Source organism: Phenylobacterium sp., assembly GCF_041916435.1.
Lineage (GTDB): Bacteria > Pseudomonadota > Alphaproteobacteria > Caulobacterales > Caulobacteraceae > Phenylobacterium.
In genome coordinates this window covers 272870-327921 of sequence record NZ_JAYRZM010000007.1, presented here as the reverse complement: position 1 = coordinate 327921, position 55052 = coordinate 272870, and the positions used below count along the sequence as shown (strand labels likewise).

The following is a 55052-nucleotide window of genomic DNA, read 5'->3' as shown; positions in this document are numbered from 1 at the left end:
CTCCCCTCTCAAAGTTTCAAGCCTTCGTGGGCTCAGGCGCCGACCGAGGTCGTGTCCACCTTGAAGCCCGGACCCATCGTCGAGGACAGGCTGATGCGCTTGATGTAGGTGCCCTTGGCGCCGGAGGGCTTGGCCTTGTTGAGCGCGTCGACCACGGCGCGCACGTTGGCCAGGATGGCGTCTTCGGTGAAGCTCGCCTTGCCGATGCCGGCGTGGATGATGCCGGTCTTCTCGGTGCGGAACTCGATGGCCCCGCCCTTGGCGTCCTTCACGGCCTGGCCGACGTTGGGCGTCACCGTGCCGACGCGCGGGTTCGGCATCAGGCCGCGCGGGCCCAGCACCTTACCCAGACGGCCGACGAGGGCCATCATGTCGGGGCTGGCGATCACGCGGTCGAATTCCATGAACCCGCCCTGGATGCGTTCCACCAGATCCTCGGCGCCGACGATGTCGGCCCCGGCGGCGGTGGCCTCGGCGGCCTTGGCGTCCTTGGCGAAGACGGCGACGCGCACGTCGCGGCCGGTGCCGGACGGCAGGTTCACCACGCCGCGGACCTGCTGGTCGGCGTGACGCGGGTCGACGCCCAGGTTGACGGCGATCTCGATGCTCTCGTCGAACTTGGCCTTGGCGTTGGTCTTGACCAGCTTGACGGCTTCTTCGACGGCGTGGACGGCGTTGCGGTCACCGGTCCAGGCCTGGATGCGCTTGGGTTGCTTGGGCATGTCCTTACGCCTCCACGATCTCGAGGCCCATGGAGCGGGCGGAACCTTCGATGATGCGGGACGCCGCCTCCACGTCGTTGGCGTTCAGGTCCTTCATCTTCTTCTCGGCGATCTCGCGCAGTTGCGTGCGGGTGATCTTGCCGACGGTCTCGCGGCCGGTCTTGGACGCGCCGGACTTAAGCCCCAGGGCCTGCTTGATGTAGTAGCTGGCCGGCGGGGTCTTGGTGATGAAGGTGAACGACTTGTCCTGGTAGACGGTGATCACCGTCGGCAGGGGCGTGCCCTTCTGTTCCTTTTCGGTGCGGGCGTTGAACTCCTTGCAGAAGCCCATGATGTTGACGCCGCGCTGGCCGAGCGCCGGCCCGATGGGCGGCGAAGGCGTGGCGGAGCCGGCGGGCACCTGCAGCTTGATGTAGCCCAGAATCTTCTTGGCCATCTTCTCCTCTTTGACCGGACGTCCGGTCGGCTGAGCCGTGGTGCGGGGTTAGGCTGGCCGCCCCCTCCCACGGATTTGACGTCGCGAACGCAGACGCGCCCGCGAAGGGCGCGCCTCTACCAGCAATGGCTTGCGTCCGCAACCGTGGCGGATCAGGCGATCTTCTCGACCTGTCCGTATTCCAGTTCCACCGGCGTGGCGCGTCCGAAGATGGACACCGTCACGCGCAGGCGGGCGCGTTCCTCGTCGACCTGCTCCACCGAGCCGTTGAAGCTGGCGAACGGGCCGTCGGTGACGCGCACCTGCTCGCCGATCTCGAAGCTGATGGTCGGCTTGGGCCGCTCGACGCCTTCCTCGATGGCGCCGATGATCCGGGAGACTTCCTTCTCCGACACCGGCATCGGCTTGGAGCCGGAGCCCAGGAAGCCGGTCACCTTGGGCGTGTTCTTGACCAGGTGATAGGCCTCGTCGGTGAGGTCCATCTTCACCAGCACGTAGCCGGGGAAGTACTTGCGCTCGGCGTCCACCTTCCGGCCGCGGCGGATCTCCACCACGTTCTCGGTCGGCACCAGGATTTCAGAGAAGGCGTCGTCCAGCCCCTGGGCGTGAGCCTGCTCACGGATCGCCTCGGCGACCTTCTTCTCGAAGTTCGAGTAGGCGTGGACGATGTACCACTTGTGGCGCGGATTGGCGGCGGTGGCGGCTTCGGCGTTCATTTCGGCATTACCCCGCGTTCGTGAGCTGCAGGAAGAGCGACATGCCCATGCCCAGCACCCAGTCCACGACCCAGAAGAACAGCGCCGCGATCACCACCATGATCCCGACCATCACCGAGGTGATCCAGGTCTCCTTGCGCGTGGTCCAGGTGATCTTGCGCGCTTCGGCCCGCACTTCCTTGAGGAACTGCGCCGGGCTCGTGCGCTTCTTGGGCTCGGCCTGAGCCAGCGTCGAGCCAGGCGACATGACCGCGGCCGTCTTGGCGGCGCGGCTCTTCATGGCTTGCGGGGTCGAACCCGGTTTCCTGGCCATCTCGGCTCTACGACTCTCTCAAAGCTCGGGCTCGGCCCGATGGGATCACACGCACTCATATAGGATGGCAGGAGTGGAGGGACTCGAACCCCCGGCCCTCGGTTTTGGAGACCGATGCTCTACCAGCTGAGCTACACTCCTACGCGCACCCAACCGACCGCTGTCGCCTGCCTTCCCGTCGTTCGAGGACTTGGCGCTGAGCGCCGATCGTCCGCGCTGCGGCGGTTATAAAAGCAAACTCCAACGATGTCGGGTAGGACGCAGGCGTATGACGCAATCCGCCGGCCATTTCAAGGGCGAACGCCGCGCGGCCGGCCGGCCCACAGAAAAGGCCGCCCGGGTTTCCCTGGGCGGCCAGATCTGTCTGGTCGGCTCCCTTGGGGGGAGCCGGAGGTTCGTCGAGCTTACTCGACGATCTTGGCCACGACGCCCGCGCCAACCGTGCGGCCGCCTTCGCGGATCGCGAAGCGCAGGCCCTGGTCCATCGCGATCGGCGTGATCAGTTCCACGTCCAGCTCGGCGTTGTCGCCCGGCATGATCATCTCGACGCCTTCCTTCAGCTTGATGATCCCCGTCACGTCGGTCGTGCGGAAATAGAACTGAGGACGGTAGTTGGTGAAGAACGGCGTGTGGCGGCCGCCCTCTTCCTTCGTCAGGATGTAGGCCTCGGCCACGAACTTGGTGTGCGGCGTGATCGAGCCCGGCTTGCAGAGCACCTGGCCCCGCTCCACGTCCTCGCGCTTGGTGCCGCGCAGCAGAACGCCCACGTTGTCGCCCGCCTGGCCCTGGTCCAGAAGCTTGCGGAACATCTCAACGCCCGTGCAGGTCGTCTTCTGAACCGGACGGATGCCGACGATCTCGACTTCGTCGCCGACCTTGACGATCCCCTTCTCGATCCGGCCCGTCACCACCGTGCCGCGGCCCGAGATCGAGAACACGTCTTCCACCGGCATCAGGAACGGAAGGTCCACCGGACGCTCCGGCTGCGGGATGTAGGTGTCCACCGCCGTCATCAGCTCGAGGATCCGGTCCTCGCCGATCGCCGGGTCACGCCCTTCGACCGCCGCCAGAGCCGAGCCCTTCACGATCGGGATGTCGTCGCCCGGGAACTGGTAGCTCGACAGAAGTTCGCGAACTTCCATCTCCACCAGGTCCAGCAGCTCCTCGTCGTCGACCATGTCGACCTTGTTCATGAACACCACCAGCGCCGGAACGCCCACTTGGCGCGCCAGAAGGATGTGCTCGCGCGTCTGCGGCATCGGGCCGTCCGCCGCCGAAACCACCAGGATCGCGCCGTCCATCTGCGCCGCGCCCGTGATCATGTTCTTCACGTAGTCGGCGTGCCCGGGGCAGTCCACGTGGGCGTAGTGACGGTCAGCCGTCTCGTACTCCACGTGAGCCGTGTTGATCGTGATCCCGCGCGCCTTCTCTTCAGGAGCCGCGTCGATCTCGTCGTACTTCTTCGCCGTCGCGCCGCCCGTCTTCGCAAGCGTCATCGTGATCGCCGCCGTCAGCGTCGTCTTGCCGTGGTCCACGTGACCAATCGTGCCAATGTTGCAGTGCGGCTTGTTCCGTTCAAACTTCTCTTTGGCCATCGTGGTCCTGCCGGCGTTGTCCTAAAACTTGAAATGCGGGGTTGGGTTGGAGCGGGTAGCGGGAATCGAACCCGCATCCTCAGCTTGGAAGGCTGCTGCACTACCATTGTGCTATACCCGCCAGAGCGCGGGATCGCCGCTAATCTCCTCGTTCGTTCCGGCGCGTGGTGGGGGAAGTAGGACTCGAACCTACGAAGGCGTACGCCAGCGGATTTACAGTCCGCCCCCTTTGCCGCTCGGGACATTCCCCCAACGCGCTCAGAGCCTGGTCGGCGCCCGAAGCAAAAACCCCTCCGCCCACGGCCGCGACCAGTGCTAAAGCGCAGGTCGCCTGAACGCAGACGGGACGGGAAATCGAACCGGGCCCCGAAAGGAGCGCGTCTTATAGTGTCGTCCCACAGCGAACGCAACGACGCCCGGCGCGGGAAAAATCAGAGGCCCGGCGGCCGCTTCCCGAGACGCACGGAAGCCGTGTCCGACGACTGGTTGTGGGGCTGGCACGCCGTGGCCGCCGCCCTGGCCAATCCGCGCCGCGCCCAGCCGCGCAAACTGCTGGCCACCGCCGAGCGCGCGCGGGAGATCGAGCGCCGATTCGGCCCCCTGCCCGGCCTGGAGGTGTGCGACAACCACGCCATCGCCCAGCGCCTGCCGCAGGGCGCGGTCCACCAGGGCGTGGCCATGCAGGTCGAGGCGCTGGAATCGGTCGAGCTCTCCGACTTCGCCGCCGAGCCCGGCGCCGTGCTGGTGATGCTCGACCAGGTGACCGATCCGCAGAACGTGGGCGCGATCCTGCGCTCGGCCGCCGCGTTCGGCGCCAGGGGCCTGATCCTGCAGGACCGGCATGCGCCCAAGCTGGCCGGCGCCCTGGCCAAGGCCGCCGTCGGCGCCGTCGACGCCGTGCCGACCGCGCACGTGGTGAACCTGTCGCGCGCCCTGGAGGCCCTGGCGGACGCCGGCTGGCGCGCCGTGGGCCTGGACGGCTCGGCCGAGGCCGACCTGGAGGACGTGCTCGACGGCTCGCCCACGGTGCTGGTGCTCGGCTCCGAGGGCGAGGGCCTGCGCCGGCTGGTGGCCGAGCATTGCGACGCCCTGGCGCGAATTCCCATGCCGGGCGAGTTCGAGAGCCTCAACGTCTCCGCCGCCGCCGCGGTCGCGCTCTACGCCGCGTCGAAGATTCGCCCCTGACGCGAAGCTGCACGCCTGGACGGAAGCGGGCTTTTGATTTCGGCGGCGCGGCATGGTCTTGTTCGCCGGGGGGAGCGCCGACCTTGAGTCTGCGAGCGAGCGGAGAGCGAACCAGATGACGACCTGCGCCGCGCTGCGCCCCCCTGCGCCGACGCCCGCGACGATCCGAATCGCCGTCCTGGGCGCGACGCTGGCGCTGGCCGCCTGCACCAGGGCGATCAATCCCACGCCCCAGCCCGCGCCGCAGACCTATGAGCAGGCGCCGCCGCCGCACCTGCTGGGCGGAGAGACCTCCGAAGCGGCCAAGCCCGCCGACGAGACCGGCCTGCTGGGCGGGCCGCCCGCCGCCGGCGCCGAGGGCGGCGCCCCGGCCTCGGCCACGCTCCATTTCCGCCGTCCCGACGGCGTGGTGGTCTCGACGATGAAGACCATCCCCGACGAGCCTGCGCAGGCGGCGCCGCCGGTCCACCGCCGCGCCCGCGTCAAGGGCCGCGTCAGCCGCTCCGGCTCCATGCGGGTCACGGCGCAGGCGGTCACGCCGCCGCCGCCGCTGGTCAGCGCTACGCCGGCGCAGACGGGCCAGGCGCCGCCGCCCGCCCCGGCCGCGCTGGCCAAGGCGCCGCAGTCGCCGTTCGACCACGCCCTGCCGCTCACGCCGCCGGCGGACCCCAAGCTCGCCGCGCTGCAAGGCGCGCTCGCGGCCCCGGACGGGGCGGCCGGCGCCAAGCTCGCGGTCGCCGAGGCGGTGACCCAGGGCAAGCCCGGCGGCGTGGACCTGCGCCTGCCGGCGAACCTGCTCGCCCGCCTGAAGGCCGAGGCCGCCAAGCTCGGCCTGGATGCGGCCGCCCGCACGGCGGAGGTCAGCGCCAAACTCTCGGGCGACGGCTACAAGATCGAACCTGAGGGGCCGATCACCCTGCCGCTCAAGGCCGACCAGGAAATCATCTTCAACTGGCGCGTGACGCCCGGCGAGGGCGCCGCCGCCAAGGCGCTGAAGGCCGAGGCCGACCTGGCGCTCACCGGAGACGGCAAGGCCCAGACCTTCAGCCTGGCGGCCCTGGAGCGCACGCCCGCCCCGCCTTCCGCCAAGCCGGCCTCGGCCCAGGGGCAGACCCAGGCCAAATGGGCGCTGGCGATCATCCTCATCCTCATGGCCGTGCTGGTGCTCGCCGGGGTGTGGCGCAACCACAAGGACCGCCGCCGCGCCGAGGCCGAACGCCGCCAGCGCAAGCAGGCGGCCGAAGCGTTCTCCGAGGACGAATCCAAGGCCGCGCCCGCGCAGGAGCCCGAACCGACCGCATCCTGACCTGCGTGAGCACGAGGCCGCGCGTGCGTCCTTCCCGCTCTTGCCGGATGCGCGCGGCTCGCGCAAAGAGCGGGCGATGAGCATGCTTCCCGCCTCCGCGCTCGGCGCTGCGACCACCTTCGTGCAAGTCATCATGATCGACCTGGCCCTGGCCGGCGACAACGCCGTGGCGGTGGGGCTGGCGGCGGCGGGACTGCCGGCGGCTCAGCGGCGCAAGGCCATCGTGCTGGGGCTGGCCGCGGCGGTGGCCATGCTGATCGGCTTCGCCCTGATCACCGTGCAGCTCCTGCAACTCGTCGGCCTGCTGCTCGGCGGCGGCTGCCTGCTGCTGTGGGTGTGCTGGAAGATGTGGCGCGAGCTGCGCGAAGACGGCCGCGAGGACGCCGCCGAGGGCGAGGCCGCGCTCGCCGACGCCACCGGCGTGACCATCGGCGCCGCGCCCAAGCTCGCGCCCAAGGCCAAGACCATCGGCCAGGCGATGCTGCAGATCCTGATCGCCGACCTGACCATGAGCCTGGACAACGTGCTGGCCGTGGCCGGCGCGGCGCGGCGCCATCCGCAGGTGCTGGTGGCCGGCCTGCTGATCTCGATCACCCTGATGGGCGTGGCCGCGAGCTGGATCGCCAAGCTGCTGCATCGCTGGCGCTGGCTGGGCTATATCGGCCTGGCGATTGTCTTCTACGTAGCGCTGCACATGATCTGGGAGGGTCACCGCGCGGTGGTGATCGACCTTGACCGCACCAGCCAGTACAACGCCGCCGTTCCCGAGGCGTTGGCGATCACGCCGGGCGAGGTGACCGAACGGCGCGACTCGCGCCGCTAGGCTCGCAGCGCCGGCGCCGCACGCCTATCCAGCCACGCACGATGCGAAGGACCCGATGATCGACACCCTGCTCAATGCGGAGGGCGCCGCCTGGCCCATGCTTAGCGCGTTCCTGCAGGTGCTTCTGATCGATCTGGTCCTGGCGGGCGACAACGCCGTGGCCGTCGGGCTGGCGGCGGGCGGCCTGCCCTCGAGCCAGCGGCGCAAGGTGATCCTCTGGGGCCTGGCCGCGGCGGTGACCCTGCGCATCGGCTTCGCCCTGATCGCCACCCAGCTCCTGGGGATCATCGGCCTGACCCTGGCGGGCGGGCTGCTGCTGCTGTGGGTGTGCTGGAAAATGTGGCGCGAGCTGCGCGCCCAGCCGGAGGCGGCCGACGCGGACCTGGACGGCGAGGCCTCGGCCCGGCCGGCCAAGTCGTTCCGCAGCGCCCTCTTTCAGGTGGTGGCCGCCGACCTGTCGATGAGCCTGGACAACGTGCTGGCGGTGGCCGGCGCGGCGCGCGAACACCCGGTGGTGCTGGTCTTCGGCCTGATCCTGTCCATCGCCCTGATGGGCGTCGCGGCGAGCTGGATCGCGCGCCTGCTGCATCGCTGGCGCTGGATCGGCTACGCGGGCCTGCTGATCGTGCTCTACGTGGCCCTGCACATGATCTGGGACGGACACCGGGACGTCGTCGCCGACCTGGGACAGGCCGAGGTCTACAACAACGCCGTGCCCAGGGCGCTGGAGATCGACCCGACGGAGAGCGAAGGCGCGCACGGGTCCGGCGAAGCCGTGCGATAAGGTCTCAATGTCCTCGGCCCGCGACATCATCGAGCGGCTCCAGCTGCAGGCCCATCCCGAAGGCGGCTGGTATCGCGAGACCTGGCGCGCGGCGGCAGCACTGGGCGAGCGCGCCGCCGGCACCTCGATCCTGTTCCTGCTGGAAGCCGGCCAGGCGTCGCATTGGCACCGAGTGGACGCCGCCGAACTGTGGCTGTTCCAGGCGGGCGCGCCGCTCACCTTGCGCACGGCCGGCGGCGAGCGCGGCGAGGCCGGGATCGTCGAGACGCGCCTGGGCGCCGATCCGCTCGCCGGCCACGCGCCGCAGCATGTGGTCCAGCCCGGCGAATGGCAGGCGGCCGAAGCCCACGGGACCTGGTCGCTCGTCGCCTGCGTGGTGGTGCCCGGCTTCGAGTTCTCGGGTTTCGAGCTGGCGCCGCCGGGGTGGGCGCCGGCGGCCTAGGCGCCCTGCTTGGTCTGGATCGACTTCAGGTACTCGATGATCGCCTTCACGTCGTCGGGCGGGAAACTGAACTCGGGCATCTGCGGGTGGCCGGTCAGGATGCCCTCGGCCAGGGCCTCGGCCAGATCGTCGATCGGATAGCGCGTGTGCAGCTCGCGGAACGCCGGCGCCGCCGGATTGGGGCTCTTGTCCTTGACGCCCACGGCGTGACAGACGCCGCAGTTCTTCAGCACCAGCTCATGGCCGCGCTGGGCAGGGCTTTCCGCGGCGAACGCCGAGCCCGCCGTCCCGACAGCGAGCAGAACCGCGGCGAGCGCCCCGACGCCAAGCCCGACCGACACGTCCCGTTTCATCCGCGCACCCCTCGCCCGTCGCGCCAGACCACCACAGTGCATGGGAGCGCGGCGCTTGGGAAGCGTCCCGCTCAACCTTCCTCGGGGCCGCCGAAGCGGGCGAGCCACTCGGCGACCTGGGCGTCCTCGATCTTGCGGAAGAGCACCTCTGGCGCCTTCACGGGCCGGCCCGGCGGCAGAGCCAAGAGCAGCGCCGCGCCCTGCCCTTCCGGCCAGGCCGGTTCGGCCGGCTCGCCCACGGCCTCGGCGATCTTGCCGCAGGCGAAGGGGATGAACGGGGCGGAGACGCGGGCGAACAGGGCCACCAGGTTCAGCCCCGTGCGCACGGCCACGGCGGCGCGGTCGCGATCGGTCTTGATGGCGGTCCAGGGCGCGGCCTCGGTGAGGTACTGGTTGCCCAGCACCCAGAGCTGGCGCAGCGCCTGGGCGGCCTTGCGGATCTCGATCGCCTCCATCAACTCGGCGTATTCGGCGAGCTTGGCCGAGACGTCGGCGTAAAGCTGGGTCTCCAGCGGCCCCGCCTCGCCGCCCTCGGGCACGACGCCGTCGAAGCGGCTCTCGGTGAACTTCAGGATGCGGTTGACGAAGTTGCCGAGCACGTCGGCCAGGTCGGCGTTCACCTGGGCCTGGAACTGCTCCCAGGTGAAGGTCGCGTCCGAGCCCTCGGGCGCGTTGGCGCTCATCCACCAGCGCCAGTAGTCGGCCGGCAGGATCTCCAGGGCGTGATCCATGAAGACGCCGCGCTTCTGCGAGGTGGAGAACTTGCCGCCGTAGTAGTTGAGCCAGTTGAAGCCCTTGAGGGTGTCCACCAGCTTCCAGGGCGCGTTGGAGGCCGAAATCCAGGCGCCGTCGGCGGCCTGCTTCTCGTTCACGCCGAACAGGGTGCAGGGAAAGCCCACGGTGTGGAAGGGCACGTTGTCCTTGCCCATGAACTCCACGTAGGCGACGTCGGCCGCGCCCGGCTCGCGCCACCAGCGCTCCCAGTCCTCGGCGTCGGCGTTCGGGCGGCCAGCGGCCCGGGCGTTGGCGTCGGCCCATTCCCAGGTGGCGCCGATGTACTCGATCGGCGCGTCGAACCAGACGTAGAAGACCTTGCCCTTCAGCCCCTCGACGTCGGGCTTCTCGCCGGCGGGATTGGGGCCCCAGTCGGCGGCGTTCACCGGCACGCCCCACTCCAGGTCGCGCGTGATGCCGCGGTCCTGCAGGCCCTCGTCCAGCCACTTGAAGGCGATGGAGGTGACGAGGTTGGGCCAGGTCCCGCGCTTGGAGCCGATCCAGTCGCGCAGCTTGCCGGCGAAGGCCGACTGCCTGAGGAACAGGTGCTTGGAGGGGCGGATCTCGATGTCGTAGGAGCCGGAGACGGCCGAGCGGGGGTTGATCAGGTCGGCGGGATCCAGCACCCGCGTGCAGTTTTCGCACTGGTCGCCGCGCGCGGCGTCGTAGCCGCAGTAGGGGCAGGTGCCGATCACGTAGCGGTCCGGCAGGAAGCGCTCGTCGGCGTTGGAATAGACCTGCTGGGTCACCCGCTCCTCGATGAAGCCGGCCTCCCACAGCCCCTGGGCGAAGCCCTGGGTCAGGGCCCGGTTCTGCGGCGAGGAGGAGCGGCCGAAGAAGTCCCAGGACAGGCCGAAGCGCTCGGCGAGGCCAGCCTGGATGTCGTGCTGTTCGTCGCAATAGGCGCGCACGTCCTGGCCGGCCGCGGCGGCGGCCAGCTCGGCCGGCGTGCCGTGCTCGTCGGTGGCGCAGATGTAGAGCGTCTCGCGGCCCCGGGCCCGCTGGAAGCGGGCGTAGACGTCCGCCGGCAGCATGGAGCCCGCCATGTTCCCCAGGTGCTTGATCCCGTTGATGTAGGGCAGCGCGGAGGTGATCAGGATGCGGGACATGAACGGCTCGGAGGCGGACGGGTCAGGAAGGCGCGCTTATATGGTGTTCCCCGCCAAACGCCAAAGCCGCGTGCGCGCCTAGCCCGCCGCCCGACGCATCGGCCCCTTGGCGGCGGTCTCCACGCACTGCGCCGTCTCCGACAGGGCGTGGCGGCCCAGGCAATAGACGTCTTCGTAGTTCGGGCCGGCGCTGGCCAGGCACTGGTGCAGGTTGAGCTTGGCCAGGCGCAGGCACTGGCCGCTGCGGGGCTCAGACAAGAGGGCCTTCGCCCGGCCGCCCTCGCCCAGCACGCTGAGCGCGGCCACGGCCACGCCGCGCACGGCCACCGGGCTGGTGGAGCCGCGGCCGCCGCCCCTGCCCGCCGAAGCGTAGAGCGCGGCCGGATCGGAGCCCGCGGGCGCATGCGCGCCGGCGGCCTTGACGCGGGCCAGCCGCCCCCTCGGATCGGGCGCGGCGGCCCGAGCCCAGGCCTGTTTCTGCATCGCGTAGGAGGCCTTGGTCGCCGCGGCCCCGGCATGCTCCAGGGGCGCGGCCTGACGCATCAACGCCGCGCTGGCGCGCGCCGCCGCCGCCCGGCCGCCGGGAAGCTGCAAGGCCGCGTCCGGATTGGCCGCGAGCCGGCGGGCCAGCCCCGGCTGCGCGCGCGCCGCCTTGCGCACGCCGGCCGCGAACGCGGGATCCTGCAGGGCCGCGGCCCCGGCGAAGGCGATCATGCCGCCCTCCAGGCTCCGGGGCTCGTAGGCGGCGGCCACGTCCAGCGCGTGAGCCACGTCCTTCGTGCTGGTGAAGTTCGCATCCAGAGCGCCGGCGGAGCGGGCGTAGGCGTCGAAGGCGGCGGCGCGGGCTTCCACGCCGCGATCGAGGCGCACGGCTTCGGCGCTGGGCCCTGGCGTGCTTGCGCATCCGCTCAGCACGATGGCTGCGGCGCAGCCGGCGGCGGTCGTCCAACGCATTCTTGGCCCTCCAGGCGAGAGCCCCCCGCGGCCGATTTCGCCGGCCGGCCGTGAACGAAAAGTTACGCCGACGGCCGCCAGCGTCAGAACGGCCCCTTGAACACGAACAGGGCGCCCGCGGCGATCAGGGCGAAGCCGATCGCGTGGTTCCAGGTGAGCCGTTCGCCCAGGTAGGTCACCGAAAAGACCGTGAAGACGGTCAGGGTGATGACCTCCTGCATCGTCTTCAGCTCGGCGGCTGAATAGACCGTGCGGCCGATGCGGTTGGCCGGCACGGCGAGGCAGTACTCGAAGAACGCGATCGCCCAACTGACCACGATGATCAGCCATATCGGGCGATGCTCCACCCGCAGATGCCCGTACCACGCAAACGTCATGAAGACGTTGGAGGCGACCAGCAGGAGAACCGGCGCGATCGCCGCCGCGGCGGAGGGCATGGATGCAAGGGCCTAGAGGATCGGCCGCTTGTCGAACCACGGCTTGGCCTGTTCGAGCTGGGCCGCCAACTGGAACAGCATCGCCTCCTGGCCCATCTTGCCGACGAACTGGGTGCCGATCGGCAGGCCGTCGCTGGTCCAGTAGAGCGGCACGCTCATGGCGGGCTGGCCGGTGTTGTTGAAGGCCTGGGTGTTGGGCATGAAGGCGAACAGCCGCTCGGTGTAGCGGCGATAGTCCTCGGTGAGCCAGCCGAGCGGGATCGGCGGGCGGCCCAGGGTCGACAGCAGGAGCACGTCGTAGGCCTGGAAGAAGCTGGCGATGGTGCGGCTGAAGCCGTGCAGGAACTGAAGCGCGCGCACGTACTCCGATCCGGTCACGCCCTTGCCGCGCTTGTACATGGCCATGGTCAGCGGCTCGACCTCGTCCTCGCCGATGGCCGCGCTGCGCCGCTCGGCCTCGGCGTCCAGCAGGGCGGCGATGGAGGCGGCGATCACCGTGCCGGCGGCCTGGCTCATGCCCTGGAAGTCGGCCTGCAGGTTCACCTGCTCCACCTCGTGGCCGAGGGATTCGCAGAGGGCGGCGGAGTCGTAGACGGCCGAGACGCACTCCGGGTCGATCTCGGGGGTCATCAGGCCGGCCGGGGTGAAGGCGATCCTCAGCTTGCCGGGATCCTTTTTCATCTCCTCCAGGAACGGCCGCTCGGGCGGCGCCATGAAGTAGGGATCGCCCGGACGCGGCTGGCAGACCGCATCGAGCAGGGCCGCCGAATCCCGGACCGAACGGGTCACCGCGTGCGCGACCGAAGCGCCGGCCCAGCCCTCGCCCTGCGGCGCGAAGGAGACGCGGCCGCGGGAGGGCTTCATGCCGAACAGGCCGCAGCAGGAGGACGGCGTGCGGATCGAGCCGCCCCCGTCGCTGGCGTGGGCCGCCGGGACGATGCCGGCCGCCACGGCCGCCGCCGCGCCGCCGGACGAGCCGCCGCAGGTGCGGGTCAGGTCCCAGGGATTGCGCGTCGGGCCGAACAGCGCCGGCTCGGTCACCGCGGTGAGACCGAACTCGGGCGTGTTGGTCTTGCCGAAGACGTTCAGGCCGGCCGAGCGGTAGGAGGAGACGATGGCGTTGTCCTCGTTGGCGATGGCGTTCTTGAAGACGCGCGAGCCTTGCGAGGTGACGGTGCCGTGAAGCTGGGCGCCCAGATCCTTCAGGAGGAACGGCACGCCGCCGAAGGGGCCGTGGGCGGGGATGTTGGTCGCCTGTCGCGCGCGCTCGGCGAAGGTGAGGACGACGGCGTTGACCTGCGGATTGACCTCTTCCATGCGCGCCAGGGCCAGGTCCAACAGCTCGCCGGCCGTGACCTCGCCCTTCGCCACAAGCTCGGCCAGGCCGAGGGCGTCGTAGCCGGAATATTCCGCGAAATTCATGCGACTCCTCCCGTGAGACGCCGAAGGGGAGCACAGCCGCGCGCCGAAGCAAACCACCCTTGCAACCCGGATGCTGTATGATCGGTCCCGACACCTGCGCCGAGCGCTGCGGAACCTCGGCGGCCGCCAGCATTGCGGCCAGATGAAAAGCCGAATAACTACAGCGCCGTGCCGGCTTAGCTCAGATGGTAGAGCAACTGATTTGTAATCAGTAGGTCGCGGGTTCGATCCCTGCAGCCGGCGCCATTTACCCGCTTCCGGACGACGATCCGGGCCGCCGCGGCGGGGCGACTTTTCGCCTCGTGCCCAGCCGCTGATCAGGCCAGCGCCCCCACGGCGCGAATCCGCGCAGCCCGCGACAATCGCCGGGCCCGGCGCGGGCCGCCTCTCGCTTTAGCGCCTCGGCCCTGTAGCCCGGAGGATGGGGACAGGCTGGAGCGGACTCTGCACATGGACACCGAACGTCAGGCGCCGACGCGGCGCCAGCTCTTGCACGCGGTCGGCCTGATCGGCGGCTCCGCCGCGATCTACAACATGATGACCGTGCTCGGTCACGCCGAGGAGACGCGCTTCGACGGCCCGCCGAACCTGTCCGGCGCGCGCAAGGGCGCGACGGTGATCGTGCTGGGCGCGGGCCTGGCGGGGATGCTGGCGGCCCACGAGCTGGAGAAGGCCGGCTACAGCGTGCGCATCCTGGAGTACCAGAACCGCGCGGGCGGGCGGAACTGGTCGCTCTACGGCGGCGACAAGTACACCGAGCTCGGCGGCGCGACACAGAACGTGAGCTTCGCGCCGGGCAACTACCTGAACCCGGGCCCGTGGCGCATTCCGCACCACCACCGCACCCTGCTGCACTACTGCAAGGCGTTCGGCGTGGCGCTGGAGCCCTTCATCCAGTTCAACCACAACGCCTATGTGCACAACGCCGACGCCTTCGGCGGCGCGCCGCAGCGCTTCAAGTCGCTGGCGGCGGACTTCGAGGGCAACATCGCCGAGCTGGTCGGCAAGTCGATCGACCAGAAGGGCCTGGACACCCAACTTTCGGCCGAGGACCTGGACCTGTTGAAGGAAGCCCTGCGCGGCTGGGGCATGCTCGACGAGAACATGCGCTACACCAAGGGCCTGCGCTCCTCAAGCCACCGCGGCTACGCCCTGCCCCCCGGCGGCGGCGTGAACGGCGCGCCGCAGCCCTCGGATCTGTTCCCGTTCGACGAGGTGCTGAAGTCGCGGGTGTGGGCGAACATGGCGTTCTTCATGAACGACGAGTTCCAGACCACCATGTTCCAGCCGGTGGGCGGCATGGGCATGATCGGCAAGGCCTTCGCCAAGCAGGTCGGCCACATGGTCACCTTCAACGCCAAGGTCTCGAAGATCTTCCAGGACAAGAAGGGCGTGGCCGTCACCTACACGGACACGGCGACCGGCGCGACGACCACGGCCAAGGCCGACTACTGCGTCTGCACCATCCCGCTGGCGGTGCTGAGCCAGATCGAGACCAACCTGTCGGACGCCAAGCAGGCGGCGATCCAGGCGGTCCCTTACTCCAACTCCGTGAAGATCGGCCTGGAGATGCGCCGGCGCTTCTGGGAGGAAGACTACGCCATCTATGGCGGGCACAGCTTCACCAGCCAGGAGATCGGCCTGATCTCCTATCCCAACAACAACTTCTTCCAGGACGGCCCGGCCGTGCTGCTCGGCGCCTTCGCCAGCGGCATGGGCGGCTACCGCCTGGCCGGCATGACGCCGCAGGAACGGATCGAGGCGGCGCTGGAGCAGGGCTCGGTGTTCCACCCGGACAGCTACCGCAAGGAATTCGTCAGCGGCGCCTCGGTGGCCTGGAACCGGGTGCCCTGGACGCTCGGCTGCTGCGCGCGGTGGAACGAGGAGACCCGCAAGGAGCACTACCAGACCCTGGTGGCCGTGGAGGACCGCATCGTGCTGGCCGGCGAGCACGCCTCCTACGTGGGCTGCTGGATGGAAGGGGCGCTGCTCTCGTCGATCGACGCGATCACCCGCCTGCACAAGCGCGCGCTGGAGGCCTGAGGATGACGCACCGTCTGTTGAACGCCTTCACCCTGGCCGGCGCGCTGGCCCTCGCCGCCACGGCCGCCTCGGCCGACGAGCCCGGCCCCGGCGGGACGCGCCCGGTGGTTCCCAAGACCGGCGAGGAGGTCTACCGCACGGTCTGCCAGGCCTGCCACATGGCCGACGCCAAGGGCGCCCAGGGCGCCGGCGCCTTCCCGGCCCTGGCGGGCAATCCCAGGCTGGCCGCGGCCGCCTATCCCATCGTCATGATCGAGCGCGGCAAGGCCGGCATGCCTTCGTTCAGCGACATGCTGACGCCGGCCCAGGTGGCCGAGGTGGTCGGCTACATCCGCACGCACTTCGGCAACGCCTACGCCGATCCGGTGACCGAGGCCGACGTCCTGAAGTTCGCGCCGAAGACCTCACGCTGAGGTCTCAGGCCGCCTTGGGAGCGTATTTGGCGGCCATCGCCAGCCGTTGGGCGATGTCGTGCACGGTGACCAGGCCGACGAGGTCGCCGCGGTCGACCACCAGCATGCGGACCGCGCCAGTCTGGCGCATGCGCTCGAACACCGCGAAGGCGTCCTCGGCCAGACGCGCCTGAGGCGTCTCGTCCAGCGGGCGGCAGACCTCGCCCAGGGTCGTGCGCGCCCAGGCGTCGCGCGGCGTCTTCAGCAGGTCGGTCGCCTCGATCACGCCTACCAGCCGGTCGCCGTCGACCACCGGATACATGCCGTGGTGGCTGGCGTAGAGCCGCTCCTGGACGAACGCGTCCAGCGTCATGTTCGCGGGCGCGGTCTCGACCTGACGCACCATGACGTCGGAGACCGGATGGCCCGCCAGCTCATGGCGAGCGTCGATGTCGGAGAGCGACGACTGGGCGGCCGTGCGCAGGAACAGGCCGATGAGGATCCACCACAGGCCGCTGGCGACCCCGCCGAACAGCGCCAGCGCCGCGCCGCCGATCATCAGGATCAGGGCGAACCCCATGCCGATGCTCGCCGAGATGCGCGTGGCCCGCTCGGCCTTGCCGGTGGCCATCCAGACGATCGCGCGCATCACGCGTCCGCCGTCCATCGGAAAGGCCGGGATCATGTTGAAGCCCGCGAGCACCCAGTTGAGCGTGGCCAGATAGGCCAGCGCCCCGGCCAGCTCGCGCGCCGCGCCCGCCGCCTGCAGCAGCCCGGCGATCAGGGCGAAGACGAAGCCGAGGACCACGCTCAAGGCCGGGCCGGCCAGCGCCATCAGCAGCTCGGCCCGCGGCGCCTTCGGCTCCTCGTGCAGTTCGGCCACCCCGCCGAACAGGAACAGGGTGATACGGTCCACGGACATGCCGAACGCCCGCCCCACCAAGGTGTGCGCCAGCTCGTGCAGCACGATGGACACGGCCAGGCCGACGACGGCGATCAGCGCCATCAGCCAGTATCCGCTGGCGGGCAGGCCCTTGTAGATCACCGGGAAGGCGCCGGACGCCAGCGACCAGGCGATCAGCAGGGCGACCAGCACCCAGCTCGCATGGACGTTGATCTCCACCCCGAACAGGCGGAAGCGCATCACCGAGCCGCCATGCATTCCGTTCGCCATCGCCGTCTCCTTGCCGGTCCGGCCCGTCGCATGGCGCGGACCCGCCGTCCTTGAGCCCGATCAAGCCCGCGGCGCAGCGGATCAGGCCGGCTCGAACATGCCCAGCAGGAGGCCGACGCGGCCGTCGCCCCACATGGGCAGCAGCAGGCGCTGTCCCTCCTCGCCCTTGAAGAGCGTCGGCGCGCGGCTCTCGACGGTCGCGCTGGCCTGGGACAGCAGGTAGGCGAACGGCGCCGGGAGCTCGACCTCGTCGAGGAACACGCCCTCGAACTCGGCGCCCAGCTTCGCCTTCAGATCGGCGCCCACCATGGCCACGCGGAACCGCTGCGGCTTGTCGAACGCCTCGAGCGTGAAGGCCCAGCCCTCCAGGTCGCCCAGGTCGGCCGGGGCGAGGTCGTCCCAGAAGGGCATGGCGGCCGAGCCCCGCAGCAGTCCCTCCCAATAGGCCCGGGCTCGGGTGAGGTCGGGCGACAGGGTCTTGGGCGCGGCGAAGGGGTGCATAGGTTGCCTCTCTGACGAACTCGCCTTGTGATGGCGCGGCTTGCGCGCGCGCCCCTTGACCGGCGTCAAGGCCGGCGGCGGTCGCGAACGCTCAGGTAGCTCTTATGCAGACGAAAGCCGACGTCGTCACCCTCACGGCGAACCCCGCCCTCGATATCGCCACCAGCGTGGCCAAGGTCGAGTCCGTGAACAAGCTGCGCTGCGAGGCGCCGCGGTTCGATCCGGGCGGCGGCGGGATCAATGTGGCGCGGGTGGTCCACCGGCTCGGGGGTTCGACCCTGGCGGTGTTTCCGTCCGGCGGACCGACGGGCCAGCGGCTGGCGGGCCTGCTTCAGGACGCGGGCGTGCCCACCCGGCCGATCGCGGTGGCCGAGGACACCCGCGAGAGCTTCAATATCACCGACCGGGGCGACGGCGCCGAGTACCGCTTCATCCTGCCCGGGCCGCATCTGACCGAGGCCGAACTCGGCCAGTGCCTGGACGCGGCGCTCGACGCGGCCCACGCCGGCGGCTTCCTGGTGGTCAGCGGCAGCCTGCCGCCGGGCGCGCCGACGACGGTCATCGGCGACCTCGCCCGGCGGGCCAAGGCTGCGGGGCTGCGGCTGGTGGTCGACACCTGGGGGCCGACCCTGGCGGCGGCGCTGGAGGCCGGCGTCCACCTGATCAAGCCGAACCTGCGCGAGCTGTCCGACCACCTGGACCGCGCGTTGCCGGACATGGACACGCGGATGGCGGCCTGCCGCGAGCTGATCGCGGCCGGCCGCACCGAGATGGTGGCGCTGAGCCTGAGCGAGCAAGGCGCCATGCTGGTCACGGCCGAGGAGGCCTGGAGCGTGCCGGCCGCGCCGATCAAGCCGGCCAGCACCGTCGGCGCGGGCGACAGCTTCCTGGCCGGGCTCGTCTGGGCGCTGGGCCAGGGCCGCGAGCCGCGCGACGCGCTGCGCTTCGCCGCGGCGTCCGGGGCGGCCACCCTGCTCTCCCCCGGCACCGAACTCTGCCACCGCGACGACGTCTTCAGGCTGGTGGAGCAGATCGAGCCGTCGCGCCTTGGCTGAGCGCGGCCGGCGTGCGGAGAATGGCGAGCCCCAGGTCGCGATAGCGCGCGGCGGTCTCCAGGTCCTCGGCCTCCACGGCGACGGCGGCGCGCACGCCCGCGCGCAGAGCGGTGAACAGCGGCAGGAGCGCCAGCGCGGCCTCCGGCTCGCCCGCCGCGGCCCAGTAGGTGCGGCGCGCCCGCTCGGCCAGGTCGTCCAGCCCGCAGGCGTGCAGGTCGAGCAGCAGGAAGGCGATGTCGTAGAGCACGTCGGCGGTGGCGAGCGCCGGGTCGAACTCCAGGGCGTCGAACGGCGTGGCGCGCCCCTCGAACAGGCAGATGTTGCGCAGGTGCAGGTCGCCGTGGCCCCGGCGCACCCGGCCGGCCTTGCGGCGCGCCTCGATGAGCGGGCCGAGACGGATCACCTCGTGCTCCAGGCCGGCGAACAGCGGCTCTGACGCCGAGGCGAGGCCCAGGCGCGCGGCGGCCTCAGCCTCCGTCGTCCTCAGGCCGTCGATGATGCGGATGTAGTCGGCGGCATGGCCCGCCTCGGGATGCGGCGGCTGGCGCGCATGGAAGGCGGCGACGGCCCGGGCCGCCTCGTCGATCAAATCGGACGTGAGGGTTCCCGCCTCGGCCATCTGCGAGAACAGCGCGCCATCCGGGAAACGCCGCAGGACGACCAGCCAGTCGAGCGCCGTCCCCTCGCCGCCCACCCGAATTGCTCCGTCGGGGCGGCGGACCAGGGGCTCGACGCCGAGGTAGAGGCCGGGCGCAAGCGCCTGATTGACCGACAGTTCCGCCTCGCAGGCGGCGCGGCGCGCCTGAAGGCTGGACATGTCCGCGAACGGATGGGCCACGGCGCGCTTGAGCTTGTAGACGCGCGTCGCGCTCAGGAACACGTGCGACATGTGGGTGTCGATCCGCCGAAGCGGCGCGCCCTCGCCGCACGCCTCGCCGCTCCGCAGGGCCGCGACGGCCGCGGCCTGGCCCGGCATGACCTCCACGTGCTGGCTCACGGCTCGCCCGCCTCGCGCAGCCGCGCCGCGTCGTCCTCCGGGCTGGAAGGATTGATCGCCATGCCCGAGCCGAGCTCGAAGCCGCCCCACTCCGCCAACTTGGGCGCGATGCGCAGGCGCCAGTGGACGAAGGGCGAGCCGAGATGGGGCCGGCCGGCGCCGTCGAAGGCGAAGTTGTAGGTGGGATCGCCGTGCGCCCGCGCGAGCCGTCGCAGCGTGCGGCGCAGGAGGTGGGCGAACTGCGGCAGGCGCGCGTCGCCCAGCTCGGTGAAACTCGCCTGATGGTCGCGCGGCAGAATCCAGACCTCGCTGGGATGCTCGGCGGCGAAGGGCGAAAGCGCCAGGAAGTCCGGCGTCTCCTCGATCACGCGCGCGCCGTCGGCCAGCTCGGCCGCGATCAGCTCGCAGGTCGGGCAACGGCCGGTGGCCGCGAAGTGCGCCGCGCCGGTCTCGGTCAGGGCGCGCGGCAGGGGCGGCGTCAGGTCCAGGGCCAGCGCCTGGGCGTGGCAGTGGCGCAGCGACGCGCCGCTATGGGTTCCGTGATTGCGGAAGAGGACCACCGCCTCGACGCCGGGCCGCGACAGCAGCCAGCGCATCCGGTCGCGATAGACCCGCACGACGGCCTCGACCTGGGGGTCGTCCATCCGGGTCAGGTCATCGTCATGCACCGGGCTTTCGACGATCACCTCGTGCAGCCCGCCGGCCGGCCGCGCGCCGGGACCGGCCGCGCCCCTCGCCGCACCCGGGGCGTCCACGGCGGGAAACTTGTTGGGCACGACCCGCACCCGCCAGCCCGGCGCGCCCTCCACGACGACCTCGTCGATCACGCCCGGCAGGAGCGCCTCCGAACCGGGACAGAACGGGCATTGCGGATCGAACCTGAGCGACGTGCGCGCCGGCTCGGCGAGGTTGGCGTCGGCGCCCGGCCGGCCGCGGCGTCCGGGCGCTACGATCACCAGGCGGCCGGAGGTGCGATCCTGGCGAAGTTCGCTCAACGGACGGGCTGTTCTGCGATCCACGCCTTGGCTTGATCCATCTCTGCGAGGCGGAAGGTCCTGACCTTGCCCGGCGTCAGGAAGCCGAAGGCCTGAACCCCGAAGGCGATCCACGAGATATCGGTGACCACGGCGATCCGCTCCCACTGGGTCAGATGGGCGAAGCCCACCCTGGCGTCCTCGAACATCGCGCCGGGCTCGACCCCGGCGAAGTCCTTGTCGATCCGGTACAGCAACCGGAGCCCGGCGTTGTCGCGCGCGGCCTCCTCGATCGCCGGCTCCAACACCTGGCGGTAGTCCAAGGCGGTCAACAGGCCGCCGCAGGTGAACGCGAGGACTTCCGGCGGGAAATCCTTGAGCTGCTCGATCATCGACGCCTCCCTTCGCGCGATGCCCGCCCAGATTCGAAGCTTAACCTCGTCTCACGGTCCGGCGCACCCCCTCCAGCGTGGCCTCGCGCGCGGCCACGCGCTGTTTGACCGTCAGGAAGCTGTCGGGGCTCACCGACATGGAATCGATGCCGCAATCGACGAGGAACTCGGCGAACTCGGGATGGTCGCTGGGCGCCTGGCCGCACAGGCCCACCTTGGCCCCGACGGCGTGGGCCTCGGTGATGACGCTGGAGATCATCCATTTCACCGCCTCGTCCTGTTCGTCGAACAGGCCGGCCAGCTCGGCGGAATCGCGGTCCACGCCCAGGGTGAGCTGGGTCAGGTCGTTGCTGCCGATGGAGAAGCCGTCGAACCGCTTGGCGAATTCCTTGGCCAGGATCACGTTCGACGGGATCTCGCACATCACATAGACCTGCAGCCCGTCTTCGCCACGCTTCAGGCCGTTGTCGGCCATCACGCCCAGGACGCGGTCGGCCTCGGCGACGGACCGGCAAAAGGGGATCATGACCACGACGTTGGTGAAGCCCATCTCCTTGCGCAGGCGCCGGATGGCCGCGCACTCCAGGGCGAAGCCCTCGCGGTAGCGCGGCGAGTAGTAGCGCGAGGCCCCGCGGAACCCGAGCATCGGGTTCTCCTCCTTGGGCTCGAACTCGGCCCCGCCGACCAGACCGGCGTACTCGTTGGTCTTGAAATCGCTCATGCGCACGATGACCGGGTTCGGATGCGAGGCCGCGGCGATCTGGGCCAAGCCGCGGGTCAGGCGGTCGACGAAGTACTCGGTGCGGTCGGCTTCGTAGCCCCGCGTCAGCTCGGCGATCTGCGCCCTGGCCGCTTCGTCCTTGAGCGTGTCGAACTTCACCAGGGCCATCGGATGGACCTTGATGTGGTTGTTGATCACGAACTCCATGCGGGCCAGGCCGACGCCGTCGGCCGGCATGCGCCACCAGCGGGCCGCGGCGGCCGGATTGGCCATGTTCAGCATCACCTTGGTGCGGGTCGCGGGCGCGGCGGCGACGTCGATGTCGCGGCTTTCGATCTCGGCCGCGCCCTCGTAGACGAAGCCCTCCTCGCCCTCGGCGCAGGAGACGGTGATCTCCTGCTGGTCGTGCAGCACCCGCGTGGCGTCGCCGGCCCCCACCACCGCCGGCAGGCCCAACTCGCGGCTGACGATCGCCGCGTGCGACGTGCGCCCGCCCTGGTCGGTGACGATGGCGGCCGCGCGCTTCATGATCGGCACCCAGTCCGGATCGGTAGTGCGGGTCACCAGCACCGAGCCGTCGACGAAGCGGTCGATGTCGCGGGGACTGTCGATCAGGCAGACCCGGCCGGTCACGGCCGCATCGCCGACGCTGAGCCCGGAGACCAGCAGACGGCCCTTGGAGCCGACGCGATAGGTGCGCAGAAGCGCCCCGCCCCGCCGGGACTGCACCGTCTCCGGCCGCGCCTGGACGATGGAAAGCTCGCCGGTCAGGCCGTCCTTGGCCCACTCCATGTCCATGGGGCGGCCGTAGTGGTCTTCGATCACGCAGGCCCAGCGGGCCAGCTGCAGGATTTCCCCATCGCTGAGGACGAACGCCTCCTGTTCGGCGCGCGAGGTCGGCACGTTGCGGGTCGGCCGCTCCTCGCCCGTGGCGTAGATCATCTTCTGGGCCTTGCCGCCGAGGGTTTTCTCGATGATCGGCGTCAGGCCCTCGTCGTCCAGGAACGGCTTGAAGACCGCGTACTCGTCGGGATTGACCGCCCCCTGCACCACGTTCTCACCGAGGCCCCAGGCGGCGTTGATCAGCACGACCTTGTCAAAGCCGGTCTCGGTGTCGATGGAGAACATCACGCCCGCCCCGCCGAGATCAGAGCGGATCATCAACTGCACCCCCACCGACAGGGCCACCTTCATGTGGTCGAAGCCCTTGGCCTGGCGATAGGCGATGGCCCGGTCGGTGAACAGCGAGGCGTAGCAGCGGCGGCAGGCGCTGAGCAGCGCCTCCTCGCCGCGGATGTTGAGGAAGGTCTCCTGCTGGCCGGCGAAGCTGGCGTCGGGCAGGTCCTCGGCCGTGGCGCTGGAGCGCACGGCCACGTCCACGTCGGCGCGCCCGGCCCGGCGGCAAAGCTCCCGATAGGCTTCGACGAGCGCCTTGGCCGTATCCTCGGGCCAGTCGCCGCGCAGCATGGCGGCGCGCACCGCCGCGCCGGTCTCGGCCAGGCTCGCCTTGCCGGAAGCCAGATCGGCGAACGCCGCGTTCAGGCGCTCGCGCAGGCCGTTGGCGTCGATGAATCGCCAATAGGCGTCGGCGGTGGTCGCGAAGCCGCCGGGCACGCGCACGCCCTTGGAGGCCAGGGCGCCCACCATCTCGCCGAGGGAGGCGTTCTTGCCTCCCACCTTGGGCACGTCGCCTCGCGCCAGTTCCTCGAACCACAGCACTTGCGAGGATTGCATGACTGGAGCCTCCCTTCTCAACTAGGCGCTCGCGCCGCTCAACAGGTGGAATTCGGTGCGGAACGAGCCGATCAGGTCCAGCCATTCCTCCATCAGCCGGCTCATGAGGAAGTGGCGGCGAACGCTCTCCTGGGCCGCGTCGCCGAGCCGCTTGGCCAGCTCGCGGTCCTTCAGCAAGAGGACGATCCGGTCGGCGGCCTCCTCGATCGAGCCGACCAGGAAGCCGTTCACCCCGTCCTCGATCTGCCGTCGGATGCCGCCGGCGCGGCCGCCGATGACCGCCGCGCCCTTCCACATGGCCTCGGTGACCGTCAGGCCGAAGCCTTCGCGGATCGACTTCTGCAGCACCACGGCCGCGCGCCGCTGCAGCGCGTTGACCAGGGCCGAGTCCTGCACCGACAGGATGATGATGCGGTCGTCCGCGCAGTCGCACAGGCTGGCGAACACCTCCTGGCCTTCCGGATCGTCGGTCGCGACGTTGCCCACCAGCACCAGCCGGCAATCGACCTGGGTGCGGGCGAGCTTCACCGCATCGATCACCCCGTGCGGATCCTTCCACTTGTCGAAGCGCGAGACCTGCACGACCAGCGGCAGGTCGGTGGGAATGCCGTAGCGGCTCAGGCGCTCGTCGATCTCGCTGTCCGACAGCGCCTTGTTGGTGGTCGAGAAGGGGTTGATGGCCGGGGTGATGAACCGCTGCGGCGTTGTCAGCTTCTGAGCGTACTCCGGCAGCGAGAAGACAACGGCGTCGTATTCCTCCACAAACGGCGACAGATAGGACCATAGCCCCGGGTTGGGACGCGACATGTCCACGTGGCAGCGCCAGATCCACGGCGCGCGCCGGCGGTAGTGGCGGATCAGCGGCAGGGGCTGGGGGTCGTGCACGATGACCACGTCGTGGTCGATGTGGTTGCGAACCGAGTTCTCGTAGGCGACCTCCTCGTAGATCTGCGTCTTGAGGTCGGTCATCTCTATGTCCGCGCCCTGAAGAGCGTTGTGCATCTTCTTGGTGACGCTGAAGAAATCGGGACGCCCCTGGATCACGCGCCAGCCGGTCTTGATGCCCGCCGCGTTCATCAGCAGCGTCAGTGAGGCCAGGATCTCGGCCACCCCGCCGCCGTAGTAGGTGGAGTTGACGTTCAGCACGTGGACGTCGTGCAGGCGTTCGGCCTTGGCGAGAATCCGCTCGACCGCCTGCTCGCCGATCAGGGCCCGGTAGTCCTCCAGCGAGGTCAACGTGAGCGCCGGGTCGGCGGCGGGGCTTGCAGGGTCAGCCATCGGGCGGTCTCCACGATGCGGCCGCGCGAGGCGCCGACGCGGCCCCGGCGAGGCGGGAAACGCGCGACGCTGCGCATTGGTTCGGCTTGCCGGACGAGCCTGTCGGATCGATCCCGGCCGGGCGTTGACCGAGGTCAAGCCTGGCCCGGCTAGGCGCTTCCTTCCTGCAGCGCTTCGGCTCCCGCGGCCAGTTCGATGATTTCGGTGGTGATTTCCGACTGCCGAAGCTGGCGCTCACGATCCGTGAGCGTGGAGAGCTTGGCCTCGATGTTGGTCTTGGCCCCGGCCATCTCCAGAACGCGCGCCTCGTTCTCGGCGGCGAAGGCGTGCATCGCCGCCTCGCAGAGCTGGGCGTAGACGTATTCGGTGGCCAGGCGCTCCAGGAGGGTCGCCGGCTGCAGGTCGATCAGGGGCGGCTGGTTGCGGTTTGGCGGCGAGAAGCGCTCGAAGTCCAGCGGCAGCAGCGACTGGCTCACCACCTCCACCTGCCCCGCCGCAGCGCTCTTCGGATGGATGATGTCCACCCTGACGAGCTGGTCCTCCTCGATCCGCTGATAGAGCGCCTCGGCCAGCCGGTCGGCCAGCGAGGGCACGGCGGCCGCGTGCGTGGCCATGGCGGACGCCCAGTCGACCTTCAGCCCCCGCTCCTCGGCGACCACCGAGCCGCGGCTTCCCACCAGCAGCACCACCGTGTCCGGCGCCAGCGCGCCCGCCGCGTCCAGCACCCGCTGGCTGAACGCGCCGGCGAAGCCCTGCTCGGCGCAGAACAGGATCAGGCCGCGCCGCGCGCCGTCGTGGGGCGCAGGCGCCGGCGGCTCCCCGCCGAGAAGGGTCAGGGCTTCGCCGATGCCACGGGAGACGACCTCGGTGTAGGCCTCCACGCCGGGCAGCATCGACCGACCGTTCTGGGCGCGCGAGGCGGCGATCCCGCGCATGGCGGCGACCACGGCGTCGAGCTGGCGCACATTCTCGATCTGGGCGACGAGATCGGCCAGCCGTTCGGCCATCAGCCGGCCCCCTGACCTGACGCCAGGCCGCTCGCCAAGGTCTTGAGCGCATCGACGAGTTGCGCGCGCGGCGCGTCCTTCAGCTCGCCCGTCTCGTGGATCTGCTTCACGGCCTCGGCGGCGAAGCGGTCGATGTGGGCCGGCAGGGATTCGCGGAAGCGGCCGACCTGGTCCAAGGCGATCTGGTCGACGAGACCCTCCTGCAGGGCCAGGACGAGCGCCACCTCGTCGGCCAGCCGCAGCGGCGCGTACTGGGGCTGGCTGAGCACCGCGCGGATGCGCCGGCCGCGCTCGATCCGCGCCTTGACCTTGGGATCGGCCACCGCGCCGAAGCGGGTGAAGACCTCCAGCTCCAGGAACTGGGCGTAGTCGAGCCTGAGGCTCTCGGCCGCTTCGCGCAGGGCCGGCGCCTGGGTCTTGCCCCCCACGCGGCTGACGCTGACGCTGATGTCGACGGCCGGCTTCTGGCCCTCGGCGAACAGGCGCTCGTCGAGCACGATCTGGCCGTCTGTGATGGAGATCAGGTTGGTGGGGATGTAGGCGCTGAGATTGCCGGCGTTCAGCTCGGCGATCGGCAGGGCCGTGAGCGAGCCGCCGCCCCTGGCCGCCGACAGCTTGGCCGCGCGCTCCAGCAGCCTGGCGTGCACGTGGAAGACGTCGCCCGGATAGGCTTCGCGCCCCGGCGGCTGGCGGGTCAGGAGCGCGATCTCGCGGTGGGTGGCCGCGTGCTTGGTCATGTCGTCGACGACCACTAGGGCGTGCTGGCCGCGATCGCGGAAATATTCGGCCATGGTGAAGGCCGAGAACGGGGCGATCCATTGCAGGCCGGGCGGGCTGGAGGCGCCGGCGACCATGAAGATGCAGCGCTCCGGCGCGCCGTGCGCGCGCACGGCGTCGATCACCCGCCGCACGGTCGAGGACTTCTGTCCCACGGCCACGTAGACGCAGATGATGTCGCTGGACTTCTGGTTGATGATGCAGTCGACGGCCGCCGCGGTCTTGCCGATGGCGCGGTCGCCAATGATCAGTTCGCGCTGGCCGCGCCCCAGGGCGAACAGGGCGTCGATCACCAGAAGGCCGGTCTGCACCGGCTCGTTGACGAAGTCGCGGTCGATGATCGGCGGGGCGGGCTGCTCGATCGCCCGGACATCCTCGGCCGCGATGGGCTGGCCGCCATCAAGCGGCCGTCCCAGGGGATCGACCACGCGGCCCAGCAGCGCCTCGCCCACGGGGGCGCGGACCACGTCGCCGCTGCCGCGAACCAGGTCGCCGGCCTCGACGCCGGCCGCGTCGTCGAGCAGCACGCACTCGAGCGCCTCGCGCTCCAGGCTGAGCACGAAGCCGACCTGCCCCCGCTCGAAGCGCACCAGCTCGTCCAGCCGCGCCTCAGGCAGGCCGAGGACTCGGGCCACGCCGTCGGCCACGGCCTCGACCCGGCCCACCTGATCGACCCTCGGCGCGGGCTCGGTCCGCCCGACGCGCCCGCGCGCGTCGGTCAGCCAGTCGTCAAGCTTGGCCCGGGCGTCCGTCACCGCTCAACTCCTTGTCCATCGCCTCAAGATCGGCGCGCCAGCTATTGAGAATGATCAGGTTCACGCCGTGCAGCTCGACCCCGGCGATCAGCGCCTCGTCGGTCGTGAACCGGCATGGCGTGCCCTCGCCGAACGCCTTGTCGACCGCCGCGCGCACGCGGTCGGCCTGAGCCTTGGTCAACGGGACGGCGCTGACGACCTCGACATCCTCCTTGGTTCCGTCCACCGGCGCCTGCTTCGCCAGCGCCTCGCCCAGGGCGTCGACGAACGCGGCCTGGACGCTGGCGGGCGGCAGCCGGCCGAGCAGCCGCCTGGCGATGTCCACGGACAGCTTTCCCGCGCTCGCCAGGATCGCCTGGTCGGCGGCGGCGCGCTCCTGGGCGATCAGGGCCTCGGCCTCCTGGCGGCGCTTGTCCGCCTCGCCCCTGGCCTTTTCGACGAGGTCAGCCTTGGTCGTCTCGGCCGCGGCGCGGGCTTCGTCCAGCAGCCGCTGGCGCTGGGCGTCGACATCGCCGAGCGCCTTGTCGGCCTCGGCCTTGGCGCTGGCGGCGGCCGCGCGATCGGCCTTGGCGTCGTCCAGCAGCGCCTTGGCCGCCGCCTGGCGCTTGGCCAGGATGTCGGCCACCGGCCGGAAGAAGAAGCGGGCGAGAATCCAGACGAGGATCAGCGCATTGATCGTCTGGATCGCCAGCGTGGACCAGTTGAGCTGCATCGGCTCAGGCGGCGTACGGGTTGGCGAACAGGAGCAGCAGCGCGATGACCAGGCAGTAGATCGCCACCGTCTCGATCATCGCCAGACCGACGAACAGGGTCCTGGAGATCACGCCGGACGATTCCGGCTGGCGGGCGATGGCGTCCAGGGCGGCGGCGACGGCGCGGCCCTCGGCCAACGCCGGGCCGATGGAGCCTATCGCCACGGCCCCGGCGGCGCTCGCGATGCTGACGATCTGGATCCAGTTCATGAACCTGCCTCTTGAGTTTCCTGACTTTCGGCCGCGCCTTCGCCGCCGCTGACGGCGCTGCCGATGAAGACCATGGCCAGTACGGTGAAGATGTAGGCCTGCACGGCGCCGGTCAGCAGATCGAGCGCCATCAGCGGGATCGGCACGAGCAAGCCGGCGAGCGACAGGATCACCCCGATGATGAAGACCCCGCTCATGACGTTGCCGAACAGACGCACGATCATCGCCAGCGTCCGGGCGAAGGTGGAGATGATGTTGAGCGGGACCATGAACAGCGCCGGCTGGGCGAAACTCTTCAGGTAGCCGCGCACGCCGCGGGCGCGCACGCCGAACCAGATCACCGCCATGAAGACGATCAGCGCCAGCGCCGCGTCGGTCTCCAGATGGGCCGTCGGCGGCTCCACCCCCGGGATCAGCGACGACCAGTTGGCTGTCAGGATGAACAGGAAGATCGTGCCCAGCAGCGGCAGGTAGGGTCGCGGCGAGGCGTGCATGGTGTCGCGGATCTGGCCCTGGATCGCCTCGACGATCATCTCGAACACGGCCTGGCGACGGGTCGGCTCCAACTTCAGGCCGCGCCCGGCGGCCCATCCGCCGACGGCGAGCACGGCCATCAGCACCCAGGTGACGACGACAGGCTCGGTCACCGCCACCGGGCCGACCGAGAAGACGATGTGGGACTCAAGCGGCGATCCGGTCACGAGGGCGCTCCGAACCGGACGGCGGCCATCCGCGCGCCGAGCAGGCCGAGCGCCGCGGCGAGCAGCGCGCCCGCCCCCAGGACGATGGCGATCGCCGCCAGCGCCAGGGTGCTCAGCACGACGCGCACGGCCTGCAGGGCGAACAGCCGGCCGAGCGACGGCGCCTGGACCAGCGCATCGACCTGCGCGCGCAGGGCTCTGAAGTGAAGCACGCCGATCAGCGCGCCGGCGATCAGCCCGCCGGCGAGCGCGACCCACAGCGGCGGATGGAAGAGCGGGAGGGTCATTGACGGTTCATCCATCGCCAGGCCGACCAGAACCCGAGGGCGAGACCGAGCATCAGCAGCGGCGCGCTCCAGAAGACGCCGGTGCCGAACCGATGGTCCAGCCAGCGGCCGAAGAACAGGAACAACAGCCCGGGCGTGACGATCATCCAGCCCAGGACGCCGATCTGCCCGACGAAGTGCAGCACCGGCGGCTCGCCGCCCTCGCGCAGCCAGCGCTTGCGCCGTTCGCTGCGCTTGCGGATGGCGTCCGCCAGGCCCTTGGCCGGGCCGGCGTCCGGCTCTTCGTCCGGCTCGCTCACGACGCGGCCCCATAGGCGCTGCGCCGGCCAGGACGCAGATAGCGCACGATGCGCCGCATGGCCTTCATCTGAAGCTGAAGGCTCTCCGTGCGTGCGACCCGCTCGGCCTCCGCCGCCTCGTGGAAGCGCGTGCGCACGATCCCCTCGAGCTGGTCGAGGTCGTCCCCCAGGATCGCCTCGCGGGTGGCGACGGCCACGCCGCCGGCCCGCGACACCGTGAGGACGCCCCGCCGCACGGCGCAGTAGCGCCGCCGCTCGTCCGCGCCGCGCCAACTCACGACGGACGGCGTCAGCACCGTCAGGAAATCGGCGTGGCCCTCCAGCACGCCGAAGCCGCCGCTCTCATCCTCGGCGCGGACGGCCGTGACGCCGGTTTCGTCCAACACGACGCTGGCGGGGGTGGTGATCAACAGCCTCATGCGCCGCCGCCGCCCTGGCCGCTCTGGCCGCCCTGCTGCTTGGCGCGCGCCTCGTCGATGTCGCCGACCATGTAGAGGGCGTTCTCGTCCCAGCCGTCGCAGGCGCCGCTGAGGATCTCGCGGCAGCCGCGCACGGTCTCGGCGAGCGGCGTGGAGCGCCCGGGACGTCCGGTGAAGGCCTCGGCCACGGTGAACGGCTGGGTGAGGAACCGCTGCAGGCGGCGCGCGCGCGTCACGGTCTGGCGATCCTGGGCGCTCAGTTCCTCGACGCCCAGGATCGAGATGATGTCCTGCAGCTCGCGATAGCGGGCGATGGTTTCGCGCACCTGCTCGGCGACCTGGTAGTGCTCCAGCCCCACGACGGTCGGGTCCAGCAGGATGGAGGAGGAGCTGATCGGATCGACGGCGGGATACATCCCCTCTGCGACCATGTCGCGCGAGAGCATGATCATGCTGTCCAGGTGGCTCGAGATGGCGGCCACCGCCGGGTCGGTGAAGTCGTCGGCCGGCACGTAGACCGCCTCGATCGAGGTGACCGCCGCCCCGGCGATGGAGGCGATGCGTTCGTGCAGGGCCGCGACCTCGGTGGCCAGGGTCGGCTGGTAGCCCACCCGCGACGGCAGCCGGCCCAGGAGACCGGAGACCTCCGCGCCCGCCTGGACGAAGCGGAAGACATTGTCCATCAGCAGCAGCACGTTCTGGTGCTTCACGTCGCGAAAATGCTCGGCGATGGTGAGCGCGGTCAGGCCCACGCGCCAACGGGCGCCGGGCGGCTCGTTCATCTGGCCGTAGACCAGCACGCTGCGGTCCAGCACGCCGGAGCGGCGCATCTCGTTGAGCAGCTCGTGGCCCTCGCGGCTGCGTTCCCCGACGCCGGCGAACACCGACACGCCCTGGTGCGACTCCACCATGGCGTGGATCAGCTCCATCACCACCACCGTCTTGCCCACGCCGGCGCCGCCGAACATGGCCGACTTGCCGCCCTGGGCCAGCGGCGCCAGCAGGTCGATCACCTTGATGCCGGTCTCGAAGATCGAGGTGGCGGGGTTGCGTTCGCCCAGCGGCGGGGCGGCGCGCTGGATCGGCGCGCGGGCCATGTCGGCCGGCAGCGGCGGGCCGCCGTCGCGCGCCGCGCCCATCACGTCCAGCAGTCGCCCAAGAACGGGATCGCCGACCGGCGTGGTGATCGGCTGGCCCGTGGCGCGCACGCGCACGCCGCGCCGCAGCCCTCCGGTGGTCTGCAGCGCCACGCCGCGAACGGTGGTGTCGTCCAGGTGCGATTGCACCTCCACCACCAGTTCCTCGCCGCCGTCCCACTCGACGATCAGCGCTTCCTCGAGGCGCGGCAGCGGCGGCGCCTCGAAGGCGACGTCGACCACCGCGCCGCGAACGGCGAGAACTCTTCCCATCGGCTGCGTCGCCTGGACCACTGACTCGTCCACTCGCATCCCACGACCCATCGGCGGGCCACCCTACCCCAGCTAGGCCCTATGGGAACGATCCTCCTTGATGAAAGTCGCGTGCGGGCGCGCCGTTGCACGCTTGACACGCTTCTATAATTCGACAATCGTTGAAATATGGAATCAGAAACCGCCGTAAAGCGCCTCTCGGCGCTCTCGCAGGACAGCCGCCTCGCCGTGTTCCGCCTGCTCGTCCGGGCCGGCCGCCAGGGCGTCCCGGCCGGCGAGATCGCCCGCACGCTGGACATCACGCCCAACACCCTGTCGGCCCAGCTCAACATCCTGACCAACGCCGGCCTGGCGACCAGCCGGCGAGAGGGCCGCTCGATCATCTACGCCGCCGACTACGACGGCATGAGCGAACTGCTCGTCTACCTGATGGAAGACTGCTGCCAGGGCCGCCCGGAAGTGTGCGCGCCGCTGGCCGACGTCGCCGCAAAGGCCGCCTGCTGCGACCAACCTACCGGAGCCCTGTCATGAAGCGCCTGCATGTTCACGTCTCGGTCGAGGACCTGAAGAAGTCCGTCGGCTTCTATTCGACGCTCTTCGGCGCCGAACCCACCGTCCTGAAGGACGACTACGCCAAGTGGATGCTGGACGATCCGAGGGTCAACTTCGCCATCTCCGCCCGCGCCCGCGCGCCCGGGCTCGACCACCTGGGCGTCCAGGTGGACAGCGGCGAGGAGCTGGCCGAGCTGGCGACGAGGCTGAACGCCGCCGGCCAGACGACCCGCGACCAGACCGCGGCCACCTGCTGCTACGCCAAGTCGGACAAGGCCTGGGTGGTCGATCCGGACGGCGTGCGCTGGGAGACCTTCCACACCTTCGGCGAGGCCGTGACCTACGGCGAGGACGAGCCCGAGGCGGTGCTCGCCGTCAAACCCGCCGCCGCCTGCTGCTGAGAGGAAGCGACCATGTCTGAACCCGTTCGCGCCCCGCTGAACGTGCTGTTCCTGTGCACAGGGAACTCGGCGCGCTCGATCCTGGCCGAAGCGATCATGAACCGCATCGGCCCGCCGAAGTTCAAGGCCTACTCGGCTGGCTCCATGCCCGCCGGCAAGGTCAATCCGTACGCCCTGGCGCTGCTGAGCAAGCTCAACTACCCGACCGAGGGCCTGCGCTCGAAGTCGTGGGAGGAGTTCTCGCGGGCGGACAATCCCGACGCGCCGGAGCTGAATTTCGTCTTCACCGTCTGCGACAACGCCGCCGGCGAGGTCTGCCCGATCTGGCCCGGCCAGCCGATGACGGCCCACTGGGGCGTGCCGGATCCGGCCGCCGTGCAGGGCTCGGAAGCCGAGATCGGCCTCGCCTTCGCCGAGACCTATCGCATGCTCAACAACCGCATCAACATCTTCGCCAGCCTGCCCCTGGCCAGCCTGGACCGGCTGACCTTGCAGAAGCGGCTGGACGCGATCGGCAAGACGACAGGCCAGCCGGAGGCGGCGCAGTGAGCATCGAAGCGGCCGAAGGTCAGGCCGCAAAGCCGGCCATGTCCCGCTTCGAGCGCTACCTGACGGTCTGGGTGGCGCTGTGCATCGTGGCCGGGGTCGCCCTCGGCCACTTCTTCGCGCCCCTCTTCCAGGCCATCGGTTCGGCGGAGATCGCCAAGGTCAATCTGCCGGTGGCGGTGCTGATCTGGCTGATGATCATTCCGATGCTGATGAAGGTGGACTTCCGCTCCCTGAGCCAGGTCGGCCGCCATTGGCGGGGCATCGGCGTCACCTTGTTCGTCAACTGGGCGGTGAAGCCGTTCTCGATGGCCGCGCTCGGCGCGTTCTTCATCGGCTACCTCTTTCGCCCCTTCCTGCCCGCCGGAGAGATCAACAGCTACATCGCCGGCCTGATCCTCCTGGCCGCCGCGCCGTGCACCGCCATGGTGTTCGTCTGGAGCAGCCTCAGCCGCGGCGAGCCGAACTTCACGCTGAGCCAGGTGGCGCTCAACGACACGATCATGGTCGTGGCCTTCGCGCCGATCGTGGGGCTGCTGCTGGGACTGTCTGCGATCACGGTGCCGTGGGAGACGCTGGTCCTTTCCGTCGGCCTCTACATCGTGATCCCCGTCGTGATCGCCCAACTGGCCCGCACCGCATTGCTGCGGCGAGGCGGCGAGCCGGCGCTGTCGGGCGTGCTGGCCAAGATCCAGCCGCTCTCCCTGACGGCGCTTCTGGCCACGCTGGTCCTGCTGTTCGGCTTCCAGGGCGAGCAGATCATCGGCCAGCCCGCCATCATCGCGATGCTGGCGGTCCCGATCCTGATCCAGGTCTACTTCAACTCCGCCCTGGCCTACATGCTCAACCGGCTGAGCGGCGAGGCCCATTGCGTGGCCGGCCCTTCGGCCCTGATCGGCGCAAGCAACTTCTTCGAGCTGGCGGTGGCCGCCGCGATCAGCCTCTTCGGCTTTTCGTCGGGCGCGGCCCTCGCCACGGTCGTGGGCGTGCTGATCGAGGTGCCGGTGATGCTGTCCGTCGTGGCCATCGTGAACGCCAGCAAGGGCTGGTACGAGCGCGGCGCGGCGGTGCGGCGGCTGGCCGAACGCGCCTGATCGCGTCTTGGCCTCCGCCCGCCGCGGCGCCTGCGGCCTAAATGCGCCTATCGGACAAAACCGCCGCTCGTCGCTTGTCTTGGTCAAGCCTTGCGATGTATCGCATCGCGCCATGCCCTTCCCAGTTCCAGCCCCTTCCGTGAGCGCCACGGCGCATATGTCATGATCGGGATGCGAGGGCTGGAATCGTGGCGGCGACGCAGCGGAGCGAGCTTCAGCCGCAAGCGCATCAGACTGCGCGCGCGCCGCGCCTGGCGGATGACCATCATCGTGCTGGGCTCCGTCGTCGGCGGCCTGGCGGCCGTGTCGTTCGCCAAGCTCTGCGACGCCGGCATCGCCTTCCACCACAACGTCATCCGCTCGGTCCCCTTCCTGCCCTACGTGCTCATGCCGGCGAGCATGGCGCTGGCGACCTGGCTGACTATCAAGTTCGCGCCCGCGGCGGCCGGCAGCGGCATTCCCCAGGTGATCGCCGCCGCCGAGGAAGCCGGACCGGACAATCCCGGCGACGACAAGATCTCGGTGCGCACCGCCGTGGTGAAGGTCGCCCTGACGGCCCTGCTCCTCACCTGCGGGGCGGCGATCGGGCGCGAGGGCCCGACGGTGCAGGTGGTGGCCGCGATCCTCTTCCTGTTCACCAGCCGGCTGCACGGCGGGCCCAGCCGCCGCGCCCTGCTGATCGCCGGCGGGGCGGCCGGCGTGGCCGCCGCCTTCAACACCCTGATCGCCGGCGTCGTCTTCGCCGTGGAGGAGCTGGCCAAGGGCTTCGACCGCCGCAACAACTCCATCATCATCCTGGTCGTCGTGATCGCGGGGGCGGCCTCATACGCCTTCGCCGGCGACTACGCCTATTTCGGCAGCCTGCGCGGCTCCACGGCGCTGGCCTCGGCCTGGCTCGCGGCCCCGATCATCGGCGTCGTGTGCGGCGTCACCGGCGGGCTCTTCGCCCGGGCGGTCGCCGCGGTCATCGGCCCGCAGCCCAACGCCGTCGGCCTGTTCAGAAAGAGCCGGCCGATCGTCTTCGCCACGGGCTGCGGCCTGGTCGCGGCGCTGGCGGCCTTCGCCAGCGGCGGCCTGAGCTTCGGCACCGGCTATGACTCCACGACCGCGCTGCTGGCGGGCGGTGGCGGCGCCCAGAGCTGGTCGCTTTCCGTCTGGCGCTGGATCGCCACCCTCGCCGCCTCGGTCTGCGGCGCGCCGGGCGGGCTCTTCGCGCCCTCGCTCGCGATCGGCGCGGGGCTGGGCTCGGTCGTCGACCAGGTGGTGCCCTGGGTGCAGGGGCGCGACGTGGTGGTGCTGGGCATGGCCGCCTATCTGGCCGGCGTCGTCCAGGCCCCGCTGACGAGCGCGGTGATCCTGATGGAGATGACCCGCGACCCCGGCCTGGTGGGCCCGCTGATGCTGAGCACGCTGATGTCGCGCGCGATCTCCTCGCGCATCATGAGAGAGCCGCTCTATCATCAGCTTGCAGGGGCCTGGCGGCGACGCGTCGGCAAGCCCGCCAAGGCGGTCCCGGCGCCTGCCGCCTGAGGACGGCGAGACCAGGCCCCGCACATCGACGACGCGGGCCGCGCAGGAGGAACGGACATGACGGCGGAGTCGCTGATCGCCTGGGTGGAATCCGGCGCCTGGACCCCGATCGCCGGCCGGATCGGGGCGGCGCTGATCATCGTGATCCTGGCGTTCGCCGTCGCCCGGCTCGTGACCATCACCCTGCAGCGGCTGCGCTCGCGCTCCCGGTCCGGCGCCCAGTCGATCTACATCGTCGAGAAGCTCACCAGCTACGCCGTGATCCTCGCCGGCGGCTTCATCGGCCTGTCGACCCTTGGGGTGAACCTGACGTCGCTGACGGTGTTCGCCGGCGCCGTGGGCGTCGGCGTGGGTCTCGGCCTGCAGGGGATCGTGCGCGAGTTCGTCTCGGGCCTGGTGATCATCTTCGATCCGCTGGTGCACGTGGGCGACTACGTGGAGATCGAAAGCGGCATGCGCGGCGAGATCCTGGAGGTCGGCCCGCGCGCGACACGCCTGCTCACCAACGACGGCCTGGACGTGGTGATCCCCAACTCCAAACTGATCGACGGCGAGGTGGTGAACTGGACGCTCAAGGGCCAGACCCGGCGCCTCCACGTGCCGTTCGGCGTCGCCTACGGCGTCGACAAGGCCAAGGTGCGCGACGCCGTCCTGGCCGCCGCCCACAAGGTGCCCTTCACCCTGCCCGACACCGACACCCGCCGCACCCAGGTGTGGCTTATCGGCTTCGGCGATTCCTCGCTGAACTTCGAGCTGGTGGTGTGGCCCTCGTTCGAGGCGGTCAAGCGGCCGGCCTCGGCCCATGCGGCCTACACCTGGGCCATCGAGGACGCCCTGCGCGAGGCCGGGATCGAAATCCCCTTCCCGCAGGTCGACCTGCGCGTGCGCAGCCTGTTCGGCCGCGAGGGCGAGGCGGCCGCCCGCTCCATGGGCCTGAAGGTGCAGGCCGCCGAGGACGCCGCGCCCAAGGCGAAGTCCACGAACGACGCGGCCGAGGACCTGCTGCGCGAGGCCGCCGCCGAGGCGGCCAAACCCCAGGCCGGCCAATCGGGCGGCGGCGAGCCCGAAGGCGCCTGATCGGCGGCCTGGCGCGCGCTTCGGCGCCGGCCGTATCGGCGAGCCCCTGGAGCGGCGAGTCGCCGCCATGCTAGATTTCGCTCATCGCCCGTTTCCGTGACGGGCACAGTCCTGGTTCCATCGGCTTCGACTATGACATCCAGCATGCGCGCCGGCGGCGCGCCCCAGGCGCCGCAGCAGACGATCGTGTTCGCCGTGGGCGACGTGCATGGCCGGCTCGATCTTCTGGAGCGCCTCACCGAACAGCTCGCGGTCGAGACCGAGGCGGACGCCCGCGACGGCAAGAGCGTCGTCGCCGTCTTCCTTGGCGACTACATCGACCGGGGCCCGGACTCGGCCGGCGTGATCGACCATCTGATCCGCTTTCGGGGCCAGGCCGAGTGCAGGACGGTCTTCCTGCGCGGCAACCACGAGGACGTGCTGCTGAGCCTGCTCGACGGCCATGAGGATTCCACGCGCTGGCTGGAGTATGGCGGCGTGGAGACCCTGCGCTCGTATGGCGTCTCGCTCCGCGGCGAGCTGGCCAATCCCTCGGTCGACAAGCTGCGCCAGGCCGCCGCCAGGGCCATCCCGGCCGAGCACGTCGCCTTCCTGCGGGACACAGAGCTCCGCATCGCGTTCGGCGACTACATCTTCGTGCACGCCGGCTTGCGGCCCGACACGCCGCTCGACGAGCAGACCGACGCCGACATGATGTGGTTTCGCGACTACGACGACGAGCCGCCGATCTGGCCCGGCGTGGTGGTGCACGGCCACACGGTCAATCCCAGGCCCGTGCGCGGGCGCGCCCGCATCGGCATCGACACCGGCGCCTACGCCACCGACGCGTTGACGGCGCTGCGGCTGGAGGCCGGCCGGCAGGACTTCATCAAGGTGTCGATCAATCCCGACGACGGCGACGTCGACATCGACGTCTGGGACACGGTCGACCGCGCCTTCGCCGAGGCGGAGACGCCGCGCCCGCGCGATCCGCGCCGCAAGCTGACGCCAGCGACCCCGAAGCGGCGGACCGGCGCCCTCCGCGCCCCGGCCATCGCCGCTGGCGCGGCCCTGGCGGCGGCGGCCGCCGCCGCGGTCATCCTCTACAAGCCGGTCGCCAAGCCCTCGTCGGACGTCTCGCCGCAATCGATCGCCGCCGAGCTGCGCGGCCAGGCCGATCCGGGCCTCCCCGCCCTCCCGGCCACCAAGGCGGCTGCAGTCGGCGGAGCCGCGCCGGCCGCCGCCAGGGCGGGCGCCGATGCGGCCTCGACGCCGCAGCTACGCGCCCTGGCGCCGTCGCAGGCGCAGGACGCCGTGGGCCCGCCGCCGCCGCTGGACGCGGCTCCGGCAACCGCCGCACCGGCCGCCGCCGCACCCGCGAAGCCGGAGCCGCCTGGCGGCGGGCCCCGCGTGCAGATCGCCGCGGTCGCCTCCACCGACGCCGCCGAGGCCGCATGGACGGCCGTGCGACAGCGCCTCCCCGGCCCGGCCGCGGGCAAGCGCCTGGAGATGGAGAACGTGCAGGTGGGCGATCAGACGCTCCATCGCGCCCTGGTGGCCGGCTTCGCCACCGAGGACGAAGCGCGCGCCTTCTGCGGCGCCCTGCGCGGCGCCGGGCGCGACTGCATCGTCCGCCCCTGAGCCGCTGATTTCCGGGCCGCGCGGGCGCGAGCGACGCCCGGCGGAACCCGCCGTTCGCGGCCTGTCGAAATTGCGCTGATTACGCGTCTCAGGAACAGGGATCGGCGTTGCATCTGCGGCGCCCTTCGCTAGCTTGCGCGCGCGTTTGCACGAGAAGAGGTGTTGGTAGAGTCCATGCGCATTCTAATGACGATCTCCGTGACCGCCGCCGCCGCCGTGGTTCTGGCCGGATGCGGTCAGAAGCCTTCGGCTCCTGCGCCGGCCGCTGAACAGGGCGAGCACGCCGAGGCCGGGCACGAAGAAGGCCCCGCGGCCGGCGCCGAGCATGAAGGCGGCGAGCACGAAGAGCAGGGCGAGGACGCCGCCAAGCTGCTCGCGTCCCTGCCGGCGCCCTACAACACCGCCGACCTGGAAAACGGCAAGCGCCGCTTCGCCCTGTGCCGCTCGTGCCACACGATCACGCCCGACGGCCCGAACATGACCGGGCCCAACCTCTACGGCGTCTTCGGCCGCAAGGCCGGCTCGCATGAGAAGTTCAACTACTCCGACGCCCTGAAGAACGCCGACTTCACCTGGGACTTCGACAAGCTCTCGCAGTGGCTGCCCGACCCGCAAGCCATGATCCCGGGCGTGAAGATGCCGCCCGTGGCCGGCCTGAAGGGCGACAAGGACAAGATCGACGTGATCGCCTACCTCAAGGTCGAGACCAGCAAGGCCGGCGAATAGGCGCTCGCCGCGCCGCCTGCGCGCCTATTCGGCGGCGTTGGCGGCGCGCGCCCGCTCGGCCTCCTCGAAGGCGTCGATGCGCCGGGCCATGTGCATCGGCGACTTCGTGAACCGCGCCAGGAGGTTGTAGAACACCGGCACGATGAACAGGGTCAGCAGGGTCGAGAAGATCGCCCCGAAGAAGATCACCACGCCGATAGTCTTGCGGGCTTCGCCGCCCGCGCCGCCCCACACGATCAGCGGGATCGCGCCGGCCGCCGCCGAGATCGACGTCATGATGATCGGGCGCAGCCGCAGCGACGCCGACTCGATCACCGCCTCGCGGATCGACAGGCCCTCGTCGCGAAGCTGGTTGGCGAACTCCACGATCAGGATGCCGTTCTTCGCGGCGATGCCGACCAGGATGATCAGTCCGATCTGACTGTAGGTGTTGATGGTGGACCCGGCGATGAACAGGCCGAAGAGCCCGCCAAGCGCCGCCACCGGCACCGTCAGCATGATGACGCCCGGGTGGATCCAGCTCTCGAACTGCGCCGCCAGCACCAGGAACACCAGGAGCAGCGCCAGGCCGAAGGCGACGGCCACCGCCCCGCCGGCCTCCAGATAGTCGCGCGCCGCCCCGCCCCACTTGATGGCGATGCCGGACTGCTTGGCGACCTCGTTCTGGAAGAACTTCACCGCGTCGCCGGTGGTGTAGCCGGGGTTGAGCTGCACGCTGAGGGTGATGGCCCGCAGGCGGTCGACCCGCGAGCGGTCGGGCGTGTCGCCGCGAACGGTCGTGGTCACCACCGAGGACAGCGGCACGAGCGTGCGCGCGCTGGTCCGCACATAGAGTTTGCTGAGATCCTCGGCCGTCTCGCGCCGCTGGCGGTCGGTCTGCAGGATGACGTCGTATTCCTGGCCCTGCTTGATGTAGGTCGTCGCCTTGCTGGAGCCGAACATCGTCTCGAGCGCCGAGCCGACCGACTGGGCGGTGACGCCGAGCGAGACGGCCTTCTCCCGGTCAAGCTCGACCATCAGCCGCGGCGAGGTCGGCTCGTAATCCAGGCGGGCGCGCGACATGCCCGGATTGGCCTCGGCGGCCCTGAGGATCGGTTCGATCTGCCGCGCGATCTGCGGATACTCGTTGCCGACCAGGATCAGGTCGACGCTGGAGCTGCTGCCCCCGCCGCGCTGCAGGCTCGGCCGGACCGAGGCGATGACCCGCGCGCCGGTGATCGACGAGAACTCGCGGTTGAGTTGGGCGGCCAGCTCCTGGGAGCCGATCTTGTGGTGCGGGGCCAGCGTCACGTTGCCGCCGGATGTGTTGTACTGGGTGTTGCCGAACCGCGGGCTGGAGATGACGTAGCGGTTGATCACCCCGCTCTTCAGAAGCGCCATCAGCCGCGTCTCCACCTTGCGGCTGACGCTCTGGATATAGTCGAAGCCAGCCCCCTCGGGCCCCATGATCATGAAGTCGACGCGGCCGCGGTCCTCGTTGGGCACCAGTTCCTTGGGCAGCATGACGAACAGCCCGGCCGCGGCCACCGCCAGCACGGCGACGAGCGTCGCCGCAGCATAGGTCGCGCTGCGCCTGCCGAGCAGGGCGTCCAGCGAGGCGTGGTAGGACTCCCGCAGCCTGTTCATGGCCACGTTCACGCGCTGGGCGATGAAGCCTTCGCTATTGGCCGGCCGCAGCAGCTTGGACGCCAGCATCGGCGACAGGCTGAGCGCCAGCAGGGCCGAGAAGGACACCGCCGCGGCGATCGCCACCGCCAGTTCGACGAACAGCCGGCCGATGTAGCCGGGCATGAACATCAGCGGCGCGAACACTGAGACCAGCACGATGGTCGTGGCGACCACGGCGAAGAACACCTGCCGCGCGCCGCGCTGGGCGCCCACCGGCGGCGGCTCGCCGTCGTCGATCCGGCGCTGAATGTTCTCGACCACGACGATGGCGTCGTCGACCACCAGGCCGATCGCCAGGACCAGCGCCAGCAGCGTGAGCAGGTTGATGGAGAAGCCCAGCGGGGCGAGCACGATGAAGGTGGACAGAATGCAGATCGGCGCGACGATCGAGGGGATCAACGCCGCCCGCAGCGTGCCCAGGAAGATGAAGTTCACCAGGGCCACCAGGGCGAGCGAAATGCCCATGGTGATCCACACCTCCTTGATCGCCTCGGCGGTGAAGGAGGTGTAGTCGACCGCGATCTTCAGCCGGGTGTCGGGCGGCAGGGCCTGGTTGATCTCCGGCAACGCAGCGCGCACGCCCTTGGAGATGTCCAGGTCGTTGGCCTGCGACTGGCGCGTGATGGCGATGCCCACCTGGTCGACGCCGTCGGACCGGAAGATCCGGCGCCGCTCGTCAGGCCCCTCTTCCACCCGCGCGATATCGCCCAGGCGGGTGACGTAGCCGGTGCTGGAGGAGATCACCCCGAGGTTGCTGGGGCGCACCGGAAGCCTGGCGAACTGCTCGGGCGTGGAATAGCCCCGCGCCACGCGGATGGTGAAGTCCTTGCTGGGCGCCTCGAGCGAGCCGGCCGGCAACTCCAGGTTCTGGCTGGTCAGCGCGTTCTTGACGTCGTCGACGGTCAGGCCGCGCGCGGCCATCGCCTCCGGATCGAGCCAGATGCGCATGGAGAAAAGCTGGCTGCCGACGACGCGCACGTTGGCGACCCCCGGCACGGTCGAGAAGCGCTCGACCAGATAGCGCTGGGCGTAGTCCGACAGCTCCATGCGGTTGAGCCGGTCGGAGGACAGGCTCAGGAACATGATCGGCTGGGCGTCGGCGTCGGCCTTGGCCACCTGAGGCGGATCGGCCTCGTCGGGCAACTGCGAGGCCACCCGCGAGACCGCGTCGCGCACGTCGTTGGCCGCCGCGTCGAGATCCCGGTTGAGCGTGAAGGAGACGTTGATCCGAGAGGCCCCGTCACGCGACGACGAGGTCACCCGGTCGATCCCCTGGATTCCGGCGACCTGGCCCTCGATGACCTGGGTGATGCGCTCTTCCACCACCTCGGCCGACGCGCCGGTGTAGGTGGTCTGGATCGAGACGATCGGCGGGTCGACGCTGGGCAGCTCGCGCACCGACAAGGCGCCGAACGAGGCGAAGCCGACGACGCAGAGAATGATCGCCGCCACGGCGGCGAACACCGGGCGCCGGACGGAAATGTCGGAGAGCATCATGCCGCGGGCCGGGGCCGCGCCTGGCCGCCCCCTCCCACGCCGCCGCCCGCGCCGGCGCCGGCGCCGGCCAGGCGGATCGGCTGGCCCGGCGTGACCTTGTTGAGACCGTCGGCGACGATGCGGTCGCCCGGCGCGACGCCCTCACGCAGCTCGACGAAGCCGTCCTTGCGCGCGCCGGTGACCACGGCCCGCTGCTCGGCCACCATCTTCCCGTCCTGGTTGGCGATGAGATAGACGAACGCGGAGTCGCCCTCCACGGCCAGGGCGGTCTCGGGCGCGGCGGGGCTCTGGCGCTGGCCGTGGGCGATGGAGACGCGCACGAGCATCCCCGGCTTCAGCCGGTGGCCCGGATTGGGAAACTCCGCGCGCGCGGTGATCGCCCTGGTGGTTTCGTTCACGCGGGTGTCGAGCTTGGCGACCTGGCCGGTGATGATCTCGCCCGGATAGGCGTCGACGGTGGCGGTGATCTGCTGGCCCTCGTGCAGGTCGGCCATGTAGCGTTCAGGCACGGCGAAATCGACGCGGATCGTGCTCAGGTCGTCGAGCGTGACGATCGCCGCGCCGGGATTGATGAGCGCGCCGGGCGCGATGTCGGTCAGCCCGACCTCGCCCGAGAACGGCGCACGGATCACGCGGTCTCCCTGGCGGGCGCGGGCGGCCTCCACGTCGGCCTTGGCCGAGATGTAGGCCGCCTCGTACTGGTCGATCGACGCCTTGGAGGCGAAGCCCTTCTCGCCCAGCGTCTTCCAGCGCTCGAAGGCGCGCTCGGCCTCGACCAGCTTGGCCTGGGCCTGGGCCAGGCCCGCATCCTGTTCGGTGGACTTCAGCTCGACCAGCACGTCGCCTTTGCGCACCATCTCGCCGTCGTGGATGTGCACGGTCTGGACGAGCTGGGTGGTGGCCGCGCTCAGCGTGACCGACTGGCGGCCCTTGGCCACGCCCAGCACCTCGATGGCGTCGACGAACGTGCGCGGCTGGACCGTGACCGACGAAACCTGGGTCGGGCCGCCCATGCCGCCGCGGCTGCGCCCGCCGGCGGAGCCGCCGGCCTTGGACGACGCGGCGCCCGGCCGTTCATTCGCGCCGGACGGGCCCTTGCCGCCCAGCGCGAACTTCAGGCCGGCCGCAGCGACCATCAGTACGAGCACCGTCAGCGCACTGACGAGAAAGAAATGGCGACGCAGCAAACTGGGGGCTCCGTGTCCCGATCCTGAAAGGCGCCCAGGACCAACGACGGCCCCGAACGCGACGAGGCCGGATATACCCAATCCAGCTACAGAACGATGGCGCAGCGATTGCCGCGCTGAAACAGATGCGGAATTGGGCGCCCCCACCCGACACGAGCGCCGAAAAACGGCGCCAAATTCCATTCCGGCGCAGAAAACAAACGCTAATGACTGCGGGACGACAGGGCCCTGGCGGCGCCTGCGCGCCGCCGGGGCCCGATTCGTCTAGGCGTCGTAACCGGGCAGCTCGCGATCAAGCCGGCGCAGGCAGCCCGGCCAGGCGAGCTTGCCGCCGATCCCGCGCCCGGTCTGCATCTTGACCTCGGCCTGGGAAGCCTCGGGCGCGAACAGCACGTTTTCGCGGCCGGCGGACAGCGCCATGACCTGCTGCTTGCAGGCCCGCTCGAGGAAGAACATCCCCACCCAGCAGTCGGCCGCGCTCTCGCCCACCGACAAGGTGCCGTGGTTGCGCAGGAGCATCAGGGTCTTGTCGCCGATGTCGGCCACCAGGCGCTCGCGTTCGTCGAGGTTGAGGGCGATGCCTTCATAGTCGTGGTAGGCCAGCCGCGGCAGCACGATCAGCGCGTGCTGCGACAGCGGCAGAAGGCCTTCCTTCTGGGCGGCCACGGCCACGCCCTGGTCGGAGTGCAGATGCATGACGAACTTGGCGTCCTCGCGAGCCGCGTGGATGGCCGAGTGGATCGTGAATCCCGCCGGATTGATGAAGTAGGGCGTGTCCTGGAGGATGTTCCCGTCCAGGTCGATCTTCACCAGCGACGAGGCGGTGATCTCGTCGAACAGCATGCCGTAGGGATTGATCAGGAAGTGGTGCTCGGGCCCCGGGATCCGCGCCGAGATGTGGGTGTAGACCAGGTCGTCCCAGCCGTGCAGCGCCACCAGGCGGTAGAGCGCCGCCAGGTCCACCCGCGCTTGCCATTCCTCGGCGCTGACCTTGTCCTTGAGCGAGATCACGCCCGCGAGCGAACCATCGGCCATCTCGGCCTCCCATGCGTCTTGAAGTTATCTGCGATTAGGTTTCGCCCCGCCGATCCGGCGGGTCAAGTATTCGACCGCGTGCGCGCCACCGCGTCGAGCCACCGCGCATAGGCGGTCTCGCGCGCATGGCGGCCCATGGCGGGCGTGACGGGCTCGGCCTGCGGGCGGGCCTCGGCGGCCTCGGCCATGTCCGCGTAGACGCCGGCGCCGATGCCGGCGAACAGCGCCGCGCCCAGGGCCGTGGTGTCCTGGAAGGTCGCCCGGTTCACGTTCACGCCCGTCAGATCGGCCAGCCGCTGAGCGAACCAGGCGCTGCGCGCCATGCCGCCGTCGATGCGCAGCACGGCCTCGGCGCCGAACGCCTCGGGCGCGTCGGCGCGCATGGCCTCGATCAGGTCGCGGGTCTGCAGGGCCGAGGCGTCGAATGTCGCCTGGGCGATCTCGGGCAGCCCAGCGTCGCGGGTGAGCCCGAAGATCGCGCCGCGCGCGGCCGCGTCCCACCAGGGCGCGCCGAGGCCGGTGAAGGCCGGCACCAGCACCACGCCGTGATCAGGCCGGGCCGCCTGCGCCAGCCGCTCGACCGCCAGGGGCCCGCCCTCCACGCCGAGCCCCTCGTTGACCCACTGGACGCCCGCTCCGGCGATGAAGATCGCCCCTTCGAGCGCGAAGGTCGTCTTGCCGGCGACGCGGGCGGCGACCGTGGTGAGCAGCCGCGAGCGCGACACGGGCGCGGCCTCGCCGGTGTTGACCAGCAGGAAGCAGCCGGTGCCGTAGGTGGCCTTCATCTCGCCAGGAGACACGCACCCCTGCCCCATCAGCGCGGCCTGCTGGTCGCCGGCCACGCCCCGGATCGGCACGGGCCGGCCAAGGAGCGCCGGCTCGGTCTCGCCGAAGTCGCCGGCGCTGTCGCGCACCTCGGGCAGCAGCGCGGCGGGAACGTCGAAGATGCGCAGCATCTCGTCCGACCACGCCTGCGCCCGCAGATCGAAGAGCAGCGTGCGCGAGGCGTTGGTGGCGTCGGTCGCGTGGACGCGCCCGCCCGTCAGCTTCCAGATCACCCACGTGTCGATCGTGCCGGCCAGCAGCTCGCCGGCCTGCGCGCGCACCCGCGCCCCGGCGACGTTGTCCAGGAGCCAGGCGATCTTGGCGCCGGAGAAGTAGGGATCCAGCAGCAGGCCCGTCACCTCCGTCACCCGCGGCTCGTGACCGGCCGCGCGCAGCCGGTCGCAGGCGGCCGCGGTGCGGCGGTCCTGCCAGACGATCGCCGGATGGATCGGCTTTCCCGTGGCCTTGTCCCAGACCACGACCGTCTCGCGCTGATTCGTCACACCAATCGCCGAGATCGCCTCGACGCCGCGGCCGCAGGCCTCGACGGCCTCGCGCAGAACTTCGACCGCGGCGGCGAAAATCTCGTCAGGGTCGTGCTCGACCCAACCGTCGGCCGGATAATACTGCTTCAGGTTGCGCCCAACCGTCTGCAAGGGCTGACCGCGCCGGTCGAACACGATGGCCCGCGTGCTGGTCGTGCCCTGGTCGAGCGCAAGAATGAGCGGTTCGGCCACGCGGCGTCCCTCCCCTTTTTCCGTGTGTCTGCTCAGCGGCTTGGCCGGTTTAAACATGTTTTCACCTTCGCGGGAGGAGGCTCGTCCAAAGTTGTCCCGCGCAGCGAACGGGTGGGGGTCCCCGGTTTGGGCGTAGCGATCAAGACCGAGCAGATCCTTGGCCTGGCCAAGAGCCGCAGTCCTCAGGACCGCGAGCGCCTGTTGCTGGCCGTCGTGGACCTCGCGAACTCCAGCGAGGGCGAGGAATCGATGGCCGCGCCGGCCGTGCAGGCGCTGCTGAACTCGATCTTCATGAGCCTGGTGGTCGAGGCCGAGCGGGACATCCGCCGCCGCCTGGCCGAAAAGCTCGCCGCCGCGGCCTGGGCGCCGCCGGCCCTGATCAACGTCCTCGCCCTGGACGACCTGGAGATCGCCGCGCCGATCATCGCCCAAAGCCCTGTGCTGAAGGATCACGACCTGGTCCGCCTGCTCGTGGAGGCCACCGTCGAGCACCAGATCGAGGTGGCGCGCCGGCCGAGCCTGGGCCCGCCCGTGGTCGCCGCCATCCTGAGCGCGGCCGAGCCGGCGGTGCTGACGGCGCTCGCGGACAACACGCACACCGAGCTGTCGCCGTTCGACATGGAGCAGCTCCTGGAGGCCTCGCGCCACGTGACCGGGCTGCGCGCGCCGCTGTCGCGCCGGCCGGAACTGACCTCTGGCATGGCCCAGCGCCTCTACGTGTGGGTCGGCCAATCGCTGCGCCAGGCGCTCGTCGGCCGCTTCCGTCTGGACGCCCAGGCGCTGGACGCCGAGCTCGCCCACGCCGTCCACGCGGCCCACGGGGCGGTCACGAGCGAGGGCGACGACGAGCTTCCCATGACCGTGAACGAGGAACGGGAGGGCATGGAGCGGCGGCTGATATCCAAGCTGCACGCCGCGGGGCAGCTCAGGCCCGCCTATCTGCTGCGCGCCTTGCGCGAGCACCGCATCTCGCTGTTCGAGGCCGCCCTCGCCGCGCTCGGCGGCTTCGACTTCGAAGAGGTGCGCCGCGCGATCGATTCAGACCGGCCGGAGTTGCTGGCCCTGGCCTGCGCGGCCGTGGGCATCGACAAGAGCTGCTTCCCCGACATGCTCGATCTCGTCCGTCAACTGAATGGCGGGCGCCCGAGCGGCGGAGCCGAGGGCGCCCGGCGCGCCGTCGGGGCGTTCGGCCCGTTCTCGCCGGAGGTCGCCTCCGCCGCTTTCCGGCAGGCCGTTTCCTCCGTTTGACAAGCGTCGCCGCGTGGGGACTTGTGGCGCCCCATGTTCAAGCCCGAACCCTTCGTCACCCGCCTGGCCTTCGTCGCCAGCGAGCGGCCTGAAGCCCAGGAGGCCCGCGAGCGCCTCGCCGCGCGCTACGGCGATGTGGACGAGGACCGGGCCCAGGTGGTCGTCGCCCTGGGCGGCGACGGCTTCATGCTGGAGACGCTTCACCGGCACATCGAGGCGCCGAAGCCGATCTACGGGATGAACCGCGGCTCGGTCGGCTTCCTGATGAACGAATACAGCGAAGACGACCTCTTGGAGCGGATCAACGCGGCCGAACGGGCGGCGATCCATCCCCTGAGCATGGTGGCGGTCGACACCCGCCGCGGCCAGCATCGCGCCCTGGCCATCAACGAGGTCTCGCTGCTGCGACAGACGCGCCAGACCGCCAAGCTGCGCATCTCCATCGACGGGCGGGTGCGGCTGAACGAGCTGTTCTGCGACGGCGCGCTGGTGGCCACGCCTGCGGGTTCGACGGCCTACAACCTGTCGGCCCACGGCCCCATCATTCCGCTGGACGCCAAGGTGCTGGCGCTGACGCCCATCAGCGCGTTCCGGCCCAGGCGCTGGCGCGGGGCGCTGCTGCCGCACACGGCCCGCGTCACCTTCGAAATCCTCGAGGCCGACAAGCGTCCCGTGAGCGCCGTGGCGGACAACTTCGAGGTGCGCGACGTGCTGGAAGTTCACGTGGCCGAAGACCGCGACATAACCCTGACCATGCTGTTCGACGCCGGGCGCAGTCTGGAAGAACGCGTTCTCGCCGAGCAGTTTTCCGTCTAAAGCGCTACAATAGCGTCGAAGACGTTTGTTAACAGGTGCGTCCTAGACTCATTCGCGTTGCTTGATGGAGGCGCGTGTGAGCCAGCAAAACCCCGGACAAGTGATTCAGGTCCCCAACACCCTTCGCCTGAAGGTGGGCGGCCGTCTGGGCGGCTTCGATCCAGCCGCTATCGCCAAGGCGGAAGCCGCCTTGAAGAACCTGTCGGGCAATTTCGCCCAGTGGCTGCAGGACGAAGTGGTCAAGCTCGAGACCGCGCGCCAGCGCGTGAAGAGCGAAGGCGTCAACGCCGAGACCATGGAGCAGCTCTACCTGCGCGCCCACGACCTGAAGGGCCTGGGCACGACCTACGAATTCCCCTTGATCACCCGCATCGCCGCCTCGCTGTGCCGGCTGATCGACGACAAGGACAAGCGCGACCAGGCGCCGATGGCGCTGATCGACGGCCACATCGACGCGATCAAGGCCTCGGCCCGCGACGGCATCAAGACCGACGACCATCCCATCGGCAAGGCGCTGGTCGAGGAGCTCGAACGCCGCGTCGCGGACATGGGGCTCTAAGCCCCTGAACGACGCCTAGGCCACCGACGACAGCGATTCGGCCACATCGCCGTAGCCGGCGTCCGCCGGAAGCGTCAGCACCTTGCCGTCCGGGCGATCCTCGACCTTGGGCTCGACGGTCACCAGCGGGCGCGCCTTGGCCCGGGCGATGGCGTCGCCGGCGTCGCTCGCTTCGGCCAGAAGCTGCAAATTCATCCGCGTAGGGAATATGATCTTGCGCTCGCCGGTCTCGGCCTTGCGCAGCGCTTCGGCCGGCGCGATCCAGGTGGCGTCCACGGTCTCGCGCCCGTCGCAGGCGGCGAGTTGGTCGGCCGGCGCCTTGGCCATGTAGAACCAGGTATCGAACCGTTTGGGCATGATCGCCGGCGTGATCCACCGGGCGAAGATGGTCAGGCTGTCCAGATCAAGCTTGGCGCCCAGTCCCCGCACGACGTCCAGGAACGCCATCTCGCCCCGGTCCACCGCCGCGCGCACGTCCATTGGCGCGGCCTCGCCCGAGATCATCGCCCCGTCCTTGCGGGCCAGCAGCACGCCGGCCTCCTCGAACACCTCGCGGATCGCGGCGATGCGCAGGGCGCGCTGGTCGGAATCGAAGTCGTCGCCGCCGATCACGTGCTCCAGCCAGGCCGGATCATGATCCCCCGCGTGCCACTTGCCGCCCGGAAAGACCAGGGCGCCGGAGGCGAAGTCGATCTGATGGTGACGCTCGACCATCAGCACCTCGAAGCCCGGCGCGTCGCGAAGAAGCAGGATGGTGGCGGCGGGCCGTATCTCGGCCGCAGTGTCTTTCTGGTTCATGCCGCAGATTGAACCCCACGCCGCCGGGCCGGCAAGCGTGCCGCGACGTCAAGCGCTAAGGCGGGTGCGCGCTTCGCGGCGCGACCGGCGAGCCACGAGATCCATCCGGTCGAGCAGGTAGTCGGTATCGTCGCGGCCGACGGTCTGCTTCTGCGTGAGGAAGCGCTGCAGCATGCGCTCCTGGAAGCGGTTCTGATCGCGCGCGCCGCCCTCGTTCTCCATGGAATGGAAGGTGTCCACTCCGGCGCGAAAGGCGGTGAAGAGCCGCGCCGGCAGGCCCGCCCGCTCGTAGATGGCCCGTAGGCCCAGCGGCCCGGCGTCGTGGATCATCAGCCAGGTGCGATGGTGCGGAACGCCGGAAAGCTCGGCCACGCCCCATTCGAAGAACGCCATGTGGCCGTGCGCCAGGCCGCGCAGCAGCAGCGAGGCGGTGAGCCGCTCGTGCTTGTTCAGGTGCGCCACGAAGCTCTTCAGGTCCGCCGTGCGCCCGGCCTGGTCCACCAGGTCGATGGTGGCCCGCTCCTTGGCGCCGAGGACCAGTTCAACGGCGGTCTCCGGGGAGATCTCGTGATGGCTGACGATGTGGTCCAGCACCTGATCGCTGACAAGGTCGATCAGCCGCTCGGTGACCGACATGGGCAGGACCTGGCGATAGGCGATGGCGGCCAGCACCCGCTCGGACTGTTCGAAGCGGCTGATCACCTTCTGCAGGCCGGATTCGGCGAAGTCGGCCCGGTCGTTGGCGCAGGCGACCTCGATCGCGCGCTCGACCCCGTGCTCGGCGATGGCGCCGGTCACCTTCTGCGACAGCGACGGCCGCTTGGCGATGGCCACCTGCTGCACCGCGCCGCCCAGCCGCACGATCTCAGCCAGATCGTCGTCGGTGAACACCGGCGAAAAGCTGAGAATCGGCAGGCACACGCTGTCCACGTCCTCGGCCAGCCGCATGGCCACGTCGTGCGGTAGAACCGCGGACGACTTGAGCGTGATGGCCATGGCCCGCCGGACCAGCTCGGCCGCGTCGGCGGCCATGACCCGCAGGATTTCGCTGGCGCGAGCGCGGTCCTCGGCGGTCAGATCGTCGCGATCGATGGAACGGCAGATCTTCTGAGCCGCCATCGCGCGCTCGTCTGGCGTGGCTCCCCTCACCAACGTGCGGATGTCTTCGTCGGTCAACGCCGCGCGCGTCGTCGTCATGCCGCCCCCGCAGGCCCCATCGGCCAAGTCATCGTTCGCCCCAGTATCGGCGCTTTAGGCTTAACGTTCGGTTGCCCCCGCTCATAAGCGGTTAACGCTCTTGGGTAACCCCGCGCCAACGTTACGGCCCCTAATCTGCGCGCCTCGCCGCAGGGGATGCGTACGTGTTCTTTTCACCCATGTTCAAAGCGGCCAGGCCCTTGGGCGGCGGCGTTTCCGTCACCCACCAGGCCCTGGAAGCGCAGCGCGCGCTGCTGCCCTACGCGCTGGCCGCGTTCGGGGTCAGCCTGCCGATCTTCGTATGGGTCGGCTCTCACGCGGCGAACGTGGCCTGGATGAGCTTCGCCCTGGTGGCGTTCGCCATCGCCTGGGCCGGCTTCTACGCCGTGGTGAACTGGCTGCGCGAACCGCAGGCCGAGAACCTGGAGACCCGCGCGCGGGTGCACATCCTGAGCGGCCTGCTTTGGGCGGCGGCGATCGTGCAGGTGACGGTGTTCGCCGACGACGCCGGACCCGCCCGCACGGCGCTGCTGATGATGGCGTCGGCGGCCGGCGTGATCTGCATCTTCTTCACGGCGCCCTGGCTGCCGAGCCTGGCGATCGTCGGGCCCGCCGCCGTGGCCGCCCCGCTCATCGCCATCACCGTGGAGCGGTCGGACCCGAACCTGACCGCCTTCGTCTGGGGCGCGGTGGCGCTGGCCTTCGCCCTGGCGCTGATCCTCAACCGCACGCTGCGCCGCCAGTTCACGCTGGCCGCCGACCGCGAGACCCTGATCGCCGAGCGGGCGCGTTCGGCGGAGGAAGCCCAGCGCCTGGCGCAGTCGAAGTCCGACATCGTCGCCACGCTCTCGCACGAAATCCGCAACGGCCTTGCGGGCGTCGCCCACGTGCTGGCCGCCGCGGCCGGCCGCAGCGGCCGCCAGGCGCCGTCGCGCGAGCAGCTCTCCGCCGCGCTGGACGCCACCAACGACCTGATCAACGTGCTGAACACGACCCTGGATTCGGAGACCGCCGAATCCGGCCGGCTGTCCGTGGACACCCGCGCGTTCGATCCCGTGGCGCTGGTCCGCGACCTGGTGCTCCTGAACCGGCCGGCGGCCGCGGCCAAGGGCCTGGAGTTCGCCCTGCACGTGGACGCCGAGCTCGCCGACGCCAGCAAGGGCGCGGTGGTGGCCGACCCTGCCCGGGTGCGCCAGATCCTGGCCAACCTGATCAGCAACGCCTTGAAGTTCACCGTCCGCGGCCGCGTGGAGGCCCGGATCGAGCTCGTCGGCTCCGAGCGCCTGGCCATCGCCATCGCCGACACCGGGCCGGGCCTGACGCCCGAGGAGATCGAGAAGGCCTTCGAAGCCTTCCACCGGATCCAGCGCACGAGCGCCGGCGTGCGCGGCGCCGGTCTTGGCCTGTCGCTGTCGCTGCACCTGGCGCGCCTGATGGGCGGGGAGCTGACGGCGACGAGCGCGCTCGGCGTGGGAAGCTGCCTGCGCCTGGAGCTGCCGTTCGATCCGCTGGCCAGCATCGACCGCGTCGCGCAGGTGGAAGCGGCTCAGCCCGAGACGCCTGCCGAACGCAAGGGCCTGCGCATCCTCATCGCCGAGGACGACGCGCTGAACGCGGCCATGCTGCGCGCCATCCTGGAGCAGCTCGGCCATCACGTGGTGCACGCCATCGACGGCCGCCGCGCCGCCGATCTGGCCCGGGTGTGCGACTTCGACCTGCTGATGATCGACGGACGCATGCCCGGCATGGACGGCCCGGAGGCGATGCGCGCGATCCGCGCCCTGCCCGAGGCGGCCGGGCGCACGCCGATCATCGCCGTGATCGGCGGCGACGCCGACGAGGCAGCCGAATGCGTCGAGGCCGGCGCGGACGTGGTGCTGCGCAAGCCGGTCACCGTGGCCGCGGTCGCCCGCGCCGTGGCCGACGCCTGCGCCACGCAGGGCGAGTTCGGCGCGCGCCAGGTGGCCTGAAGGCTTCCGAACCGGCCCGCCCACGGCTAAGACTTCCCGCCAAGGGGAGGAACCGCCGTGCTTCTGAATGGCCTGAAGGTCGTCGAATTCGCATCCTATATCGCCGCGCCCGGCGCCGCCGGCATTCTCGCCGACTGGGGCGCGCAGGTGATCAAGGTCGAGCGTCCGGGCGGCGATGCGATGCGTCACGTCTTCGCCGACGCCAAGAGCGAGCTTTCCGGCAACCCGACGTTCGAGATGGACAACCGCGGCAAGCGCTCGGTGGTGCTGGACATCTCCAAGCCGCGCGGGCGCGAGGCGCTGGCCCGGCTGGCGGCCAAGGCCGACGTCTTCCTCACCAACGTGCGGGCCAGTTCGCTGAAGAAGTCGGGCCTGGACGAGCCGACCCTGCGCAAGGCCAACCCGCGGCTGATCTACGCCATGGTCACCGGCTATGGCCTGGAAGGAACCGAGGCCGAGACCCCCGGCTTCGACGTGACGGCCTTCTGGGCCCGCGCCGGGGTGGCGATGATGACCACGCCCAAGGGCCACGACCCGTTCCTGCTGCGCACGGGCGTCGGCGACCACACCACGTCCCTGGCGACGGTCTCGGCGATCCTGGCGGCGGTTTACGAGCGCGAGCACACCGGCGTCGGCCGCCTGGTGCAGACCTCGCTGCTCGCCACCGGCGTCTACACCGTCGGCTCGGACCTGGCCGTGCAGTTGCGCTTCGGCCGGCTCGCCTCGAACAAGCCGCGCACCGCGCCGTTCGATCCGGTGGCCAACTTCTACCGCAGCGCCGACGATCGCTGGTTCGTGGTCAATCCCCGCGGCGGGGCCGTCGACTGGCCGGTGCTGACCAAGGTGGCCGGACGGCCGGAGCTGACCGAGGACGAACGGTTCCGCACCAGCCGCTCGCGCAAGGACAACAGCGCCCTCCTGGTCGCCGAACTGGACGCCGCCTTCGGCGCCATGGCGTTCGACGAGATCGCGCGGCGGCTGAACGAAGCCGACCTCGCCTGGGCGCCCGCCCAGACCCCGGCCGAAGTGGCCGCGGACCCGCAGCTTCGGGCAGCCGGAGCCCTGGTGGAGGTGGACGACGGATCCGGCCGCGCGCACCTGTCGCCCGCCGCGCCGGCGGTCTTCCCCGGGCTTGACCCGGGCGTGCTGCCGCCCTGCCCGGCGCTGGGCCGGGACACGCGAAAGGTGCTTGAAGAGGCCGGCTTCTCGGCGGCCGACATCGAGGCGATGTACGACGAGGGCGCGGCCGCCTGAGACGGCCCCTGCCCGCCGGATCGCCGGATCAGGCCGTTAGTTCGGCTTCCGTGAGGGCCCGGCGCAGGCGAGCGGCCACCGGATCGGCGGCGCGCCAGTCGGCGTCCTCGTCATCGGCGTCGACCAGCACCGAGGGCACGCCCCAGGTGTTCATCAGCTCGCGCGCCAGGGCTGGCCCGTCGCGGCGGCCGGTGAGCTTGGAGCCCACCACCGCCAGCGTCAGCGGCGTCTGGGCGGCGAGCGCGAGCGCCATGCGGGCGGAGTCCACCGGGCCGACGACGCTGAAACCGAAGTCGGAAAGAATGCCGACAATCTTTTCCGAAGATTCGGGCGCCGCGCACGCCACGACGACGGTGTCCGATGCGTTGACTTCAGGCATGCCCGGTTCGCCCCCAAAGGTTAACGAATATTCATAGTCGCGCTTCAATAGCATCGCCGAGCGCGGGAGCCCCATGACAATGCCGTGACCTGTCGGCGGCCGCGCAACGCCTAGCCATAGACCAAGGAAATGGTCGTGGCCGAAACGCCGACTACCAGCAGCGACAGGATCCAGCCCACCCGTCCGTAGTCGGCGAAGCGATAGCCGCCGGGGCCCATCACCAACAGGTTGTTCTGGTGGCCGATCGGCGTGAGGAAGTCGGAGGACGCGCCGACGAGCACGGCCAGCAACAGCGCGTCCGGCGGAGCGCCCAGGGCCCGCGACACGGCGATGGCGATCGGCCCCATGATCACCGCCGTGGCGACGTTGTTCAGGAAGATCGACAGGATCAGCGTGGCCGCCGTCGTGCAGGCGGCGGCCACCAGGAGCGGCGCGCCCGCCAGCCATTCGCCGAGCTGATGGGCGACGATCGCCGCCGCGCCGCTGGTCTCGAAACTCTGCCCCACCGGGATCATCGCGCCCAGCAGCACGATCGCGGGCCAGTCGATCGAGCTGTAGATCTCCTGGGGCGGCAGGAACTTCAGCGCCGCCAGCGCCGCCGCGGCCGCCGCGAAGGTCAGCGCCGTGGGCCAGCCGAACACCACCGCGGCCAGCACCGCCGCCGCATAGATCGCCACCGCCAGGGCCGCCCGGCGCGGCTGCACCACCACCGCCGCCTTGCGCTCCACCTCCAGCAGCCGGGCGTAGCGGATGTAGCTTTCCAGCCGCTGGGCGGGGCCGTGGACGGTGAGCTGGTCGCCCGGCTGGATGTCCAGGGCCCCCAGCGGCCCCTGCGCCCGCGCCGCGCGCGGCCCGGCGGCGACGACGCGCAGGTCCCCGTCCGTCTCCGCGGCGATGGTGTCGTAGGGCCGGCCCACCAGCGGCGAGCCGTGGCCCACCACGATGCGCGCCGTCACCGCGTCCGGCGCGTTCGACACCGGGGCGCCGAGCCGGCAGCCGGAGGCCTTGGCCACCTCCCACGGGTCGTTGCGGCTGACCACCAGGACGCGGTCCGTCGAATAGAGCGCGTCCACCGCGCGGGGCTTGAG

At 70.4% G+C, this 55052-nt stretch carries 55 protein-coding genes and 4 tRNA genes (1 of these 59 cut by a window edge); 22 read left to right on the top strand and 37 right to left on the bottom strand.

Annotated features, from left to right (window positions below):
* Positions 1-32: 32 nt before the first annotated feature.
* The 8 genes from rplA to ACE3TA_RS20895 all read right to left on the bottom strand — a co-directional run bounded on the left by rplA (position 33) and on the right by ACE3TA_RS20895 (position 4033).
* Positions 33-722 carry a 50S ribosomal protein L1 gene (rplA, locus tag ACE3TA_RS20930; protein ID WP_374576276.1) on the bottom strand — a complete coding sequence of 230 codons (690 nt, stop codon included), beginning with the start codon at positions 720-722 and terminating at the stop codon, positions 33-35.
* A 4-nt stretch (positions 723-726) separates the two neighbouring features.
* On the bottom strand, positions 727-1158 hold the full coding sequence (rplK, locus tag ACE3TA_RS20925) for a 50S ribosomal protein L11 (RefSeq protein ID WP_374576275.1): 432 nt from the start codon (positions 1156-1158) through the stop codon (positions 727-729).
* A 152-nt stretch (positions 1159-1310) separates the two neighbouring features.
* Positions 1311-1874, bottom strand: a complete 564-nt coding sequence (gene nusG, locus ACE3TA_RS20920) for a transcription termination/antitermination protein NusG (protein WP_374576274.1) — start codon at positions 1872-1874, stop codon at positions 1311-1313.
* 7 nt (positions 1875-1881) lie between these two features.
* A complete protein-coding gene (gene secE, locus ACE3TA_RS20915) occupies positions 1882-2187 on the bottom strand; it encodes a preprotein translocase subunit SecE (protein WP_374576273.1) in 306 nt (101 codons plus the stop codon).
* 65 nt (positions 2188-2252) lie between these two features.
* Positions 2253-2328 (bottom strand) — tRNA-Trp (locus tag ACE3TA_RS20910).
* A gap of 263 nt (positions 2329-2591) precedes the next feature.
* Positions 2592-3782 carry an elongation factor Tu gene (gene tuf, locus ACE3TA_RS20905; RefSeq protein WP_374576272.1) on the bottom strand — a complete coding sequence of 397 codons (1191 nt, stop codon included), beginning with the start codon at positions 3780-3782 and terminating at the stop codon, positions 2592-2594.
* Between the two features lie 47 nt (positions 3783-3829).
* Positions 3830-3903 (bottom strand) — tRNA-Gly (locus ACE3TA_RS20900).
* A gap of 44 nt (positions 3904-3947) precedes the next feature.
* Positions 3948-4033: transfer RNA gene (locus ACE3TA_RS20895), tRNA-Tyr, on the bottom strand.
* Positions 4034-4169: 136 nt separating this feature from the next.
* On the opposite strand from ACE3TA_RS20895, the gene rlmB reads away from it, so the two are divergent.
* The 5 genes from rlmB to ACE3TA_RS20870 all read left to right on the top strand — a co-directional run bounded on the left by rlmB (position 4170) and on the right by ACE3TA_RS20870 (position 8322).
* Entirely contained in the window at positions 4170-4967 is a 798-nt protein-coding gene (gene rlmB, locus ACE3TA_RS20890) for a 23S rRNA (guanosine(2251)-2'-O)-methyltransferase RlmB (RefSeq protein WP_374576271.1), read from the top strand.
* A gap of 115 nt (positions 4968-5082) precedes the next feature.
* Positions 5083-6273, top strand: coding sequence for a hypothetical protein (locus ACE3TA_RS20885; protein ID WP_374576270.1), 1191 nt, complete (start codon positions 5083-5085; stop codon positions 6271-6273).
* A 76-nt stretch (positions 6274-6349) separates the two neighbouring features.
* Positions 6350-7096 carry a YjbE family putative metal transport protein gene (locus ACE3TA_RS20880; RefSeq protein WP_374576269.1) on the top strand — a complete coding sequence of 249 codons (747 nt, stop codon included), beginning with the start codon at positions 6350-6352 and terminating at the stop codon, positions 7094-7096.
* A 55-nt stretch (positions 7097-7151) separates the two neighbouring features.
* Positions 7152-7880: a TerC family protein gene (locus tag ACE3TA_RS20875; RefSeq protein WP_374576268.1), complete on the top strand. Its 729-nt coding sequence runs from the start codon at positions 7152-7154 to the stop codon at positions 7878-7880.
* A 7-nt stretch (positions 7881-7887) separates the two neighbouring features.
* Positions 7888-8322, top strand: a complete 435-nt coding sequence (locus tag ACE3TA_RS20870) for a cupin domain-containing protein (protein WP_374576267.1) — start codon at positions 7888-7890, stop codon at positions 8320-8322.
* Here the strand turns inward: ACE3TA_RS20870 and ACE3TA_RS20865 are convergent.
* The 5 genes from ACE3TA_RS20865 to ACE3TA_RS20845 all read right to left on the bottom strand — a co-directional run bounded on the left by ACE3TA_RS20865 (position 8319) and on the right by ACE3TA_RS20845 (position 13371).
* A complete protein-coding gene (locus ACE3TA_RS20865) occupies positions 8319-8675 on the bottom strand; it encodes a cytochrome c (protein ID WP_374576266.1) in 357 nt (118 codons plus the stop codon). The genes ACE3TA_RS20870 and ACE3TA_RS20865 overlap by 4 nt on opposite strands.
* Positions 8676-8746: 71 nt before the next feature.
* Positions 8747-10558, bottom strand: coding sequence for a methionine--tRNA ligase (gene metG / locus ACE3TA_RS20860; protein WP_374576265.1), 1812 nt, complete (start codon positions 10556-10558; stop codon positions 8747-8749).
* A gap of 78 nt (positions 10559-10636) precedes the next feature.
* Positions 10637-11512, bottom strand: coding sequence for a hypothetical protein (locus ACE3TA_RS20855; RefSeq protein ID WP_374576264.1), 876 nt, complete (start codon positions 11510-11512; stop codon positions 10637-10639).
* Positions 11513-11595: 83 nt separating this feature from the next.
* A complete protein-coding gene (locus tag ACE3TA_RS20850; protein ID WP_374576263.1) occupies positions 11596-11949 on the bottom strand; it encodes a DMT family protein in 354 nt (117 codons plus the stop codon).
* 12 nt (positions 11950-11961) lie between these two features.
* Entirely contained in the window at positions 11962-13371 is a 1410-nt protein-coding gene (locus ACE3TA_RS20845) for an amidase (protein ID WP_374576262.1), read from the bottom strand.
* Between the two features lie 170 nt (positions 13372-13541).
* Between ACE3TA_RS20845 and ACE3TA_RS20840 the strand changes: the two genes are divergently transcribed.
* The 3 genes from ACE3TA_RS20840 to ACE3TA_RS20830 all read left to right on the top strand — a co-directional run bounded on the left by ACE3TA_RS20840 (position 13542) and on the right by ACE3TA_RS20830 (position 15827).
* Positions 13542-13617 (top strand) — tRNA-Thr (locus ACE3TA_RS20840).
* 204 nt (positions 13618-13821) lie between these two features.
* A complete protein-coding gene (locus ACE3TA_RS20835; RefSeq protein ID WP_374576261.1) occupies positions 13822-15414 on the top strand; it encodes a flavin monoamine oxidase family protein in 1593 nt (530 codons plus the stop codon).
* Between the two features lie 2 nt (positions 15415-15416).
* The gene (locus ACE3TA_RS20830) at positions 15417-15827 is read left to right on the top strand and encodes a cytochrome c (RefSeq protein ID WP_374576260.1); all 411 of its coding nucleotides are present in this window, start codon (positions 15417-15419) and stop codon (positions 15825-15827) included.
* Between the two features lie 4 nt (positions 15828-15831).
* Here the strand turns inward: ACE3TA_RS20830 and ACE3TA_RS20825 are convergent, their stop codons facing one another.
* Together ACE3TA_RS20825 and ACE3TA_RS20820 are read right to left on the bottom strand one after the other, a co-directional pair.
* On the bottom strand, positions 15832-16980 hold the full coding sequence (locus ACE3TA_RS20825) for a site-2 protease family protein (RefSeq protein ID WP_374576259.1): 1149 nt from the start codon (positions 16978-16980) through the stop codon (positions 15832-15834).
* Between the two features lie 81 nt (positions 16981-17061).
* Positions 17062-17481, bottom strand: coding sequence for a hypothetical protein (locus ACE3TA_RS20820; RefSeq protein WP_374576258.1), 420 nt, complete (start codon positions 17479-17481; stop codon positions 17062-17064).
* A 104-nt stretch (positions 17482-17585) separates the two neighbouring features.
* Here ACE3TA_RS20820 and ACE3TA_RS20815 point away from each other — a divergent pair, with 104 nt between their 5' ends.
* Positions 17586-18536, top strand: a complete 951-nt coding sequence (locus ACE3TA_RS20815) for a 1-phosphofructokinase family hexose kinase (protein WP_374576257.1) — start codon at positions 17586-17588, stop codon at positions 18534-18536.
* On the opposite strand, the gene ACE3TA_RS20810 is transcribed toward ACE3TA_RS20815, so the two are convergent.
* The 14 genes from ACE3TA_RS20810 to atpD form a co-directional block, all read right to left on the bottom strand.
* Positions 18496-19533, bottom strand: coding sequence for a hypothetical protein (locus ACE3TA_RS20810; RefSeq protein ID WP_374576256.1), 1038 nt, complete (start codon positions 19531-19533; stop codon positions 18496-18498). The two genes, ACE3TA_RS20815 and ACE3TA_RS20810, sit on opposite strands and share 41 nt — an antisense overlap.
* Positions 19530-20528: a DUF4931 domain-containing protein gene (locus ACE3TA_RS20805; RefSeq protein ID WP_374576255.1), complete on the bottom strand. Its 999-nt coding sequence runs from the start codon at positions 20526-20528 to the stop codon at positions 19530-19532. Before ACE3TA_RS20805 ends, ACE3TA_RS20810 begins: the two co-directional genes overlap by 4 nt.
* The gene (locus ACE3TA_RS20800) at positions 20525-20899 is read right to left on the bottom strand and encodes an STAS/SEC14 domain-containing protein (protein ID WP_374576254.1); all 375 of its coding nucleotides are present in this window, start codon (positions 20897-20899) and stop codon (positions 20525-20527) included. Before ACE3TA_RS20800 ends, ACE3TA_RS20805 begins: the two co-directional genes overlap by 4 nt.
* Positions 20900-20939: 40 nt before the next feature.
* A complete protein-coding gene (ppsA, locus tag ACE3TA_RS20795) occupies positions 20940-23354 on the bottom strand; it encodes a phosphoenolpyruvate synthase (RefSeq protein ID WP_374576253.1) in 2415 nt (804 codons plus the stop codon).
* 21 nt (positions 23355-23375) lie between these two features.
* Positions 23376-24632 carry a glycosyltransferase gene (locus ACE3TA_RS20790; RefSeq protein ID WP_374576252.1) on the bottom strand — a complete coding sequence of 419 codons (1257 nt, stop codon included), beginning with the start codon at positions 24630-24632 and terminating at the stop codon, positions 23376-23378.
* A gap of 149 nt (positions 24633-24781) precedes the next feature.
* Positions 24782-25639 carry a F0F1 ATP synthase subunit gamma gene (locus ACE3TA_RS20785; protein WP_374576251.1) on the bottom strand — a complete coding sequence of 286 codons (858 nt, stop codon included), beginning with the start codon at positions 25637-25639 and terminating at the stop codon, positions 24782-24784.
* Positions 25639-27171 carry a F0F1 ATP synthase subunit alpha gene (locus ACE3TA_RS20780; protein ID WP_374576250.1) on the bottom strand — a complete coding sequence of 511 codons (1533 nt, stop codon included), beginning with the start codon at positions 27169-27171 and terminating at the stop codon, positions 25639-25641. The genes ACE3TA_RS20785 and ACE3TA_RS20780 overlap by 1 nt, the downstream gene beginning before the upstream one ends.
* The gene (locus ACE3TA_RS20775; protein ID WP_374576249.1) at positions 27146-27883 is read right to left on the bottom strand and encodes a F0F1 ATP synthase subunit delta; all 738 of its coding nucleotides are present in this window, start codon (positions 27881-27883) and stop codon (positions 27146-27148) included. The genes ACE3TA_RS20780 and ACE3TA_RS20775 overlap by 26 nt, the downstream gene beginning before the upstream one ends.
* Positions 27884-27887: 4 nt before the next feature.
* On the bottom strand, positions 27888-28133 hold the full coding sequence (locus tag ACE3TA_RS20770; RefSeq protein WP_374576248.1) for a F0F1 ATP synthase subunit C: 246 nt from the start codon (positions 28131-28133) through the stop codon (positions 27888-27890).
* The gene (locus ACE3TA_RS20765; RefSeq protein WP_374576247.1) at positions 28130-28834 is read right to left on the bottom strand and encodes a F0F1 ATP synthase subunit A; all 705 of its coding nucleotides are present in this window, start codon (positions 28832-28834) and stop codon (positions 28130-28132) included. Before ACE3TA_RS20765 ends, ACE3TA_RS20770 begins: the two co-directional genes overlap by 4 nt.
* A complete protein-coding gene (locus tag ACE3TA_RS20760) occupies positions 28831-29121 on the bottom strand; it encodes an ATP synthase subunit I (RefSeq protein ID WP_374576246.1) in 291 nt (96 codons plus the stop codon). The genes ACE3TA_RS20765 and ACE3TA_RS20760 overlap by 4 nt, the downstream gene beginning before the upstream one ends.
* Positions 29118-29420, bottom strand: coding sequence for an AtpZ/AtpI family protein (locus tag ACE3TA_RS20755; RefSeq protein ID WP_374576245.1), 303 nt, complete (start codon positions 29418-29420; stop codon positions 29118-29120). Before ACE3TA_RS20755 ends, ACE3TA_RS20760 begins: the two co-directional genes overlap by 4 nt.
* Entirely contained in the window at positions 29417-29839 is a 423-nt protein-coding gene (locus ACE3TA_RS20750; protein WP_374576244.1) for a F0F1 ATP synthase subunit epsilon, read from the bottom strand. The genes ACE3TA_RS20755 and ACE3TA_RS20750 overlap by 4 nt, the downstream gene beginning before the upstream one ends.
* A complete protein-coding gene (gene atpD / locus ACE3TA_RS20745; protein ID WP_374576243.1) occupies positions 29836-31248 on the bottom strand; it encodes a F0F1 ATP synthase subunit beta in 1413 nt (470 codons plus the stop codon). The genes ACE3TA_RS20750 and atpD overlap by 4 nt, the downstream gene beginning before the upstream one ends.
* A gap of 168 nt (positions 31249-31416) precedes the next feature.
* Between atpD and ACE3TA_RS20740 the strand changes: the two genes are divergently transcribed.
* The 8 genes from ACE3TA_RS20740 (at position 31417) to ACE3TA_RS20705 (ending at position 38794) form a co-directional block, all read left to right on the top strand.
* Positions 31417-31779, top strand: a complete 363-nt coding sequence (locus ACE3TA_RS20740) for an ArsR/SmtB family transcription factor (protein WP_374576242.1) — start codon at positions 31417-31419, stop codon at positions 31777-31779.
* Complete coding sequence (locus tag ACE3TA_RS20735; RefSeq protein ID WP_374576241.1) at positions 31776-32201, top strand: ArsI/CadI family heavy metal resistance metalloenzyme; 426 nt, start codon at positions 31776-31778, stop codon at positions 32199-32201. The genes ACE3TA_RS20740 and ACE3TA_RS20735 overlap by 4 nt, the downstream gene beginning before the upstream one ends.
* A 12-nt stretch (positions 32202-32213) precedes the next feature.
* Positions 32214-32750, top strand: a complete 537-nt coding sequence (locus ACE3TA_RS20730) for an arsenate reductase ArsC (protein ID WP_374576240.1) — start codon at positions 32214-32216, stop codon at positions 32748-32750.
* Between the two features lie 38 nt (positions 32751-32788).
* Positions 32789-33841 carry an ACR3 family arsenite efflux transporter gene (arsB, locus tag ACE3TA_RS20725; RefSeq protein ID WP_374576292.1) on the top strand — a complete coding sequence of 351 codons (1053 nt, stop codon included), beginning with the start codon at positions 32789-32791 and terminating at the stop codon, positions 33839-33841.
* Positions 33842-34003: 162 nt separating this feature from the next.
* Positions 34004-35371, top strand: coding sequence for a chloride channel protein (locus tag ACE3TA_RS20720; protein WP_374576239.1), 1368 nt, complete (start codon positions 34004-34006; stop codon positions 35369-35371).
* Between the two features lie 57 nt (positions 35372-35428).
* Positions 35429-36448: a mechanosensitive ion channel family protein gene (locus tag ACE3TA_RS20715; RefSeq protein ID WP_374576238.1), complete on the top strand. Its 1020-nt coding sequence runs from the start codon at positions 35429-35431 to the stop codon at positions 36446-36448.
* Positions 36449-36580: 132 nt separating this feature from the next.
* Positions 36581-38068, top strand: coding sequence for a metallophosphoesterase (locus tag ACE3TA_RS20710; protein WP_374576237.1), 1488 nt, complete (start codon positions 36581-36583; stop codon positions 38066-38068).
* 186 nt (positions 38069-38254) lie between these two features.
* Complete coding sequence (locus ACE3TA_RS20705; protein ID WP_374576236.1) at positions 38255-38794, top strand: cytochrome c family protein; 540 nt, start codon at positions 38255-38257, stop codon at positions 38792-38794.
* Between the two features lie 24 nt (positions 38795-38818).
* Here the strand turns inward: ACE3TA_RS20705 and ACE3TA_RS20700 are convergent, their stop codons facing one another.
* From ACE3TA_RS20700 to glpK, 4 genes are all read right to left on the bottom strand, one after another.
* Complete coding sequence (locus tag ACE3TA_RS20700; RefSeq protein ID WP_374576291.1) at positions 38819-41956, bottom strand: efflux RND transporter permease subunit; 3138 nt, start codon at positions 41954-41956, stop codon at positions 38819-38821.
* Positions 41956-43146, bottom strand: a complete 1191-nt coding sequence (locus ACE3TA_RS20695; RefSeq protein WP_374576235.1) for an efflux RND transporter periplasmic adaptor subunit — start codon at positions 43144-43146, stop codon at positions 41956-41958. Before ACE3TA_RS20695 ends, ACE3TA_RS20700 begins: the two co-directional genes overlap by 1 nt.
* Positions 43147-43410: 264 nt before the next feature.
* Positions 43411-44181: a class II aldolase/adducin family protein gene (locus ACE3TA_RS20690; RefSeq protein WP_374576234.1), complete on the bottom strand. Its 771-nt coding sequence runs from the start codon at positions 44179-44181 to the stop codon at positions 43411-43413.
* Between the two features lie 62 nt (positions 44182-44243).
* Positions 44244-45743, bottom strand: coding sequence for a glycerol kinase GlpK (gene glpK, locus ACE3TA_RS20685; protein ID WP_374576233.1), 1500 nt, complete (start codon positions 45741-45743; stop codon positions 44244-44246).
* Positions 45744-45869: 126 nt separating this feature from the next.
* On the opposite strand from glpK, the gene ACE3TA_RS20680 reads away from it, so the two are divergent.
* From ACE3TA_RS20680 to ACE3TA_RS20670, 3 genes are all read left to right on the top strand, one after another.
* Complete coding sequence (locus ACE3TA_RS20680; protein WP_374576232.1) at positions 45870-46991, top strand: DUF2336 domain-containing protein; 1122 nt, start codon at positions 45870-45872, stop codon at positions 46989-46991.
* 33 nt (positions 46992-47024) lie between these two features.
* Positions 47025-47807 (top strand): NAD kinase, encoded by a 783-nt coding sequence (locus ACE3TA_RS20675; RefSeq protein WP_374576231.1) that lies wholly within the window; start codon positions 47025-47027, stop codon positions 47805-47807.
* A gap of 64 nt (positions 47808-47871) precedes the next feature.
* Positions 47872-48366 carry an Hpt domain-containing protein gene (locus ACE3TA_RS20670; protein ID WP_374576230.1) on the top strand — a complete coding sequence of 165 codons (495 nt, stop codon included), beginning with the start codon at positions 47872-47874 and terminating at the stop codon, positions 48364-48366.
* A gap of 15 nt (positions 48367-48381) precedes the next feature.
* On the opposite strand, the gene ACE3TA_RS20665 is transcribed toward ACE3TA_RS20670, so the two are convergent.
* Positions 48382-49164, bottom strand: a complete 783-nt coding sequence (locus ACE3TA_RS20665) for an NUDIX domain-containing protein (RefSeq protein ID WP_374576229.1) — start codon at positions 49162-49164, stop codon at positions 48382-48384.
* A 48-nt stretch (positions 49165-49212) separates the two neighbouring features.
* Positions 49213-50361 carry a DUF2336 domain-containing protein gene (locus tag ACE3TA_RS20660; protein WP_374576228.1) on the bottom strand — a complete coding sequence of 383 codons (1149 nt, stop codon included), beginning with the start codon at positions 50359-50361 and terminating at the stop codon, positions 49213-49215.
* Between the two features lie 164 nt (positions 50362-50525).
* Here ACE3TA_RS20660 and ACE3TA_RS20655 point away from each other — a divergent pair, with 164 nt between their 5' ends.
* Together ACE3TA_RS20655 and ACE3TA_RS20650 are read left to right on the top strand one after the other, a co-directional pair.
* The gene (locus tag ACE3TA_RS20655) at positions 50526-52331 is read left to right on the top strand and encodes an ATP-binding protein (protein WP_374576227.1); all 1806 of its coding nucleotides are present in this window, start codon (positions 50526-50528) and stop codon (positions 52329-52331) included.
* 57 nt (positions 52332-52388) lie between these two features.
* Positions 52389-53585 (top strand): CaiB/BaiF CoA transferase family protein, encoded by a 1197-nt coding sequence (locus tag ACE3TA_RS20650; RefSeq protein ID WP_374576226.1) that lies wholly within the window; start codon positions 52389-52391, stop codon positions 53583-53585.
* Between the two features lie 28 nt (positions 53586-53613).
* Here the strand turns inward: ACE3TA_RS20650 and ACE3TA_RS20645 are convergent, their stop codons facing one another.
* Both ACE3TA_RS20645 and ACE3TA_RS20640 read right to left on the bottom strand, forming a co-directional pair.
* On the bottom strand, positions 53614-54012 hold the full coding sequence (locus ACE3TA_RS20645; protein ID WP_374576225.1) for a hypothetical protein: 399 nt from the start codon (positions 54010-54012) through the stop codon (positions 53614-53616).
* A gap of 62 nt (positions 54013-54074) precedes the next feature.
* Positions 54075-55052, bottom strand: the 3' portion of a protein-coding gene (locus ACE3TA_RS20640) for an SLC13 family permease (protein WP_374576224.1). It continues 759 nt past the right edge of the window; 978 of the gene's 1737 nt are visible here — the last part of the coding sequence; its start codon lies beyond the right edge, outside the window; its stop codon occupies positions 54075-54077.

Coding starts and splice junctions, on each gene's coding strand:
- rplA (WP_374576276.1), bottom strand. CDS start 722: ATGCCCAAGCAACCCAAGCGCATCCAGGCCTGGACCGGTGACCGCAAC.
- rplK (WP_374576275.1), bottom strand. CDS start 1,158: ATGGCCAAGAAGATTCTGGGCTACATCAAGCTGCAGGTGCCCGCCGGC.
- nusG (WP_374576274.1), bottom strand. CDS start 1,874: ATGAACGCCGAAGCCGCCACCGCCGCCAATCCGCGCCACAAGTGGTAC.
- secE (WP_374576273.1), bottom strand. CDS start 2,187: ATGGCCAGGAAACCGGGTTCGACCCCGCAAGCCATGAAGAGCCGCGCC.
- tuf (WP_374576272.1), bottom strand. CDS start 3,782: ATGGCCAAAGAGAAGTTTGAACGGAACAAGCCGCACTGCAACATTGGC.
- ACE3TA_RS20885 (WP_374576270.1), top strand. CDS start 5,083: ATGACGACCTGCGCCGCGCTGCGCCCCCCTGCGCCGACGCCCGCGACG.
- ACE3TA_RS20880 (WP_374576269.1), top strand. CDS start 6,350: ATGAGCATGCTTCCCGCCTCCGCGCTCGGCGCTGCGACCACCTTCGTG.
- ACE3TA_RS20875 (WP_374576268.1), top strand. CDS start 7,152: ATGATCGACACCCTGCTCAATGCGGAGGGCGCCGCCTGGCCCATGCTT.
- ACE3TA_RS20870 (WP_374576267.1), top strand. CDS start 7,888: ATGTCCTCGGCCCGCGACATCATCGAGCGGCTCCAGCTGCAGGCCCAT.
- ACE3TA_RS20865 (WP_374576266.1), bottom strand. CDS start 8,675: ATGAAACGGGACGTGTCGGTCGGGCTTGGCGTCGGGGCGCTCGCCGCG.
- metG (WP_374576265.1), bottom strand. CDS start 10,558: ATGTCCCGCATCCTGATCACCTCCGCGCTGCCCTACATCAACGGGATC.
- ACE3TA_RS20855 (WP_374576264.1), bottom strand. CDS start 11,512: ATGCGTTGGACGACCGCCGCCGGCTGCGCCGCAGCCATCGTGCTGAGC.
- ACE3TA_RS20850 (WP_374576263.1), bottom strand. CDS start 11,949: ATGCCCTCCGCCGCGGCGGCGATCGCGCCGGTTCTCCTGCTGGTCGCC.
- ACE3TA_RS20845 (WP_374576262.1), bottom strand. CDS start 13,371: ATGAATTTCGCGGAATATTCCGGCTACGACGCCCTCGGCCTGGCCGAG.
- ACE3TA_RS20835 (WP_374576261.1), top strand. CDS start 13,822: ATGGACACCGAACGTCAGGCGCCGACGCGGCGCCAGCTCTTGCACGCG.
- ACE3TA_RS20830 (WP_374576260.1), top strand. CDS start 15,417: ATGACGCACCGTCTGTTGAACGCCTTCACCCTGGCCGGCGCGCTGGCC.
- ACE3TA_RS20825 (WP_374576259.1), bottom strand. CDS start 16,980: ATGGCGAACGGAATGCATGGCGGCTCGGTGATGCGCTTCCGCCTGTTC.
- ACE3TA_RS20820 (WP_374576258.1), bottom strand. CDS start 17,481: ATGCACCCCTTCGCCGCGCCCAAGACCCTGTCGCCCGACCTCACCCGA.
- ACE3TA_RS20815 (WP_374576257.1), top strand. CDS start 17,586: ATGCAGACGAAAGCCGACGTCGTCACCCTCACGGCGAACCCCGCCCTC.
- ACE3TA_RS20800 (WP_374576254.1), bottom strand. CDS start 20,899: ATGATCGAGCAGCTCAAGGATTTCCCGCCGGAAGTCCTCGCGTTCACC.
- ppsA (WP_374576253.1), bottom strand. CDS start 23,354: ATGCAATCCTCGCAAGTGCTGTGGTTCGAGGAACTGGCGCGAGGCGAC.
- ACE3TA_RS20790 (WP_374576252.1), bottom strand. CDS start 24,632: ATGGCTGACCCTGCAAGCCCCGCCGCCGACCCGGCGCTCACGTTGACC.
- ACE3TA_RS20785 (WP_374576251.1), bottom strand. CDS start 25,639: ATGGCCGAACGGCTGGCCGATCTCGTCGCCCAGATCGAGAATGTGCGC.
- ACE3TA_RS20775 (WP_374576249.1), bottom strand. CDS start 27,883: ATGCAGCTCAACTGGTCCACGCTGGCGATCCAGACGATCAATGCGCTG.
- ACE3TA_RS20770 (WP_374576248.1), bottom strand. CDS start 28,133: ATGAACTGGATCCAGATCGTCAGCATCGCGAGCGCCGCCGGGGCCGTG.
- ACE3TA_RS20760 (WP_374576246.1), bottom strand. CDS start 29,121: ATGACCCTCCCGCTCTTCCATCCGCCGCTGTGGGTCGCGCTCGCCGGC.
- ACE3TA_RS20750 (WP_374576244.1), bottom strand. CDS start 29,839: ATGAGGCTGTTGATCACCACCCCCGCCAGCGTCGTGTTGGACGAAACC.
- atpD (WP_374576243.1), bottom strand. CDS start 31,248: ATGGGAAGAGTTCTCGCCGTTCGCGGCGCGGTGGTCGACGTCGCCTTC.
- ACE3TA_RS20740 (WP_374576242.1), top strand. CDS start 31,417: ATGGAATCAGAAACCGCCGTAAAGCGCCTCTCGGCGCTCTCGCAGGAC.
- ACE3TA_RS20735 (WP_374576241.1), top strand. CDS start 31,776: ATGAAGCGCCTGCATGTTCACGTCTCGGTCGAGGACCTGAAGAAGTCC.
- ACE3TA_RS20730 (WP_374576240.1), top strand. CDS start 32,214: ATGTCTGAACCCGTTCGCGCCCCGCTGAACGTGCTGTTCCTGTGCACA.
- arsB (WP_374576292.1), top strand. CDS start 32,789: ATGTCCCGCTTCGAGCGCTACCTGACGGTCTGGGTGGCGCTGTGCATC.
- ACE3TA_RS20720 (WP_374576239.1), top strand. CDS start 34,004: ATGATCGGGATGCGAGGGCTGGAATCGTGGCGGCGACGCAGCGGAGCG.
- ACE3TA_RS20715 (WP_374576238.1), top strand. CDS start 35,429: ATGACGGCGGAGTCGCTGATCGCCTGGGTGGAATCCGGCGCCTGGACC.
- ACE3TA_RS20710 (WP_374576237.1), top strand. CDS start 36,581: ATGACATCCAGCATGCGCGCCGGCGGCGCGCCCCAGGCGCCGCAGCAG.
- ACE3TA_RS20705 (WP_374576236.1), top strand. CDS start 38,255: ATGACGATCTCCGTGACCGCCGCCGCCGCCGTGGTTCTGGCCGGATGC.
- ACE3TA_RS20700 (WP_374576291.1), bottom strand. CDS start 41,956: ATGCTCTCCGACATTTCCGTCCGGCGCCCGGTGTTCGCCGCCGTGGCG.
- ACE3TA_RS20690 (WP_374576234.1), bottom strand. CDS start 44,181: ATGGCCGATGGTTCGCTCGCGGGCGTGATCTCGCTCAAGGACAAGGTC.
- ACE3TA_RS20675 (WP_374576231.1), top strand. CDS start 47,025: ATGTTCAAGCCCGAACCCTTCGTCACCCGCCTGGCCTTCGTCGCCAGC.
- ACE3TA_RS20670 (WP_374576230.1), top strand. CDS start 47,872: ATGGAGGCGCGTGTGAGCCAGCAAAACCCCGGACAAGTGATTCAGGTC.
- ACE3TA_RS20665 (WP_374576229.1), bottom strand. CDS start 49,164: ATGAACCAGAAAGACACTGCGGCCGAGATACGGCCCGCCGCCACCATC.
- ACE3TA_RS20660 (WP_374576228.1), bottom strand. CDS start 50,361: ATGACGACGACGCGCGCGGCGTTGACCGACGAAGACATCCGCACGTTG.